General features: G+C 61.9%; 43 protein-coding genes, 4 tRNA genes and 1 pseudogene (1 of these 48 cut by a window edge). 21 read left to right on the forward strand and 27 right to left on the reverse strand.

Translation table 11 applies throughout. The features are described from left to right. Together J1G34_RS06245 and J1G34_RS06250 are read left to right on the forward strand one after the other, a co-directional pair. Positions 1-209: the 3' end of an RNA polymerase sigma factor gene (locus tag J1G34_RS06245; RefSeq protein ID WP_065894883.1), read on the forward strand. The gene continues 298 nt to the left of window position 1, outside the view; 209 of the gene's 507 nt are visible here — the last part of the coding sequence; its start codon lies beyond the left edge, outside the window; its stop codon occupies positions 207-209. Next, the gene (locus tag J1G34_RS06250; protein WP_222993580.1) at positions 206-943 is read left to right on the forward strand and encodes an anti-sigma factor family protein; all 738 of its coding nucleotides are present in this window, start codon (positions 206-208) and stop codon (positions 941-943) included. The genes J1G34_RS06245 and J1G34_RS06250 overlap by 4 nt, the downstream gene beginning before the upstream one ends. Here the strand turns inward: J1G34_RS06250 and J1G34_RS06255 are convergent. The 7 genes from J1G34_RS06255 to J1G34_RS06285 all read right to left on the reverse strand — a co-directional run bounded on the left by J1G34_RS06255 (position 940) and on the right by J1G34_RS06285 (position 7,270). Beyond that, entirely contained in the window at positions 940-1,929 is a 990-nt protein-coding gene (locus tag J1G34_RS06255; RefSeq protein WP_065935800.1) for a Csu type fimbrial protein, read from the reverse strand. The genes J1G34_RS06250 and J1G34_RS06255 overlap by 4 nt on opposite strands. A 23-nt stretch (positions 1,930-1,952) precedes the next feature. Continuing rightward, positions 1,953-4,301 carry a fimbria/pilus outer membrane usher protein gene (locus tag J1G34_RS06260; protein WP_065896804.1) on the reverse strand — a complete coding sequence of 783 codons (2,349 nt, stop codon included), beginning with the start codon at positions 4,299-4,301 and terminating at the stop codon, positions 1,953-1,955. Positions 4,302-4,373: 72 nt separating this feature from the next. Then, positions 4,374-5,162, reverse strand: a complete 789-nt coding sequence (locus J1G34_RS06265) for a fimbrial biogenesis chaperone (RefSeq protein ID WP_222993582.1) — start codon at positions 5,160-5,162, stop codon at positions 4,374-4,376. Between the two features lie 25 nt (positions 5,163-5,187). Next, the gene (locus tag J1G34_RS06270) at positions 5,188-5,676 is read right to left on the reverse strand and encodes a Csu type fimbrial protein (protein ID WP_065894879.1); all 489 of its coding nucleotides are present in this window, start codon (positions 5,674-5,676) and stop codon (positions 5,188-5,190) included. A gap of 2 nt (positions 5,677-5,678) precedes the next feature. Continuing rightward, positions 5,679-6,221 carry a Csu type fimbrial protein gene (locus tag J1G34_RS06275; RefSeq protein WP_065894984.1) on the reverse strand — a complete coding sequence of 181 codons (543 nt, stop codon included), beginning with the start codon at positions 6,219-6,221 and terminating at the stop codon, positions 5,679-5,681. An 18-nt stretch (positions 6,222-6,239) separates the two neighbouring features. Beyond that, positions 6,240-6,776 carry a Csu type fimbrial protein gene (locus J1G34_RS06280; protein ID WP_065896770.1) on the reverse strand — a complete coding sequence of 179 codons (537 nt, stop codon included), beginning with the start codon at positions 6,774-6,776 and terminating at the stop codon, positions 6,240-6,242. Then, entirely contained in the window at positions 6,770-7,270 is a 501-nt protein-coding gene (locus tag J1G34_RS06285; protein ID WP_430962632.1) for a Csu type fimbrial protein, read from the reverse strand. Before J1G34_RS06285 ends, J1G34_RS06280 begins: the two co-directional genes overlap by 7 nt. A gap of 213 nt (positions 7,271-7,483) precedes the next feature. Here J1G34_RS06285 and zapE point away from each other — a divergent pair, with 213 nt between their 5' ends. Together zapE and J1G34_RS06295 are read left to right on the forward strand one after the other, a co-directional pair. Continuing rightward, complete coding sequence (gene zapE / locus J1G34_RS06290) at positions 7,484-8,578, forward strand: cell division protein ZapE (protein ID WP_222993584.1); 1,095 nt, start codon at positions 7,484-7,486, stop codon at positions 8,576-8,578. 40 nt (positions 8,579-8,618) lie between these two features. After that, complete coding sequence (locus tag J1G34_RS06295; RefSeq protein ID WP_222993611.1) at positions 8,619-9,908, forward strand: protein kinase; 1,290 nt, start codon at positions 8,619-8,621, stop codon at positions 9,906-9,908. A gap of 572 nt (positions 9,909-10,480) precedes the next feature. On the opposite strand, the gene J1G34_RS06300 is transcribed toward J1G34_RS06295, so the two are convergent. Next, entirely contained in the window at positions 10,481-11,188 is a 708-nt protein-coding gene (locus J1G34_RS06300) for a YebC/PmpR family DNA-binding transcriptional regulator (protein WP_065884874.1), read from the reverse strand. Between the two features lie 99 nt (positions 11,189-11,287). Further along, entirely contained in the window at positions 11,288-12,145 is an 858-nt protein-coding gene (locus J1G34_RS06305) for a LysR substrate-binding domain-containing protein (RefSeq protein WP_222993586.1), read from the reverse strand. Positions 12,146-12,256: 111 nt separating this feature from the next. Between J1G34_RS06305 and J1G34_RS06310 the strand changes: the two genes are divergently transcribed. The 3 genes from J1G34_RS06310 to J1G34_RS06320 all read left to right on the forward strand — a co-directional run bounded on the left by J1G34_RS06310 (position 12,257) and on the right by J1G34_RS06320 (position 14,929). After that, positions 12,257-13,366, forward strand: a complete 1,110-nt coding sequence (locus tag J1G34_RS06310) for a 2-aminoethylphosphonate--pyruvate transaminase (RefSeq protein ID WP_222993588.1) — start codon at positions 12,257-12,259, stop codon at positions 13,364-13,366. Between the two features lie 30 nt (positions 13,367-13,396). Further along, positions 13,397-14,224 carry a phosphonoacetaldehyde hydrolase gene (phnX, locus tag J1G34_RS06315; RefSeq protein ID WP_222993590.1) on the forward strand — a complete coding sequence of 276 codons (828 nt, stop codon included), beginning with the start codon at positions 13,397-13,399 and terminating at the stop codon, positions 14,222-14,224. Between the two features lie 111 nt (positions 14,225-14,335). Beyond that, positions 14,336-14,929 carry a cytochrome b gene (locus J1G34_RS06320; protein ID WP_065936097.1) on the forward strand — a complete coding sequence of 198 codons (594 nt, stop codon included), beginning with the start codon at positions 14,336-14,338 and terminating at the stop codon, positions 14,927-14,929. A 632-nt stretch (positions 14,930-15,561) separates the two neighbouring features. Here the strand turns inward: J1G34_RS06320 and J1G34_RS06325 are convergent. Further along, positions 15,562-16,452 (reverse strand): 1-aminocyclopropane-1-carboxylate deaminase/D-cysteine desulfhydrase, encoded by an 891-nt coding sequence (locus J1G34_RS06325; protein ID WP_065936098.1) that lies wholly within the window; start codon positions 16,450-16,452, stop codon positions 15,562-15,564. 55 nt (positions 16,453-16,507) lie between these two features. Then, positions 16,508-18,547, reverse strand: a complete 2,040-nt coding sequence (locus J1G34_RS06330; protein WP_222993592.1) for an NADPH-dependent 2,4-dienoyl-CoA reductase — start codon at positions 18,545-18,547, stop codon at positions 16,508-16,510. Between the two features lie 211 nt (positions 18,548-18,758). Between J1G34_RS06330 and J1G34_RS06335 the strand changes: the two genes are divergently transcribed. From J1G34_RS06335 to J1G34_RS06345, 3 genes are all read left to right on the forward strand, one after another. After that, the gene (locus J1G34_RS06335) at positions 18,759-19,889 is read left to right on the forward strand and encodes a carbon-nitrogen hydrolase family protein (protein ID WP_222993595.1); all 1,131 of its coding nucleotides are present in this window, start codon (positions 18,759-18,761) and stop codon (positions 19,887-19,889) included. A 4-nt stretch (positions 19,890-19,893) separates the two neighbouring features. Further along, positions 19,894-20,928: an AraC family transcriptional regulator gene (locus tag J1G34_RS06340; RefSeq protein WP_065896780.1), complete on the forward strand. Its 1,035-nt coding sequence runs from the start codon at positions 19,894-19,896 to the stop codon at positions 20,926-20,928. A 331-nt stretch (positions 20,929-21,259) separates the two neighbouring features. Continuing rightward, on the forward strand, positions 21,260-22,267 hold the full coding sequence (locus J1G34_RS06345) for a transketolase-like TK C-terminal-containing protein (RefSeq protein ID WP_065896781.1): 1,008 nt from the start codon (positions 21,260-21,262) through the stop codon (positions 22,265-22,267). Between the two features lie 21 nt (positions 22,268-22,288). On the opposite strand, the gene J1G34_RS06350 is transcribed toward J1G34_RS06345, so the two are convergent. Further along, complete coding sequence (locus J1G34_RS06350) at positions 22,289-22,759, reverse strand: MarR family winged helix-turn-helix transcriptional regulator (protein ID WP_065884864.1); 471 nt, start codon at positions 22,757-22,759, stop codon at positions 22,289-22,291. Between the two features lie 143 nt (positions 22,760-22,902). Between J1G34_RS06350 and aceE the strand changes: the two genes are divergently transcribed. Next, entirely contained in the window at positions 22,903-25,563 is a 2,661-nt protein-coding gene (gene aceE, locus J1G34_RS06355) for a pyruvate dehydrogenase (acetyl-transferring), homodimeric type (protein ID WP_222993597.1), read from the forward strand. 1 nt (position 25,564) lies between these two features. On the opposite strand, the gene J1G34_RS06360 is transcribed toward aceE, so the two are convergent. The 11 genes and pseudogenes from J1G34_RS06360 to J1G34_RS06410 all read right to left on the reverse strand — a co-directional run bounded on the left by J1G34_RS06360 (position 25,565) and on the right by J1G34_RS06410 (position 35,972). After that, the gene (locus J1G34_RS06360; protein ID WP_122461998.1) at positions 25,565-26,386 is read right to left on the reverse strand and encodes a DUF2242 domain-containing protein; all 822 of its coding nucleotides are present in this window, start codon (positions 26,384-26,386) and stop codon (positions 25,565-25,567) included. Between the two features lie 152 nt (positions 26,387-26,538). After that, positions 26,539-28,413, reverse strand: a complete 1,875-nt coding sequence (locus J1G34_RS06365) for a SurA N-terminal domain-containing protein (RefSeq protein ID WP_065892543.1) — start codon at positions 28,411-28,413, stop codon at positions 26,539-26,541. A 231-nt stretch (positions 28,414-28,644) separates the two neighbouring features. Beyond that, positions 28,645-28,923 (reverse strand): annotated as a pseudogene (locus J1G34_RS06370) (HU family DNA-binding protein); the annotation flags it as partial. 143 nt (positions 28,924-29,066) lie between these two features. Then, the gene (gene lon, locus J1G34_RS06375) at positions 29,067-31,463 is read right to left on the reverse strand and encodes an endopeptidase La (RefSeq protein WP_065884860.1); all 2,397 of its coding nucleotides are present in this window, start codon (positions 31,461-31,463) and stop codon (positions 29,067-29,069) included. Between the two features lie 191 nt (positions 31,464-31,654). Continuing rightward, a complete protein-coding gene (clpX, locus tag J1G34_RS06380; RefSeq protein ID WP_017136464.1) occupies positions 31,655-32,938 on the reverse strand; it encodes an ATP-dependent Clp protease ATP-binding subunit ClpX in 1,284 nt (427 codons plus the stop codon). Between the two features lie 112 nt (positions 32,939-33,050). Beyond that, positions 33,051-33,686, reverse strand: a complete 636-nt coding sequence (gene clpP / locus J1G34_RS06385; protein WP_003174822.1) for an ATP-dependent Clp endopeptidase proteolytic subunit ClpP — start codon at positions 33,684-33,686, stop codon at positions 33,051-33,053. A gap of 91 nt (positions 33,687-33,777) precedes the next feature. Next, entirely contained in the window at positions 33,778-35,088 is a 1,311-nt protein-coding gene (gene tig / locus J1G34_RS06390; RefSeq protein WP_065892545.1) for a trigger factor, read from the reverse strand. Between the two features lie 399 nt (positions 35,089-35,487). Then, a tRNA-His gene (locus tag J1G34_RS06395) sits at positions 35,488-35,563 on the reverse strand. Between the two features lie 83 nt (positions 35,564-35,646). After that, positions 35,647-35,731 (reverse strand) — tRNA-Leu (locus J1G34_RS06400). Between the two features lie 56 nt (positions 35,732-35,787). Further along, a tRNA-His gene (locus J1G34_RS06405) sits at positions 35,788-35,863 on the reverse strand. Positions 35,864-35,895: 32 nt separating this feature from the next. After that, positions 35,896-35,972 (reverse strand) — tRNA-Arg (locus J1G34_RS06410). Positions 35,973-36,246: 274 nt separating this feature from the next. Here J1G34_RS06410 and folD point away from each other — a divergent pair. Together folD and pbpG are read left to right on the forward strand one after the other, a co-directional pair. Then, positions 36,247-37,101: a bifunctional methylenetetrahydrofolate dehydrogenase/methenyltetrahydrofolate cyclohydrolase FolD gene (gene folD / locus J1G34_RS06415; protein ID WP_065896783.1), complete on the forward strand. Its 855-nt coding sequence runs from the start codon at positions 36,247-36,249 to the stop codon at positions 37,099-37,101. A gap of 208 nt (positions 37,102-37,309) precedes the next feature. Next, positions 37,310-38,233 (forward strand): D-alanyl-D-alanine endopeptidase, encoded by a 924-nt coding sequence (gene pbpG / locus J1G34_RS06420; RefSeq protein ID WP_065892548.1) that lies wholly within the window; start codon positions 37,310-37,312, stop codon positions 38,231-38,233. Between the two features lie 53 nt (positions 38,234-38,286). Here pbpG and J1G34_RS06425 read toward each other — a convergent pair whose 3' ends face one another. After that, the gene (locus J1G34_RS06425) at positions 38,287-38,949 is read right to left on the reverse strand and encodes a peptidase C39 family protein (RefSeq protein ID WP_065892549.1); all 663 of its coding nucleotides are present in this window, start codon (positions 38,947-38,949) and stop codon (positions 38,287-38,289) included. 211 nt (positions 38,950-39,160) lie between these two features. Between J1G34_RS06425 and J1G34_RS06430 the strand changes: the two genes are divergently transcribed. Continuing rightward, positions 39,161-39,322 carry a hypothetical protein gene (locus tag J1G34_RS06430; protein ID WP_163001576.1) on the forward strand — a complete coding sequence of 54 codons (162 nt, stop codon included), beginning with the start codon at positions 39,161-39,163 and terminating at the stop codon, positions 39,320-39,322. On the opposite strand, the gene J1G34_RS06435 is transcribed toward J1G34_RS06430, so the two are convergent. Next, on the reverse strand, positions 39,319-39,729 hold the full coding sequence (locus J1G34_RS06435) for a PA0061/PA0062 family lipoprotein (RefSeq protein ID WP_065884855.1): 411 nt from the start codon (positions 39,727-39,729) through the stop codon (positions 39,319-39,321). The genes J1G34_RS06430 and J1G34_RS06435 overlap by 4 nt on opposite strands. Positions 39,730-39,933: 204 nt before the next feature. On the opposite strand from J1G34_RS06435, the gene J1G34_RS06440 reads away from it, so the two are divergent. The 4 genes from J1G34_RS06440 to J1G34_RS06455 all read left to right on the forward strand — a co-directional run bounded on the left by J1G34_RS06440 (position 39,934) and on the right by J1G34_RS06455 (position 46,401). After that, the gene (locus J1G34_RS06440) at positions 39,934-43,155 is read left to right on the forward strand and encodes an efflux RND transporter permease subunit (RefSeq protein ID WP_222993599.1); all 3,222 of its coding nucleotides are present in this window, start codon (positions 39,934-39,936) and stop codon (positions 43,153-43,155) included. Continuing rightward, on the forward strand, positions 43,145-44,314 hold the full coding sequence (locus J1G34_RS06445) for an efflux RND transporter periplasmic adaptor subunit (protein ID WP_222993601.1): 1,170 nt from the start codon (positions 43,145-43,147) through the stop codon (positions 44,312-44,314). Before J1G34_RS06440 ends, J1G34_RS06445 begins: the two co-directional genes overlap by 11 nt. Beyond that, the gene (locus tag J1G34_RS06450; protein ID WP_222993603.1) at positions 44,298-45,731 is read left to right on the forward strand and encodes an efflux transporter outer membrane subunit; all 1,434 of its coding nucleotides are present in this window, start codon (positions 44,298-44,300) and stop codon (positions 45,729-45,731) included. The genes J1G34_RS06445 and J1G34_RS06450 overlap by 17 nt, the downstream gene beginning before the upstream one ends. A 211-nt stretch (positions 45,732-45,942) precedes the next feature. Continuing rightward, positions 45,943-46,401 (forward strand): REP-associated tyrosine transposase, encoded by a 459-nt coding sequence (locus J1G34_RS06455; protein ID WP_065896788.1) that lies wholly within the window; start codon positions 45,943-45,945, stop codon positions 46,399-46,401. A 126-nt stretch (positions 46,402-46,527) separates the two neighbouring features. On the opposite strand, the gene J1G34_RS06460 is transcribed toward J1G34_RS06455, so the two are convergent. Next, positions 46,528-47,811 (reverse strand): Zn-dependent hydrolase, encoded by a 1,284-nt coding sequence (locus J1G34_RS06460; protein WP_222993605.1) that lies wholly within the window; start codon positions 47,809-47,811, stop codon positions 46,528-46,530. 97 nt (positions 47,812-47,908) lie between these two features. Continuing rightward, the gene (locus J1G34_RS06465) at positions 47,909-49,396 is read right to left on the reverse strand and encodes an NCS1 family nucleobase:cation symporter-1 (protein WP_065937123.1); all 1,488 of its coding nucleotides are present in this window, start codon (positions 49,394-49,396) and stop codon (positions 47,909-47,911) included. Positions 49,397-49,998: 602 nt separating this feature from the next. Between J1G34_RS06465 and hydA the strand changes: the two genes are divergently transcribed. From hydA to preA, 3 genes are all read left to right on the forward strand, one after another. Then, positions 49,999-51,438, forward strand: a complete 1,440-nt coding sequence (gene hydA, locus J1G34_RS06470; protein ID WP_065937124.1) for a dihydropyrimidinase — start codon at positions 49,999-50,001, stop codon at positions 51,436-51,438. A gap of 192 nt (positions 51,439-51,630) precedes the next feature. Further along, positions 51,631-52,998 carry an NAD(P)-dependent oxidoreductase gene (locus tag J1G34_RS06475; protein ID WP_065892556.1) on the forward strand — a complete coding sequence of 456 codons (1,368 nt, stop codon included), beginning with the start codon at positions 51,631-51,633 and terminating at the stop codon, positions 52,996-52,998. After that, on the forward strand, positions 52,998-54,272 hold the full coding sequence (gene preA / locus J1G34_RS06480) for an NAD-dependent dihydropyrimidine dehydrogenase subunit PreA (protein ID WP_065892557.1): 1,275 nt from the start codon (positions 52,998-53,000) through the stop codon (positions 54,270-54,272). Before J1G34_RS06475 ends, preA begins: the two co-directional genes overlap by 1 nt. Positions 54,273-54,543 lie beyond the last annotated feature (271 nt).

The raw sequence follows: 54,543 nt of genomic DNA on the forward strand, positions 1-54,543 counted from the left end.
CCACCCTGCAAGCCTTCGACCAACTCACCGCCGAGCAGCGCGCCCTGCTGCTGTGGGTGTCGGTCGAAGGCTTGAGCTACAAGGAAGTCGCCGAAATACTCGACGTGCCCATCGGTACGGTGATGTCGCGTCTCTCACGCGCCCGCCAGGCCTTGCGTCAACTCAGCGATGGCGAAATTGCCAGCCCTTCCCTGCGGATACTCAAATGATCAGCCTGCCTCCCAGCGAACGTGACTTACACGCCTACGTCGATCACCAGTTGCCGGACAGTGATCGCCGTGTCCTTGAAACCTGGCTGGCGAGCCACCCCGACGTGGCCGCCCAGGTGCATGCCTGGCAACAGGACGCGCAATTGCTGCGTGCGTCCTTGAGCGGTGCCCTGCAACAACCGGGCAACCCGGCATTGGACCCGGCGCTGATTCGCCAGCGCATCAAGCATCAATCCCGCCGCCATCTCGCCACTGCGGCGCTGCTGCTGATCGCCGTCAGCCTCGGCGGACTGGGCGGCTGGCACGCCCGCGAGGCCACCCAGCCAGGGCTGTTGCCGATGGCCGATGCGATGCAGGCATACCGTCTGTTTGCCCAGGACGGCATCATGCCCGCCGACTACAACGCTCAGGACCGCAGCACCATGCAGGCCTGGCTCGATCGCTACTTCAACCAGGCCCATCGCTTGCCCGACTTGAGCCAGGCGGGGTTCAAGCCGGTCAGCGGGCGCCTGCTCACCACCGACCAAGGCGCAGCGGCCATGGTGCTGTACGAGGACCCGCAGGGTCGGCGCATCAGTTTCTATATCCGCCCACCGGGCCCGAACAACGGTTTCCTGCCGCGCGGCAGCCGCAGCGCCGACGGCTTGCAGGCCGACTACTGGTCGGGCGGCGGGTACAACTACGCGATGGTCAGTCCCGTGGATCAGGCCAGCCCCGGGCAAATGAAGTTCTAGAAGCCCACGTCCAGCACCACGTTGTCCACATAGATACCGGCCGGTGGCGTGGGCTGGTCGGTGTAGATCCTGGCGTTGTAGTTGTACACCTGGCTGCCCGTGCCCAAGCCATTGCCGGGGTTGACCTCGGCCGTGGAGCTGGCGCGCCGTGCCGCGCCAACACTGCCCCAACGTGTGGTGCCGGCACTTTTGAAAAGGTCGTAGGCCAGGTAGTTGCCGCCGGAAACCATGCGCCGCCGGCCACCGACGCTGACCGCGTTCTGGCCGTCGCTCAAGCCCACGGTGTAGGCGCTGCCCTTGGTGCAGGCAATGTTGATGGTCTGCCCGGTCACGGCGGCGAACCCGCTGACCACCGGCGCGCTGCCAAAGCTGACATTGGGCGCGGTGATCTGGCAGTCATTGGTCACGTTCATGCTGACGGTCAGCGCCGCCGTGCCGCTGCCGATGTCACGCCCCAGGCAGACGCCGCCAAGGCCGACTCCCGAGCAGTAGTTCCAGTTCCAGGCGATGTTCAGCGTCTCGGTATACACGCCGGCGGCGACATTGCTGCCGGTGATGCTGCCCAGGTACAGCGGTACGGTTTTCGCACCCGGGCCTGCGAGCAGGCCGATGATCTGGGCGATACCGCCGGCGCCGCCAAAATCGAACTGCGCCCCCCGGGTGATCGGATAACTGGTGCTGTTGGTGCCATAAATCGTGTAGCCGATCACATCCCCGGTCGGCCCGCGCATGCCGCCCTGAGTCGACGTGATCGTGGCGTAGAAATGGTCGGTCGACACCAGCAGCGAGATCAGCGCCGAGGTGCAGCTCAGCCCGGCATTGGTGGTGGAGCTGGTTTGCGCAGCGGTGCGTACAGTCATCGAACTGATCGAGCCGAAACTGGCCGGTACTGTGGGCGCCACCGAACACACGGCCAACGCCTTGCCCGAACACAACAGCCCCAAGCCAAACAGCCCTACCCCACACAGCCATCCCTTGCCCTTCACCTGGACACTCCCTGTTCAATCCTTCATTGGCAGACCAACGGCCCGATCAGCGGCACGTCCTGTTGCTGCTCATTGATATCGAAACTCGCCTGGCAGCTGCGACCCTCGCCGAGGGTGACGTGCAGCGTGTTGTGGGCGCTGAGGTTTTCCAGATACACCAACCCGTCCCAGCCCACGACTGCCTGGGTGTTGCTCTGTTCATGCACCACCAGGCTGCCCAGCGGCAACTCCTGGTGCTGACCGTCGACCAGGGTGATGCTCGCGGCGAGCACCCGGCGCAACGGAAACTCCAGCAGGTAGCCGCTGCCACGACGCACCGACACGCGCTGCTCGACATTCGGGGTCTGCACGTTCGGTGGCAGGTTCAGCGGGTCGATTTCATATTTGGCGCGGTAATAGGCACTGCTCCAGGGCACCAGCAAGTGGCCCTTGTGGTCGGTCTCGCCGACCAACTGGTTTTCATAGCGCACCGGAATGCCGGCGAACCCTTGGGTGCTTACCACCACGAAGGCGTCGTTGATCCGGTTGGCGGCGAAGGTGTTACCGCCCATCCACACCAGCGAGCCGCTGGCATCCGCCCAGCGTGTCTGCGCGTCGCTGCTGCCGTACACACCGGCCTGCAGTTGCACCGATTGCAGGCGCCAGGTCAGGTCGGCCTGGCGATAAGTCGGGGCATCACCCTGGGCGTAGCCGAGGTTATAGCCCACCCCGCCTTCGCTGGGCACCGCCCGGCTGTAGTTGATGCGTTGGCGGCTGGCGCCGTCCTTGCCGCGCTCGCTGCTCAAGGCCAGGCTGCCGTTGAGGTCGAACGGAATCACCAGTTGCGCCTGCATCGCCCAGTTGCTGTCACCGATTTCGCGGTTGGCCGACAGGTACACGCTGGAGTTGCGCCACAGCGGTTTGCTCCAGCTCAGGTTGAGCAGGCGCGTGCGCGAGTCGTCCGCCGCCTGCACGTCGAAATAGCCCAGGCCGAGGCTGCCGAACCGCTCGAGGTTGAGGCTCAGGGTGACTTGCTCGCTGCGCTTGCTGAGGCGAGCGTAGGGCGTGTCGACCAGGGTCAGGTCGGCATACGCGTCGCGCCGTTCGACACGTTGGTACATCAGGCTGTAGCGCGCGCTGTTGTACTGATAGCCCAGGCTCAGTTGCCGGCCGCTGCGGCTGTCGAACCGGCTCTGGCTGACGGCGGTATTGAGCACGCCGAAATTGCCCAGGCGCAGGTTGCCGCCGAGCCCGCCGAGGGTCAGGTCGCTGGAGGCTTCGGCGTGGCTTTCCAGGGTCAGGTTGTCGGAATAGCCGTAGCGGAACGTACCGCTGGCCACGCCCGGCCCGTAGCCGAAATCGCGCAGGGTGTAATCGCGACGCAAGGTCCCGGCGGCCACGGAAAAATCCGTCAGGCCGTGTTGCAGCAAGGTGCTGGTGACATAGAAGGGAACGGTGGTCGACACCTGGCGACCGAGGGCGTCGGTGGTGACCACCACGGCCTCACCGGCACCATTGATGAACGGGATGTTGGTCAGGGTGTACGGCCCGGGTTGCAGCTGCGCGCTTTCGGTCTTGTAGCCGTTGATGAACAGGTCGACCGACGAGGGCACCGCCGCCTCGCCGGCAAATTGCGGCAAGGGGTACGTCACCAGGTCCGGACGCACGGCAAAGTCCCGCGACAGTTGCACCCCGCCCAGGCGCACCGAGCTGCTCCAGGGCAACGCAGCGCTGATCACGTCGCCGGCCTCGTAGGTGAGCAGCCGCTCATCATCGGAGAAGCGCCAAGTGGTGTCGTAGCGCCGATAACCATTGTTGAGCGTGCTGTTGCTGATGCCATTGGACAGGGTCTGGCGCAGTTGCCCGGTGTTGGACAAGGTGCCCCAGTTATCGAACAGGCGCACCTCGTTCCAGGCCGCAAGGTAACTGCCGCCCTCGTCGGTGTCGTTGAAATACACGTCATAGTTGAGCAAGGCGCCGAAGCTGCTCATGGCCTGGGTGCGCGGGTAGGTGTTGCGGTTGCCGATGAACTGCTCCTGCAACCAGGACGGTGGCACATCCAGCAGCAGGCGCTGGCCATTGCTGTCGTAATCACTGTGCAGGCCAGGCACGCTGTCCAGGGCCACGCTGCCGTCGGGGTCACCCGGCAGCTTCATGCCCACGTCCTGCAAGGCACTGGCGGGCACGAAGAGCTGCCCGGCGCGTTGCTCGACCGCGATGACCCGGCCGGTGTCCATCTGGTTGACCACCAATTGCAGAAACAGCTGTGCATCGGCGACCGCCTCCATGCTGCTTGGCGGCGGCGGCAGATCGCCCGCTACCGCAGCGCCCCACAACCCGCTTGCCACTGCCATCGATGGCCATATACCACGAGCCCAACCACGACTCACCATGGCGTTGCGTCCTTCAATGGACATCTCCATCCTGTTAAAACCCGGGCTCGCACCCGTCCCGCGACACACCGTTTACCGTGTCGGCGCGAGGCTCTCCACTTGCGTCGCGCCGTTGATCCTGACCTGCAGCGGCTGATCGCCCGGCACATCGCCCGGCATCGGCCAGCGCATGGTCGCTCCCGGCAATACGTAGCCAAGCAGCCCTTCCACCAGCGGCCGGGTCTGGCCGCCCTGTTTGAACGAGGCATCGGTCAACCGCGCATGCACGGCGCCCTGGTTACGCACCTCGATATAGCTGCGCCCGGCCACATTGACCTTCTTCCAGCTCAATTGCGGCTGCCCGGCGCCCGTGGGGTCGCGCTGGCGGGTGGCGTCGTCCTTGCTCCACAGGCCGGCACCGTAGGCAAACAACGGCACCGAATAGCGCATCTGGAAACGAATCGCCGCCGCCGTATTTTTGCCCTCCGGTGGCGCGGGCACCTGCAGCGCCGAGGGAATTTCATCGATGATGATGCGATAGGCCAACTCCCGGCCTGGCGGCACTTCACGGGTGCGGGTCAGGCGCACCAGTTGCTTCTGCCCGGGTTCGATCCTGGCCACCGGCGGGCTGCCGACCACATCGCGCTGGTTCTGGTACTGCTCGTCGAAGCCGTTCTGGCTCCAGGCAAACACGCGCACCTGCAGGTTGGCCGTCTCGCTGCCACGGTTCTCCAGCCACAGCGCGCTGGCCTGTTGGTCGGCCTCCAGCACCGGGTCGATGGGCCAGATCAGCACCGAGCTGGCCGCCTGCACAAGCCCGCTCGTGCACAGGGCACCCAGGACAACACCCGCGGCCCACAGCCGCCGGGAAGGTGAACGCATAAAACCACTCCTTATTCCCATAGCCCTACCACGACAGCTGCACCTGCAACGTGTCGCTGTACGTCCCCCCAGGCTGATTGCCCGGCAGTACCACCCGCCCGTAGATCGGCAGGCTGATGGTGTTTGCATCGCTGTAGCTCACGCTGATGCTCTGGCCGATCCCCAGGCTCTGGCTGAACGCCGCATCGCGAAACAGTTGGTAAGCCACCTGCGCGCTGCCGCTGTTGTGCAGCAAATTGCGCCCGGTGCCGCTGTGCAACCCGCCGTCGACGCTCATGCTCAGCGCCACGCCCGGCGTACATTGCAGGGTCACGCCGCCGGTAAGGGCCGCCGTCACCGTGCTGGTGGCCAGGGCCGAATAGCTGCCATAGGTCAGCGTGCCGTAGTTGCTCGCGCTGCCCACGATCAGGCAACCCGGCGTGATGGTCGCGCTGACCTGGAAGCTCTGGCTGGTCACCGCCGACAACGGCAGTGGCAACGCCAGCCCACAGGCCAACCACACCCTGAGCCACATCGTCAGAACGTCAGTTCCACGGCCACGGTGTCGGTGTAGACGCCCGCCGGCAGGCCCGGCTTGCCCACCGCGCGGCCATACAAGCCTACGGTTTGCGCGACACCGGTACTGGCGGCGAGGGTAATCACGCCATCGATCGCCAGCAGCGAGGAGAAACCGCTGTCGGTGTAGAAGTCATAGGGCACGAAATTACCCGCGCCATCGGCCAATGCGCGAGTACCACCCGGCGATGCGCCGTCATGGGCACCGGCGCGCACTTTGACGGCCGGTGTGGTGCCGGCCGAACACAGGATCGACAACGCACCGCCGGTGCCGGTGCCGCCCAGCAACTGGGCGTTGGCGCTGGTGAACAGGCTGTTGGTGGTACCGAAGTTGAGGCTACCGAAGTTCAACCCGGTCGCCGCACCGGAGCCGTTGACCTGGCAGCTGGCAATCAAGGTCAGGCTGGAGCTGATCTGCCCGGTCACGGTGGTCGCCGCGTTGAGGCTCGAGGCCATCGCCAGGCCCAGGGCGCAGACGCCCAATCGAGATACGAGTACATGCATGATATCCATCCTCATGGTTTACCAATCCAGAGTCACCGTCAGGGTGTCTGTATAGATGCCGGCCGGTAAGGCCCTGGTATTCGCCACCACGGAGCCGAAGACCGGGATCGGTACCTGGGCGTCGTGGGTCATGGCGAAGTTTCGTTGCTCACCGATGCTGTAGGCGCTGCGACCCAGAGGGTCTGCCCACAGCTGATAGGGAATGGACTGGCGACCGTTGCTCAGGCGCCGCGTGATGCCGTCGCCATTGGTGCCACCGTCGATGGTCACGGTGAAACTGTTGGCCACCGAGGGGCTGCAGGACACCGACAAGGGGGTTTTGTCGCCGGCGGAAACGGCCGCGCCCAGGGTATCGTTCCACGTCGGGCCCTGGCTGCCGAAATCCAGCATCGCGGTACCGCCTTCGGGCGTCACGGGCGCCGTGTCCACGCTCTTGTTGACCTCGCAACTGGCGGTGATTACCAGCTGCGCCTGAATCTGCCCGCTGGCAGCGGCCGCGTGCGCGTCTTCGGCCAGCAACAACAGAGCCGTTACGGCCAGGTAGCGGATTACCATGTGACCGTAACCTTGAGCAGGTCGGAATAACGGCCGACGGCGGGGATGTCCTTGAGCGGCTCGATACGGCCGAACAGCGGCAGGTCGACGGAGCCGCTGTCCGGCACACGACCGCTGACCGGCACATCCACCGGCAACGGGATCAACCGCGCGGCGTCGGCATAAATGCGATAGGGGATGGGCTTGCTCGCCGGCGCGCCATTGGCCAGAAAACGCACTTCGCCAACGCCGCCATGCAGGCCGCCGTCAACGCGCACTTGATAGGGTGTATCGGGATTGCATTCCAGGCGTGGCTGGCGCTGGCTGATCAGCGCCGCACTCAAGGGCCCGGCCGGGTCATCCAGACGCGGGCCGCTGCCGAAATCCAACACGCCAAGCTGCTCGATGCCCGCAGTGCGCGTGGTACCCACCAACTGGCAACCGCGCTGCACATCAATGCGCACCACCACTTGGACCTGCGCCGCAAACACCGTGTTGCAGAGCATCATGCCCATGACTGCCAATACTGTGCGTTCCTTCACTGCCCCAAATCCTTATACAGGGGTGGCTCCTGCGTATAAGGGTAGCCACTTGGGGAAAATCTGCCAGTCTGGTCAGAAACACCCCCGCGTTCGGCTGTTCCGGGAGGGCTGGCTGCCGCCTGGGTATTGGTCAAATCGTGGCGAGCGTCCTAAAGTGAGCGACCACCGAAACAAGAGTGACGCGCCTTGACCGTGCTTTCCCTGATCCGTCGCCTGCTGGGCACCACACCCCAACAGGCGGTCGCATCCCCCATCAGTGCATTTTTCCGGCACAAGGCTGAGCAGCAGGGCTATACCCTCAGCGCCGGACAGACCCGCGCCATTGCCGCGCTGGCCCGCGAAACCGAACACCTGCTCAGCGGCCGGCCCGCCCGCAGCCTGTACCTGCACGGCCCGGTTGGACGCGGCAAAAGCTGGCTGCTCGATGGTTTTTTCCAGGCGCTGCCGATTGCCGAGAAGCAGCGCGTGCACTTTCACGACTTTTTCGCTGAGCTGCACCGGGGCATGTTCCAACACCGCGCGCAGGACGACGCGCTGGCCGTGGCCCTGGACGAACGGCTGGCGGACTGTCGCGTCCTGTGTTTCGACGAATTCCATGTGCACGATATCGGCGATGCGATGCTCATCAGCCGTTTGTTCAAGGCCTTGTTCCAGCGCGGTGTGCTGGTGCTGGTGACGTCCAACTATGCGCCCGAGGGCCTGCTGCCCAACCCGTTGTATCACCAGCGCTTCAAGCCGGTGATCGACCTGATCGCGGCGCGCATGGACGTGCTGGAAGTCAGTGCCCCCGAGGACTTCCGCCGCCTGCCCCAGGCCCATGCCGAGCAGCGCTTCAGCACGGGCCGGTACCTCTGGCCAGGCAGCGTGGCGCAACGTGAGGCGCTCGGGCTGCCTGCCGCCGATTGCCCGGCGTTGCCCCTGACCGTTGGCAACCGGCAATTGCAGTGCCGCCGCCGTGAAGCACGCAGCATCGCCTTTACCTTCGGCGACCTGTGCGAACAGCTCACCGCCGTGATGGATTATCTGCTGCTGTGCCAGGACTTCGACCACTGGATCATCGACGGTCTGCCCCACCTCGCCGACTGCCCGATCGCCGTGCAGCAACGGTTTATCAATCTGGTGGACGTGCTTTACGACCGCGACAAACAGCTGACCCTGATCGGCGCGCAGCCACTGGAGCAGGCCCTGGGCGGCAAGGCCATCGACCTTGCACGTACCGCCAGCCGCCTGGGGCAATTACGCCAGTGCGGCACGCAAGTCGCGCGCGACCCGGTATCATGAGCGCCTTTTCACGCCCCCTTGTCGAGTGACCGCGCCGTTGATCAATACCCTCGCCCAACTCAAGGCCGGCCAATTGGCCGGCACTACCCGCCTGGACCTGGCCTGCGGTTTGACCGAATTCCCCCGGGAAATCTTCGAACTGGCCGACTCGCTGGAAATCCTCAACCTCACGGGCAACGCCTTGAGCAGCCTGCCGGACGACCTGCACCGCCTGCGGCACCTGCGCGTGCTGTTCTGCTCGGACAACGCCTTCACCGAACTGCCTGAATGCCTGGGCCGCTGCGCCCAGTTGAGCATGATCGGCTTCAAGGCCAACCGCATCGAGCGGGTATCGGCAGCCGCTCTGCCGCCGCAATTGCGCTGGCTGATCCTCACCGACAACTGCATCAGCCAATTGCCCGACGAACTCGGCCAACGCCCGCTGCTGCAAAAGCTGATGCTGGCCGGCAACCAACTGACGCAGCTGCCGCCCAGCCTGGCCCAGTGCGAAAACCTTGAATTGATCCGCATCGCGTCCAACCGCCTGACCCACCTGCCGCAGTGGCTGCTGACCCTGCCGAGCCTGACGTGGCTGGCGTACGCCGGCAATCCGGTGGAAATGGCCGTTGAGGTGACGGCCGACGGGACACCGGACATTCCCTGGGCCGAACTGCAACTGGGCGAAGTGCTCGGCGAAGGGGCGTCGGGGATTATCCGCAAGGCGCTGTGGAAACCCCGGGCGTTGCCGGTCGCGGTCAAACTGTACAAAGGCAGCATCACCAGCGACGGTTCACCGCTGCATGAAATGCAAGCCTGCATCGCCGCCGGGCTGCATCCCAACCTGATCAAGGTCGAAGGCCGCGTCAGCGATCACCCCGATGACCAGGCTGCACTGGTGATGGACCTGATCGACCCGAGTTACCGCAACCTCGCGGCGTTGCCGAGCCTGGCATCGTGCACGCGGGACATCTACGCACCCGACACCCGTTTCAGCCTGGACGTGGCACTGCGCATGGCGCGCGGTATCGCCTCAGTCGCCGCGCACCTGCACCGGCACGGCATTACCCACGGCGACCTGTATGGCCACAATATTTTGTGGAATGCAGCGGGTGATTGTTTGCTTGGGGATTTTGGCGCGGCGTCCTTCCATGCCACCGCGGACACCCCGGAAACCAAGGCACTGCAGCGTATTGAAGTACGCGCGTTCGGCGTGCTGCTGGGGGAATTGCTGGAGCGGGTCGAAGAGGCCGTTGCAGACGAGTTGGTTGAATTGCAAATCAGCTGCTGTCAGCCACAAGTGCTGGCGCGACCGAGTTTCGACGAGATCGAAGTCGTGCTGAGCGCGCTCTGACACCATGGCCTACCCTAATGCCAGTCAATTCAAGGCTTTTTTGTAGGAGCGAGGTTGCTCGCGAAAAACCCACAGGCACCGCGTTCATTCAGGACGCACGCGTTATCGTTGACGTTTTTCGCGAGCAAGCTCGCTCCTACACAAAGCAGCCGCGCCCACCCGTAACCACGATGCGCAGCGAGTCGCTCTTGATCTGCTTTTGATCTTAGGCGCCCCGTTAAACCACGCTGGCCGAACGCAGGCTTGAATCCGTGGGCAACCCGGCAGGACGCCGGGTTAGCCGCACTGGGCCAGGGATGGCCCATTGCGGCGGCCCACGGATTCAAGCCTGCGTTCGGGCACACCGAGCCTAGGCGAGGTGCCGAGTGGTGGGGCAAGAGCGTTTTGCTTACTTTTGCGCTTTTCAAAAGTGAGCCGCCGTCAGGGCGGAACCCTAAGCAGCCGTTACCCAAATAATGGATATGTACCCGGTCCAATCCAACATCCTGGTCGGCCCAGAGGCCGCCATCGGGCGCAAGTCGAATCGTCGCACCGCCCCTCCCACATTTTGACTGCATGCATCCAAATAAAAATCAGCCAGCCAGCCCGACAAACATATCCTGCACATCATCATGGTTATCCAGGCCTTCCAGGAACGCCTCGACCTCGGCCATCTGCTCATCGGTCAACCCACTGACCGGGTTCTTCGAAAGATAGCCCAGCTTGGCCGACAGCACGGTAAAGCCCTGCTCCGGCAAGGCTTTCTGCACAGCGTCCAAGTCGGTGGTTTCGGTGATGAACAAAGTGGTGCCTGCTTCCTCGCCGTCTTCAAAGTCCTGGGCACCGGCTTCGATGGCGGCCATTTCCGGATCAGCGTCCGGGGTGTCCGGCGACGCTTCGATCAGCCCGACGTGGTTGAAGTCCCAGGCCACCGAGCCGGAAGCCCCCAATTGGCCCTTGCGGAACGCCACGCGGATTTCCGCCACGGTGCGGTTGATGTTGTCGGTGACGCACTCGACGATCAATGGCACCTGGTGCGGGGCGAAACCTTCGTAAGTGACACGGTGGTACTGCACGGTTTCACCGAGCAGACCGGCGCCCTTCTTGATCGCGCGGTCCAGGGTTTCCTTGGGCATCGAGGCCTTCTTGGCCTGCTCCACCACCAGACGCAGGTGAGCGTTGGTCGAGGTGTCTGCACCATTGCGGGCGGCGATGGTGATTTCTTTCACCAGCTTGCCGAAAATCTTGCCCTTGGCATTGGCTGCCGCTTCTTTATGTTTGACTTTCCACTGTGCGCCCATGACTCACTCTCTACTTTCCATGGCGCCGAAACGTCTACTGGCCGGCGCTTTGGGGGCAGAGTTTATAGCGCAGCAACGCATCGTTCCACCAAAAAACCCTCAGGGCGCCAACTCGAAAAAGGCCTGGATCAAGCGCAACGACCGGCGCCGCTCCAGGCAGCCAAGCAGATGCCGGTTCTGCAGGCCGTCGCCGCGAATCGGCACGGCGCTGACACGTGGGTCGCGGCTGACCTCCATCGACGACACCACCCCCAGGCCCAGCTCCGCCGCAACGGCCTCCGTCACCGCCTCCCGGCTGTCCAGTTCCAGCAGCACCCTGGGCCGCACACCGGCAGCCAGGCACGCCTCATCAAAGGTACGCCGGGTAATGGAACCGGGCTCGCGCAGCACCATGATCTCTTCGTTCAACCCCGACAGTGCAATGCCCTCGGCCTGCCCCGCCCACGGGTGCACGGCCGGCACCAGCGCGCAAATACGCGACTCGCCCAAGGGATGCAGGTGCAGGCCATTGCGCGGCTCCACTTCGGTCAGCACCGCCACATCGGCATGCTCGGACAACAACGCCGCCAGGGTTTCCTGGGCATTGCCCAGGCGCAGATTCACCGTGACGCCCGGATAAAGCACGCGCAGCCGGGCGATCATCGGCATCACCAGATGCGGGCCGTCCGCCGCCACTTCCAGGCGCCCGGTGAGCAATTGGCGGTTGGCTTCGAGCATCGCCTGCGCCTCATCCACCAGGCCGAAGATCGCCCGGGTGATCGCCGCCAGGCGTGCGCCCTCCTCGGTCAACTCGACCCGCCGCGCAGTGCGGCGCAGCAAAGGGATCTGGTAGTGCTCCTCCAGCGCCTTGATGTGCCCGGTCACCGCCGGCTGGCTGATGAACAGCCGGGCGGCCGCACGGGTAAAACTGCCCTCGCGGGCCACCGCATCGAATGCGCGCAGTTGGAACAGGTTCATGGTTATCGGCCTCACTGATAGCTCGCATAACAACAAACAATTTGATTGATAACAAGCCAAACTGCAATTTAGGCGCCGTAGAGTCGACCCGTTGTTTTACGAGGACCCGAGATGACCCCTGCCGCGCCGCTCCTGCTGACCCCCGGCCCCCTGACCACTTCCAACCGCACGCGCCAGGCGATGATGGTGGACTGGGGTTCATGGGATGAGCGTTTCAACCAACTCACCGCCAGCGTGTGCGAGCATTTGCTGGCGATCATCCATGGCGCCGCCAGCCACCACTGCGTGCCGTTGCAGGGCAGCGGCACTTTCGCCGTCGAAGCCGCCATCGGCACCCTCGTACCGCGTAACGGCAAGGTACTGGTGCTGATCAACGGCGCCTACGGCAAACGCCTGGCGAAGATCTGTGACGTGCTCGGCCGCGCGTACAGCACCTTCGAAACGCCCGAAGACCAACCCACCACCGCCGCCGAGGTGGACCGCCTGCTGCACGCCGACGCCGCGATCACCCATGTCGCGCTGATCCACTGCGAGACCAGCACCGGCATCCTCAACCCGCTGGCGCAGATCGCCGAAGTGGTCAAGCGTCACGGCAAGCGCCTGATCATCGACGCCATGAGTTCCTTCGGCGCACTGCCGATCGATGCGCGTGAAGTGCCCTTCGACGCGCTGATCGCCGCGTCCGGCAAATGCCTGGAAGGCGTGCCGGGCATGGGCTTTGTCTTCGCCGAAAAGACCGCGCTGGCTGCGGCCGCAGGCAACTCTCATTCCCTGGCGATGGACCTGTTCGACCAGCACAGCTACATGGCCCGCACCGGCCAGTGGCGCTTCACCCCGCCCACCCATGTGGTCGCCGCGCTGCACGAAGCGCTTGTGCAATACCATGAAGAAGGCGGCCTGCCCGCCCGCCATCAACGCTACGCCGATAACTGCCGCGCGCTCCTGGACGGCATGGCCGCACTGCGCCTGCGCAGCTTCCTGCCGGCGGCGATCCAGGCGCCGATCATCGTCACCTTCCACGCCCCGCAACACCCGCGCTACCAGTTCACGGACTTCTACGAACGGGTCAAGGCCAAGGGTTTCATCCTCTATCCGGGCAAATTGACCCAGGTGGAGACCTTTCGCGTGGGCTGCATCGGCCATGTCGACGCGGCCGGCATGCGCGCGGCGGTCCAGGCCATCGCCGAGGTGCTGCAAGAAATGCACGTGCTGGACCTCTGATTGTCCCCATTACCCCACAGGATCTGAACCATGAACTACCAAAACCCCACCAGGCTCCAGGCCGTCATTCTCGACTGGGCCGGCACCGTAGTGGACTTCGGCTCGTTTGCGCCGACGCAGATTTTTGTCGAGGCCTTTGCCGAGTTCGGCGTACAGGTGTCCATCGAAGAGGCTCGTGGCCCGATGGGCATGGGCAAGTGGGACCATATCCGCACCCTCTGCGATCAGCCGCGCGTCGCCGAGCGTTATCGCAAGGCCTTCGGCCGCACGCCCACCGATGCAGACGTGAGCGCCATCTACCAACGCTTCATGCCGCTGCAGATCGAGAAAATCGCCGAACACTCGGCGCTGATCCCCGGCGCCCTCGACACCCTTGCCGGCGTGCGCGCCCAGGGCATCAAGATCGGTTCCTGTTCCGGCTATCCCAAACAGGTGATGGACAAGGTCGTCGCCCTGGCCGCCAGCAACGGCTACGTGGCGGACCATGTGGTCGCCACCGACGAAGTGCCCAATGGCCGCCCATGGCCGGCCCAGGCGCTGGCCAATGTGATCGCGCTGGGCATTGACGATGTGGCGGCGTGCGTGAAAGTCGACGACACCGTACCGGGTATCCTCGAAGGCCGCCGCGCAGGCATGTGGACAGTGGCGCTGACCTGCTCCGGCAACGCCCTGGGCCTGACCTATGAGCAGTTCCGGGCGCTGGACAGCGCCACACTGGCCGGCGAGCGCCAGCGTATCGAAGCGATGTTCGAAGGCTCACGCCCGCACTACCTGATCGACACTATTACCGATCTGCCGCAGGTCATCGCCGATATCAACGCACGCCTGGCTCGCGGGGAAATGCCGCAAAGCCACTGACGAAGGTCAATGCACCGGCATTCACTACGGGCCAAGCGCTTCAAACAGGCATACAGTTGAACCACTCCGTCAAAGAACGGAAAGTTGCCCTGATAAGTGAGGAACCCAACGATGCCGTGGAAAAATTCCGATACGCGCTACAGCACCATGTCGATTGCATTGCACTGGTTGATGGTGGTGCTCCTGGCGGTGGTCTACGCCTGCATTGAGTTACGCGGCCAGTTCCCCAAAGGCAGCGGTGCGCGCACGCTGATCGTCGAAATGCACTTTATGTTCGGCCTGACCGTGTTTGTGCTGGTGTGGCTGCGCCTGTTCGCCCGCAGCCTGGGCGTGGCGCCGAAGATCGTGCCGGCGCCGCCGCCATGGCAGCGCCTGTTGGCGACGCTGACCCACGTTGCGCTGTATGGGTTGATGATCGGCATGCCGATTGCCGGCTGGCTGATCGTCAGCGCCGAGGGGCATTCGGTGATGTTCTACGGGATGGAGTTGCCGCCGCTGATCGCTGAGAACAAGGCATTGGCCAAGGAGATTGAAGGCTGGCATGTGCTGTTTGGCCAGATCGGTTACTGGCTGATCGGGCTGCATGCGTTGGCCGGGATCTTTCATCATTACGTGATGCGCGATAATACGGCGCTGAGGATGATGCCGGGCAGGAGGGAGCTTGCTCCCGATGGCGTCGAGTCAGCCAACACATCCATCGAGTGATACACCTTGATCGGGGCATGAGTATCTGCACAACTTGGGTGCGACGCCGGACCTGTGGCTAGGGAGCTTGCTCCCGTGACGGCCGGACAGCCAACACGTATCTACCTGACGCTCCGAGGTTCAAATGTGGGAGGGGGCTTGCCCCCGATGGCGGCCTTGGGGCTGGCCGGGATGTTGGGTCGGACCGAGTACATATCCGTTTCTGCGGTCACGGCCACTTAGGGTTCCGCCCTGACGGCGGCTCACTTTTGAAAAGCGCAAAAGTAAGCAAAACGCTCTTGCCCCACCACTCGGCACCTCGCCTAGGCTCGGTGTGCCCTCTCTCCGGCCAGCGTGGTTTAACGGGGCGCCTGAGATCAAAAGCAAAAGCGCGGCGGCCTTGGAGCCGACCGGTGTTTTTTGTCGATCCCGGTCCAAATGTGGGAGGGGGCTTGCCCCCGATGCGGTGTGTCAGCCAGCGCTGTTGTCGCTGACCCACCGCCATCGGGGGCAAGCCCCCTCCCACATTTGGATCTCCAGTGTTTTGAGGGATTTTATACGCTCCAGATTTACGGGGTTAGCGTGGGCTGCTACAGCATTGTGGCGATTTCCCATGGCCATCGGGGGCAAGGCCCTCCCACAGGGGGTCTGCTCTAGGCATTGAAACCTCGGCGGCCTTGCAGGCCGCCGGTGTGGATGAAGATCAGGCGGGTACCGGGGGCGAAGCGTCCGGTCTCGATCTGTTGCTTCAACGCCAGCAGCGCCTTGCCGGTGTAGAGCGGCTCCAGCGGCACACCGCTGGCCTGTTCGGTGCGCTCGATAAAATCGAGCAGCAGCGGATCGACCTTGGCAAAGCCGTCTCGGCTGGCGTCGATCAGTTCGTAACCGTTGTGCACCATGGCACTTACGTTCTGCGCGACACCGTGATCGTCCGGCACTGCCAATGCGCCGTAGACCGTACGCCTGCCCGCCTCGGCCAATACCAACCCAGCCAGTGTCGTCCCGGTACCGGCTGCCAGCCACCAAGCGTCGTAATCCGCCCAGCCGAGCTGACTCAACTGCGCCTGCGCCTGCTCGACCAGCACCGCGCAGCCCAGCGCACCGGCCAGCCCGCCGCCGCCTTCGGGCACCGGATGAAGATGGGGATACTGTTCGCGCCAGGGCAACCAGAAGCCCGGCTCATGGCGTGCGCGATAGCCGCCGTAACCGAGCCAATGCAATTGCATGCCGAACGCCTTGAGGTCGAGCACGGTGGGGGTGTCTTGAGGATGGCCGCGCAACAGGCCGACCGTGGGAAAGCTAAAGCGCCTGCCCGCCGCCGCCAGGGCGTGCAGATGGTTGGAGTAGGCCCCGCCGAGGCTGATGACCCCGCTGGCCCCCGCGTCGCGGGCTTGATTCAGGTGTTCGGTGAGCTTGAACCACTTGTTGCCGCTGATCAGCGGGTCGATACGGTCCAGGCGCAGCATGGCCAACTCGACCCCGTTCAGCCAGTCGAGCTGCAAAGGTTCAAGGGGAGCGTGAGGTAGCCAGTCGAAAGGACCCATCGGGAAGTATCTGAATGAAAAGGAGCGGTAGTCTAACACCGCCCCTTTCGTCGACTTACAGCTCGGCGGCCAGGCGCGAACCCTGGTTGATGGCGCGCTTGGCGTCCAGCTCGGCCGCCACATCGGCACCGCCAATCAGGTGCACGTTCTGCCCGGCGGCAACCAGGCCGTCGTGCAGTTCGCGCAGCGGGTCCTGGCCGGCGCAGATGACGATGTTGTCCACCGCCAGCACCTGCGGCTCGCCCTCGGCGCCGATGCGGATATGCAGGCCTTCATCATCGATCTTCAGGTATTCGACGCTGTTAAGCATCTGCACCTGTTTGTTTTTCAGTCCGGTACGGTGGATCCAGCCGGTGGTCTTGCCCAGGCCGTCGCCGACCTTGGACGCCTTGCGTTGCAGCAGGAACACGTCACGCGCCGGTGCATGGCGCTCGGGCTTGATCCCGGCCACGCCGCCACGGGCCTCAAGTTGAGTGTCGATGCCCCACTCTTTCCAGAACGCTTCGCGATCCAGGCTGGTGGACACGCCCTGGTGCACCAGGAATTCCGACACGTCGAAACCGATACCGCCCGCGCCAATCACCGCCACGCGCTTGCCTACCGGCTTGCGCTCCAGGATCACGTCCAGGTAATTGAGCACCTTGGCGTTCTCCACACCCGCAATCGCCGGCGTACGCGGTGCGATACCGGTGGCCAGGATCACCTCGTCATAACCGCCCGCCACCAGTTGCGCCACATCGACACGGGTGTTGAGGCACAGCTCGACGTGAGTGGTCTGCAATTTGCGCTTGAAGTAGCGCAGGGTCTCGAAAAATTCTTCCTTGCCCGGTATGCGTTTGGCGATGTTGAACTGGCCGCCGATTTCGCTGGCCGAATCGAACAAGGTCACCTGATGCCCGCGCTCGGCAGCCACGGTAGCAGCAGCCAGTCCGGCAGGGCCGGCACCGACGACCGCAATTTTCTTGATCTGCTGCACGGGCAGGTAATTGAGTTCGGTTTCATAGCACGCCCGCGGGTTGACCAGGCAGGTGGTCAGCTTGCCGCCGAAGGTGTGGTCCAGGCACGCCTGATTGCAGCCGATGCAGGTGTTGATTTCGTCGGCGCGCCCCGCCGCGGCCTTGTTGACGAACTCCGGGTCGGCGAGAAACGGCCGCGCCATCGAGACCATGTCGGCATCGCCCTCGGCGAGAATCTGCTCGGCGACTTCCGGCGTGTTGATACGGTTGGTAGTGATCAGCGGAATCGTCACCGCACCTCGCAACTTGGCGGTGACCTTGCTGAACGCGGCGCGCGGCACTTTGGTGGCAATGGTCGGGATACGCGCTTCGTGCCAGCCGATACCGGTGTTGATAATAGTGGCGCCGGCCTGCTCGATGGCCTTGGCCAACTGCACGACTTCCTCCCAGACGCTGCCGCCCTCGACCAGGTCGAGCATCGACAGGCGGAAAATAATGATGAAATTCGGCCCGACCGCTTCACGCACCCGGCGCACGATTTCCACGGCCAGGCGCATACGGTTTTCAAAGCTGCCGCCCCAACGGTCGGTGCGATGGTTGGTGTGGGCGGCCAGGAACTGGTTGATGAAGTAACCTTCGGACCCCATGATTTCCACGCCGTCGTACTCGGCGACCTGGGCCAGCTGCGAGCAGGTGACGAAATCCTGGATCTGCTTCTCGATGCCCTCCTCGTCCAGCTCCCGGGGCTTGAACGGGTTGATCGGTGCCTGGATCGCACTCGGCGCTACCTGCTTGGGGCTGTAGGCATAACGCCCGGCATGCAGGATCTGCATGCAGATCTTGCCACCGGCGTCGTGCACGGCGCGGGTGACGATCCGGTGCTTTTGCGCCTCTTCGTCGGTGGTCAACTTGGCCGCACCGGCATACACGCCGCCTTCATCGTTCGGGCCGATGCCGCCGGTGACCATCAGGCCGACGCCGCCCCGGGCGCGCTCGGCGAAATACGCCGCCATGCGCTCGAAACCACCGGGCTTTTCTTCCAGGCCCGTGTGCATCGAGCCCATCAGGGTACGGTTGCGCAGGGTGGTAAAACCCAGGTCCAACGGGGCCAGCAGGTGCGGGTAGGCAGCAGCGGTCATGGTACAGCTCCACAACGGATCATCACGGGACGTGGAGGGCTCGAATGGCACCCCATCGGTTTATGTCCCACAGACTAAGAGGCGATCACCTACCGCTCAATGACTGAAACTGACAACTTATTGATCCAAATGCACAGCTACCCTTGGCAAGCCGGGCCAGGAGCCCTACCCTAGTCGCGAACCCTGCCCCCGGTCTGTTGTCTGTTGCCCCATGCGCAAATTACTCATATTCACCGTCACCATGGCCCTGGTTGCCGCCCTCGCCGCGTATCTGGTCTGGACCCAGGAGCGCCCTGTGGCGCATTACCTGTCGGACCTGCGCATCACCCTCGCGGTCAATGAAGGCCAGCCGGCCGAGCGTGGCAACCTGCTGGGCATCCAGCCGGAGCTGTTCCCCGCCGATTACCAGAGCCTGGAGCGCCTGCACCTGAAGCTCTCGGCCTACCTGCAAAAGGCCCGCGAACAGGGCTTGATCAACGACAAGACCGTCGTCGTGCTGCCGGAACATGTCGGCACCTGGCTGATGCTCGCCGGCGAGAAAAACGAGCTGTACCAGGCCACCCACCTCAAGGACGCGATGAACTGGCTGTCGATCAGCAATCCGTTGCAGTTCCTGCGCGCCTGGATCAGCGCCACCGGCGACAACCGCATGGATGATGCGTACCTGCGCATGAAAGCCGCCGGCATGGCGCGCGATTACCAAGTGCTGTTTGGCGGCCTGGCCAAGGAATTCGGCGTGACCCTGGTGGCCGGTTCCATCGCCCTGCCCAATCCCAGTGTGAACCTGGGGCAACTGCAGGTCGGCCATGGTGCGCTGTACAACGTCAGTGTGGTCTTTGCCGCCGATGGTTTGCCTCTGGGCCAGCCACAGCGCCAGCTGTACCCGATCTACGACGAGCGCGGCTTTATCGAACCCGGCGATGAAAACATCGTCAGCGTGGTCGACACCCCGGCCGGGCGCCTGGGCGTGCTGATCGGCAGCGACAGCTGGTACCCGGACAACTACCGCAAGCTCAACGAACAAGGTGCCCAGTTGATTGCCGTGCCGGCCTATGTGACCGGGCGTAACACCTGGGACCGCCCGTGGCGCGGCTTCAAGAGCGTGTCGACCCCTTCGGAAGTCAGCCTCAAGCCCGAGGAAACCAGCGAGGGCGAAGCCTGGCGCCGCCTGACCCTGATCAGCCAACCACCGATCAGCCAGGCCACAGCGGGCATGAGCGTGTTTTTGCGTGGCCAGTTCTGGGACCTGGGCAGCGCCGGGCAGAGCTTCCTGAGCCGCAACGGGCAACTGTTCGCCGACGGCGAAGCCCGTGGTGCGCGCCTGCTCAATATCTGGCTGTGACCGCGTGAAGCCGGTGCGCCTGGGGGATCTGTCGGTGGGCTTCGTGCACACCCTGGCCGATGCCGTGCACAGCCACGGCCTGGACCCACACCCCCTGTTGCTGCAATACGGCCTGGACCCGGCACGCCTGGCCGAAGCGGGCGCGCGCCTGTCGATCCCGCGCTATATGCGCCTGGGGCATGCGGCCATTCAACTGACCGGCGATCCGGGCCTGGGCCTGCGCATGGGTCAGCTCAGTCGCCTGAGCCAGGCCGGGCTCGCTGGTGTCACCGCCGCCCAGGCACCGACGGTACGCGAAGCCGCGCGCACGCTGACGCGCTTCGAACCACTGTATGGCTCCAACTACCGTGGGCAATCGAGCTTTCATGAAGACGCCGAAGGCGCCTGGCTGCGGTTTTATTCCATCAGTCCCTACAACGCCTATAACCGCTTTGTGGTGGACTCGATCATCGCCGGCTGGCTGCATCAACTGTCGAGCCTGGCGCAACAACCGGTGCCGGCCCAACGCATCGAAATCGAATTCCAGGCCCCCGAATACAGCCATTTGTATAGCGTGCTGGGGGACAGTCCTGTGCAGTTCGGCGCCGACCGCAATCAACTGCGCCTGACTCAGGCCACCCTGGCCCTGCGCAACCCGCAGTACTGCCCGAGCACCTGGCATCTGTTGTTACAGCTGTGTGAAAGGGAACTGGAGCAACTGACCCGCACCCGCAGCCTGCGCGAGCGCATTACTCGACTGCTGGGGCCGATGCTCAATGGTGGCCGGGAACCCGACCTGGAAGAAGTGGCGGCACGCTTGAAGCTGCCCACTTGGACCCTGCGCCGCAAACTGGCCGACGAAGGCACGCAATTTCGTGCGATTCTCAACGATACCCGCCGCGACTTGGCCATGACCTACATTCGCGACACGGAACTGGCCTTTGGCGAGATCGCCTACTTGCTCGGGTTTGCCTCGGCCCAAGCCTTCCAACGCGCCTTCAGGCGCTGGAACAACCAGACCCCAGGGGAATTTCGCCGCAGTCAGCGGCATTCCGCCTGAAGTCGGCCCTACAGCTCGGTGGCATCGTCGACCGGGTCCAGCGGGTCGAGTTCGAATGCCTGGTACTCCAGCAGTTCTTCCTGGTAATCGTCCATGGTGGACTCCTTGTTAAGTTAAAAATGCCAGCGCAATTAATGACCTTCACGACCAGACTAAAGTGCCGTCATGACGAAAAAATGTCTGCGCCATGATGTTCCCGCACGTGAAGATTAAACGCGGCGGCGGCGGACTGATTTAGTCGGAAGATCGAGGCACTATTGCAATCATTGCAATTGCAATCATAAGACCAATTCCATTAGTGTAGGCACCTCTGTCGCCAGGAGCCACCCCCATGCCCGCCTCTACCGCACTCGCTGCGCAGCTGTGCATCGACGCACTGGACACCTGCGCCTGCTCGCGCAGCTCACCGCTGTACACGGTCTTGAGCATGGCCGGCGCGCTGGAATCCAGTCGCCAGGCCTGGGTGATTCGCGGCCAGTCGCGCAGTCGGCGCCCGGGTAACTGGCCCACCTGGTTTGCGCGCAATACCGGGGAAAAGCCGCTGCTCTACCTGCACAGCGCCACCTCGTCTGCACAGCTGTGTGCACTGTCACACCGGACCGACCAGCGCGGCATTTTGTGCAATGACAGCGAAACCCAGCCATCCCCGTGGCCGAAGGGCGCGCAACCGTCGCTGCCGTTGTGGCTGGCCAGCCATCCACGCTGTACGCCCTACGACCCTGCCTCGGGCGAAGAGGCCCAGGCCATCGTGCTGGCCGGGTTGCGTACGCTGTACGTGGATGGCCAGCCGGGCTTTTATTACCTGGCGCTGCATGATCAGCCCAGCACCCTCGCACCGCAGACGCTGGACCGCGAAGGTGCGATCAAGGGCATGTATCCCGTGCGGCAAACTGCCGACGTGGCGAACGTGCGCTTGCTGGGTGCCGGTCGAGCCCTGGAAGAGGTCATGCACGCCGCGCAATTGCTTGAGCAGCAATGGGGCATCACGGCGCATGTATGGAGTTGCCCCAGTTACACCCGACTGGCCCGCGAGGCGGCGGCCGCCGAGCGCTGGAACCGCCTGCATCCCTGCGCGCCCAGGCGCAGCAGCCATCTGCGCGACTGCCTGGCGGGGAGTCGGACACCGGTGCTTGCCGTCACCGGCTACCCACAAGTGGTGGTCGACCAGTTGGCCGCGCATGTGAACACGCACTTCGTGGCGCTGGGCGCAGGCTCGGTACAGGCAGCCGCGCCGAACCGCTACTGGATTGCAGTGCTGGCATTAAAAGCGTTAGCCGATGAAGGGCACATCGAGACACACAAGGTGGAACACGCCCTGCAACGGTATGACCTGAAATGACCTCGCCACGGTTCACCCCATTTACGTTTTGCGCCGGCTACGGGTCTGCACGCCGGCTTCCATCGCCAACCCCGCCGTACGCTGCAGTGCATCGGCAAAGGCCTGACGGTGCTCAGGCTCGATTTGCGACAAAAACAGCTCATCCACGGTGCTTTCGTAGATTTTCCACATTTTCTTGCGCAGCGTACGGCCGGCCTCGGTGATCGAGGCAAATGCTGCGCGGCCATCGCCGTCGGAACGTGAACGCACCACCAGGCCGTCCTTTTCCAGGCGGTCGACCAGGCGCGTGAGGTTGTAACGCTCAATGGCCAGCACATCGGCCAATTCATGCATACGGCGCGTGCCTTCAGGACCGCTTTCCAAGCCCCACAGCGCGTCGTACCAGGCATACGGCGGCAGTTGCGCCTCGGTCAGCCGGCGCTCGATCTCACGGATGACCGTCCTGTGGGCCCTGACAAAACGGAACCATACATCCGGCTCTTTCGACGACATGCAACACCATCCGGGGAATTTCAAGAAGGTTGCAATAGTAGCTCATCACGGGCTAAATTCCGCCATGTCGTTGCAATTGCAACTATATCGCAGCGCGCCCACAAGGCGTTCGCCGCCCGGATCCGCCTACCCTGGAGCCTCATATGAATCCGAATAACGCCGCATCCCTGGACCACGATCCGCAGGAAACCCGTGAGTGGCTCGACTCCATCGAATCGGTGCTGTCGGCCGAAGGCCGCCCTCGCGCCCATTACCTGATCGACCAGTTGCTGGATTTCGACGTGGCGCGCCATGGCGACTTTTACGGGCGGGTGACTACCCCTTACGTCAACACCATCGCTGCCGACCGCCAACTGCCCTACCCCGGCGACCTGGACATTGAACGGCGGACCAATGCGTTTATCCGCTGGAATGCCATGGCGATGGTCTTGCGTGCCGGCAAACACTCAGGCGTGGGTGGGCATATCGCGACCTATGCGTCAGCCGCTGTGCTGTACGACGTAGGCTTCGACCATTTCTTTCGCGGCCGAACCGACACCTTCGACGGCGACCTTGTGTACATCCAGGGCCATTCCTCCCCCGGCATCTACGGCCGCGCCTATCTGGAAGGCCGCCTCAACGAAGCCCAACTGGATAACTTTCGCCGCGAAGCCGGTGGCGAGGGCCTGTCTTCCTACCCTCACCCACGGCTGATGCCGGACTTCTGGCAATTCCCTACGGTGTCCATGGGCCTGGGGCCGATCACGGCCGCTTATCAGGCGCGCTTCATGCGTTACCTGGAGTTTCGCGACCTCAAGCAACACCAGGGTCGCAAGGTTTGGGCGTTCCTCGGTGACGGCGAGATGGACCAGCCGGAATCCCTGGCCGCCATTTCCCTGGCCGGTCGCGAAAAACTCGACAACCTGATCTTCGTCGTCAACTGCAATCTGCAGCGCCTGGACGGTCCGGTGCGCGGTAACGCCAAGGTGATCCAGGAGTTCGAGAGCGTGTACCGTGCCGCCGGCTGGAATGTGATCAAGGTGATCTGGGGCGGTGGCTGGGATGCGCTGCTGGACAAAGACCACAGCGGCCTGCTGCGCCAGCGCATGATGGAATGCGTGGACGGCGACTACCAGAATTACAAATCCCAGAATGGCGCCTATGTGCGCGAGCATTTCTTCGGCAAATACCCGGAATTGCTGGCACTGGTTGCGGACATGTCCGACGACGATATCTGGAAACTCTCACGGGGCGGCCATGACCCGCTCAAGGTCTACAACGCCTACGCCGCCGCAGTGCGCCACAAGGGCCAGCCCACGGTGATCCTGGCCAAGACCGTCAAGGGCTTCGGCATGGGCGAAGCGGGCGAAGGCCAGAACGTCAATCATCAATTGAAGAAGATGGGTGCCGACGCGGTAAAAGCCTTCCGCGACCGATTCGGGCTGGAAGTGGCCGATGACCTGCTCGACGAAATTCCTTACCTCAAGCCGGCGGCCGACAGCACAGAAGCGCGCTATTTCAATGCCCGGCGCCAGGCGCTGGGCGGGTATGTGCCGGCCCGGCACACTGACGTTGCCCCGTTGACTGTCCCGCCCCTGTCCGCATTCGCCACTCAACTCAAGGACACCGGCGAGCGCGCCATATCTACCACCATGGCGTTTGTACGCATCCTCGGCACGCTGCTCAAGGACCCGCATCTGGGCAAGCTGATCGTCCCTATCGTGCCGGATGAGTCGCGCACCTTCGGCATGGAAAGCCTGTTCCGGCAGATCGGCATCCATTCCGCCGTGGGCCAGCTTTACACCCCGCAGGACGCCGGGCAACTGAGCTACTACAAAGAGAGCAAGGACGGACAGATCATGCAGGAAGGCCTGAATGAATCGGGTGCCATTTCCTCCTGGATCGCGGCAAGTACGTCCTACAGCAACCATGGCCTGATGACCGTCCCGTTCTACATTTTCTATTCGATGTTCGGCTTCCAGCGCGTCGGCGACCTGGCCTGGGCGGCGGGCGACGCGCGCGCCCGCGGCTTTCTGCTGGGTGCCACGGCCGGGCGCACCACCTTGATGGGTGAAGGGTTGCAGCATGACGACGGGCACAGCCATATCCTGGCCTCGGTAGTGCCGTGCTGCGTGGCCTACGACCCGACTTTTGCCTACGAGCTGGCGGTGATTATTCGCGAGGGCATGCGGCGCATGTATGTCGAACAGCAAGACATTTACTACTACATCACCCTGCTCAACGAAAACTACCCGCACCCGGCGATGCCCGAAGGCGTAGAGGATGGGATTCTCAAGGGCATGTATCCGCTGAGCACACACGCGGATGCTCGGGTTCAGCTGATGGGAAGTGGTTCGATCCTGCGCGAAGTCATCGCCGCAGCGTCGCTGCTCCGGGAAGATTTCGCTGTAGAGAGCGATGTGTGGAGCGTCACCAGCCTGACCGAGTTGCGCCGTAACGGGCACGCCGTAGAGCGCTGGAACCTGTTGCATCCGCAAAGTGAGCCGCGTCTGAGTTACGTGGAGGAGTGCCTTGTCGGAAAAGCCGGGCCGGTGGTGGCGGCGACGGACTACATGAAATTATTCGCCGATCAGATTCGCCCCTTCGTACACGGCCGCCGCTTTGTCGCGCTGGGAACCGATGGGTTCGGGCAGTCGGACACCCGGGAAGCGTTGCGCGAGTTCTTTGAAGTGGACCGCCACTTCATCGTGCTGGCGGCGTTGAAGGCGCTGGCGGATGACGGTGTGATCGGTCGTGACAACATCACAGAGGCGATCAACCGCTACGGGATCAATGTCGACAAGACAGACCCCGTAACGGTCTGAGTCACTGCGTTGGCGTTGGCAGGGCGGGAATCGCCTCTGTCGGCGCCGGCAGGCTGGGGTTGGTCGGCGCGGGCGCGGACTCGGTGGCCGGGGTCTCAGGTGGAGTCTGCGGTGCCGGCTCCACGCTCGGCGCGATGGGTGCGGCCTCCGGTGGCGGGGCCAGTGGCTGCGCGGCGGCAGGGATTGCGGGCATCTGCTGAGGTGTCTCGAGCTTCTCGGCGGCCGGCGCGGCTTTCGGTTCAGGCATGCCAAGCTCATCCTTGGGCTTCTCGGGTATATGCGCAGCCTGCTTCACTTCCTGGGGCAGGAACACATCCACCAAGGCAAAGTAACGCTCATAGAACTTGGGCGCCGAGACGGTCTCGCTCGCCACCTTGACCATCGAGTCATCGGTGGAGCCGATCGGCATCGACACCGAACCCAGCACCCCAACCCCGAGACTTGCGGAGTTGTTGACCTTCTTCAGCGCATAGCGGTCCTGCAGGGCGTTGGCAAACATCGTCGAATGGTTGCTGCCTTTGCCATCGGCGGCACACACCACGTTGAAGCTGATCTGCAGGTGGGTCTCGCCGGTCTGCTGGAAACTTTTGTTACCGGCCACCAGCTTCGGATCGCTGCTGGTGATGATATAGCCCTGGCTCAGCAGGGCACGGCGCGCCGCTTCACAGGCCGCCACATCGCTCACCGGGTAATCGCGGGAAAACGTACCGGAGTCGTCGAAATTCTCATGTTCGTAAATAGCGGTCTTGGGTGACGAGCAACCCGCCGCGCCCGCCAGCACCAGCGCCAACCCGAGGTTTCGCAAGTGAAATGATGTCAACATCGAAAATCCTGAGAAAAACAGTCCGGGCGGTATTGTGCAACAGAACGAGGGGTGGGCGCGCGCATTCCTGTCGGTAAAACGTCACAGGCTTTAATGCGCGCAAAAAAAGACCCCGGCCTCTTCAGGACGGGGTCTTTTTATTCAAGCCGACATCAGAACTTCTTGATGTCTGCCTGGGTTTCCAGCTGCTTGCGATATGCCGCGAAGTCCTGCTGGCCGATACGGGACGCGAGGAAGCGGCGGTATTGCGCTTTTTCTTCGTCCGTAGGGGCTGCCGCTTCGTTGACACCGTTCAAGCGCACGATCATCAGGCTGCCGTCACGCAGAGTGACGGTGGTGAAGGTCGGCTTGTCCTTGGCCGCTGGCTTGGGCATGCGGAACAACGCTTGCAGCACAGCAGGGTCGACGCCTTCCTGGCCACGGGTCGCCGCTTCAGTCACCTTCCAGGCCTGGCCGTCAATCGGCTGGTCCAGTGCGGTCTTGCCATCACGCAGGCTGGCGATCAACTCGTCGGCATGGGTTTTGGCGGCAGCGCTCGCACGCTCCTTGGTCATCTGCGTGCGGATCGCCGCCTCGACCTTTTCCAGCGGCAGCTGGGCAGGCTTGAGGTGTTCTTTGGCGCGCAGCACGATGATGGTTTCCGGGTCCAGCTCAATGGCGCTGCTGTTGGCCCCCTCATCCAGCACTTCCGGACTGAACGCAGCGGTGACCACGGCACGGTTGGCCGCAACGCCTTCGCCACCTTCACGGCCGAACGGCGCCGAGGTGTGTACGGTCAATTTCAGGTCGGACGCCGGCTGGGCCAGGTCGGAAGCCTCGAATGCCGCATCTTCCAATTGCTTGGTCGCCTCGACGAACCGCTGTTCAACCTGCTGGGTCTTGAGCTCGCGGGTCAGCTTGTCTTTCAGGCTGGCGAACGTCGGCACTTGCGGTGCTTCAACGCCCAACAGCTTGATCAAGTGCCAACCGAAGGCGCTGCGCACCGGCGCGGACACCTGGTCTTGCTTGAGGCCGTACAGCGCCGTTTCGAAGTCCGGATCGTACACGCCGGGACCGGCAAAGCCGAGATCACCGCCATTGTTGGCCGAACCCGGATCCTGGGAGAACTCCTTGGCCAGGGCGTCAAACTGTTCGCCCTTGGCCAGGCGCGCCTGGATGTCTTCGATCTTGGCCTTGGCTTGCGCCTCGGTGACCTTGTCGTTGACCTCGATCAGAATGTGCGCGGCGCGACGCTGTTCAGCGAGGTTGGCGGTTTCTTTCTCGTAGGCGGCCTGCAGCTCATCGTCCTTGACGGTGACCTGGTCGAAGAAGGACGACTTCTTCAGCTCCAGGTAGTCGATGACGACCTGATCCGGAGTCATGAACTCCTTGGCATGCTGGTCGTAGTAGGCCTTGACTTCGGCGTCGGTGAGTTTCACCGCTGCCGGGTCAGCCTTGATATTGACGGTGGCGAAATCGCGGGTCTGTTTCTCCAGACGGGCGAATGCCAGCACCTCGGCATCGGTCACGAAACCACTGCCGGCGATTCCTGCGCGAACCTGGCCGATCAGCATTTCCTGGGTCATCATCTGACGGAATTGCAGGCGGCTGTAGCCCAGTTGACGAATCACCTGGTCAAAGCGCTCGGCGTTGAACTGGCCATCCACCTGGAACTCCGGCGTCTGCAGGATCACCTGGTCCAAGGCCGCTTCCGAGAAGCCGAACTTGGAATCCGCCGCGCCTTGCAGCAGCAGCTTGCGATCGATCAGGCCCTTGAGGGCCGCGTCGCGCAACAGTTTTTCGTCCAACAGGGAAGCATCGAAATCCTTGCCCAGTTGTTGCATCAGCTGGCGCCGTTGCATATCAACGGCCTGGCTCAGTTCGGTCTGGGTGATTTCCTCACCGTTGACCTTGGCCACGTCCTGCTTGTTATTACCCGAAGCCTGGAAAATAGCCTCGATACCGGTGAACGCCATCAATGCGACGATGATCCCGATAATGGTCTTGGCAATCCAGCCTTGTGAATTGTCCCTGATATTTTGCAGCATGCGTCCCCCAGAAACGGTTGAACATCAAAAATAGGCAACCGTGGAGCGTGGGTAGAATCCGGATAGAAGAAAGGCGCATCCGAGGATGCGCCTTCTCGTAACTGGCGGAGCGGACGGGGGTTTTAACTCTGACCCCCGGCGTGGCGACCCGATGGATACTCGGGCCGGCTACCGCTCCGCTGCCAGGCCAGACCAGCGTCCGACCCGGGTAAGCAAAGGCTTGATCGAAGCTTAGTTAACGGCTTCTTTCAGGGCTTTACCGGCTTTGAAACCTGGTTTCTTGGCAGCAGCGATTTGCAGTGCTTTGCCGGTCTGTGGGTTACGGCCAGTGCGAGCTGGACGGTCAGTCACAGAGAAAGTACCGAAGCCTACCAGTACCACGGAGTCGCCGGCCTTCAGAGCGCCAGTGACGGATTCGATTACTGCGTCCAGCGCACGGCCGGCAGCAGCTTTCGGGATATCAGCGGATGCAGCGATAGCATCAATCAGTTCCGACTTGTTCACTCTAAGTCCCCTTACATATCTATGAGTATGATTCTAAGTTTTTTGGTAAAAAGCAAAAACCAGTGCTGGATGGCCAACAGACACTTAAGAGCCGCTTTATAACAAGGGCTCTAAAAAGCTGTCAAGGAAGCCCCCCAGGCTCCAACACTTTAATGCGTGCTAATTCTTTCCTTGGAATCCGACTCGCGTTTTTCGTCCTTCGCGACAATCTCCGGAGCCACATCCGGCAAGGGCTCCGGCGCGTATTGCAGCGCAATTTGCAGGACTTCGTCAATCCATTTAACCGGTTTGATCTGAAGATCCTGTTTAATATTGTCTGGAATTTCCTTCAGGTCGCGGACATTCTCTTCGGGAATGATCACGGTCTTGATTCCACCCCGGTGCGCGGCGAGCAATTTCTCTTTCAGACCACCGATGGCCAATACCTGGCCACGCAGGGTGATCTCACCGGTCATCGCCACATCGGCACGCACCGGAATGCCGGTCAATGCCGACACCAGGGCCGTGCACATGCCTACACCCGCGCTGGGACCGTCCTTCGGGGTTGCCCCTTCCGGCATATGGATATGGGTGTCGTGCTTCTCGTGGAAGTCCAGGGGAATGCCCAGGCTCCTGGCGCGACTGCGCACCACGGTCTGCGCGGCGGTGATCGATTCGACCATCACATCGCCCAGGGAGCCGGTCTTGATCAACTGCCCCTTGCCCGGGATGACGGCCGCTTCAATCGTCAGCAACTCGCCGCCCACCTGGGTCCACGCCAGGCCAGTCACCTGCCCTACCTGATCCTGCTGCTCGGCCAGGCCGTAGCGGAATTTACGCACACCGAGGAAATGTTCCAGCGCGTCGGCCGTCACTTTCACCGAGAAGCGTTTTTCCAGTGCATGTTCCTTGACCGCCTTGCGGCAGATTTTCGCAATCTGACGCTCGAGGCCCCGTACACCGGCCTCGCGGGTGTAATAGCGCACGATGTCACGGATGGCTTCGACGTCAAACTCGATCTCGCCTTTCTTCAGGCCGTTGGCCGAGGTCTGCTTGGGCGCGAGGTATTTGACGGCGATGTTGATCTTTTCGTCTTCGGTGTAACCCGGCAGGCGAATCACTTCCATCCGGTCCAGCAACGCCGGCGGAATGTTCATGGAGTTGGAGGTGCACAGGAACATTACGTCGGACAGGTCGTAATCGACTTCCAGGTAATGGTCGTTGAAGTTGTGGTTCTGCTCGGGATCGAGCACCTCAAGCAGCGCCGACGCAGGATCGCCGCGCATATCGCTGCCCATTTTGTCGATTTCATCGAGCAGGAACAGCGGGTTACGCACGCCCACTTTGGTCATTTTTTGAATCAATCTTCCTGGCATCGAACCGATATATGTCCGGCGATGGCCGCGGATTTCCGCTTCGTCACGCACGCCGCCAAGGGCCATGCGCACAAATTTGCGGTTGGTCGCGCTGGCGATGGACTCCGCCAGAGAGGTTTTACCCACCCCGGGAGGCCCGACCAGGCATAACACCGGACCCCGAATTTTCTTCACACGCTTTTGCACGGCGAGGTATTCAAGGATCCGCTCCTTGACCTCCTCAAGACCATAATGGTCGGCATCGAGGATTTCTTCGGCGCGGGTCAGGTCCAGGCGTACCTTGGTCTGGGCCTTCCACGGCACTTGCACGAGCCAATCGATGTAGGAGCGCACCACGGTGGCTTCAGCCGACATCGGCGACATTTGCTTGAGCTTGTTCAGCTCGGCCGTCGCCTTGGTCAGCGCATCCTTCGGCAGGCCGGCGGCATCGATACGCTTTTTCAGCTCTTCGATCTCGTTGTGGCCTTCCTCGCCGTCGCCGAGCTCTTTTTGAATGGCCTTCATCTGCTCATTCAAGTAGTACTCGCGCTGGCTGCGCTCCATTTGTTTCTTCACGCGGCCACGAATGCGCTTCTCGACCTGCAGCAGGTCGATTTCACCATCGAGCAGTGCCAGCACGTGCTCGACACGGGCCGACAGGTCAATGATCTCGAGGATGTCCTGCTTCTGCTCGATTTTCAGCGCCATGTGCGCCGCCATGGTGTCGACCAGGCGACTCGGCTCATCGATGCTGTTCAGGGACGACAGGACTTCCGCCGGGACCTTCTTGCCCAGCTGCACATACTGTTCGAACTGCGAAAGCAGGCTGCGCACGAATACTTCGGACTCACGCTCAGGGGCTTCGACTTCGTCGATCAGCGCCACTTCGGCGCGCAGGTGGCCGTCGACCTCCATGAAACGCTCGACCGCACCGCGCTGCTCGCCTTCCACCAGCACCTTGACGGTACCGTCGGGCAGCTTGAGCAATTGCAGGACAGTTGCAACGGTACCGACGCGATACAGGGCGTCTTCGCCCGGATCATCATCGGCAGGATTCTTCTGGGCCAGCAGCAGGATCTGCTTGTCGCCCGTCATCGCGGCCTCGAGGGCTTCGATAGACTTCTCGCGCCCCACGAACAGCGGGATAACCATGTGCGGATAGACGACGACATCACGCAACGGCAGGAGAGGCAATTCGATGGTTGTCTTCATGATTTCGCCTCTATGACAGTTGAAAAATAAGCTTGAAACCAAGATGGGGGTTGCATGCAAAAAAAACAAGCTCAATGCCAGCACTTAAACGCATGAATAAACGCGATTTAATCAGCCGTCACGCAAAAACACCCCAAAAAAACAAGGGGCCCCAAAAAGGCCCCTTGCTTGTACCGCCACTGCAAAGACGCTTATGCGTCAGGTGCAGCCTTGGCAGCCGGCTCACTGTTTTCATAGATATACAGCGGCTTGGACTTGCCTTCGATAACGCTTTCGTCGATCACCACTTTACTCACCTCGGACTGCGAGGGGATTTCGTACATGGTGTCGAGCAACACGCCTTCGAGGATCGAGCGCAGACCACGTGCACCGGTCTTGCGCTCCAGTGCGCGCTTGGCCACTGATTTGAGCGCGTCGGTACGGAACTCGAGGTCCACACCTTCCATCTCGAACAGCTTGGCGTACTGCTTGGTCAGGGCGTTTTTCGGCTCGGTGAGGATCTGAATCAACGCCGCCTCATCCAGCTCGTCCAGCGTCGCCAGAACCGGCAGACGGCCGACGAATTCCGGGATCAGACCGAACTTGACCAGATCGTCAGGTTCGACTTCACGCAGGGACTCGCCCACCTTCTTGCCTTCTTCCTTGCTGCGCACTTCCGCGCCGAAACCGATACCGCCCCGGGTGGAGCGCTGCTGGATGACCTTTTCCAACCCGGAAAACGCACCGCCACAGATAAACAGGATGTTACGCGTATCGACCTGCAGGAATTCCTGCTGCGGATGCTTGCGGCCGCCCTGGGGCGGTACCGAAGCGACCGTGCCTTCGATCAGCTTCAACAGGGCCTGCTGCACGCCTTCACCGGAAACATCCCGAGTGATCGACGGATTGTCCGACTTGCGCGAAATCTTGTCGATTTCGTCGATGTAGACAATACCCATCTGGGCCTTCTCTACGTCGTAGTCGCACTTCTGCAGCAGTTTCTGAATGATGTTCTCGACATCTTCGCCCACGTAGCCCGCCTCGGTGAGGGTGGTGGCGTCGGCGATGGTGAACGGAACGTTCAGCAGGCGAGCGAGGGTTTCCGCAAGCAGGGTCTTACCCGAGCCTGTGGGGCCGATCAGCAGGATATTACTCTTGCCGAGTTCGACTTCGTCGCCTTTCTTGTCACGCTGGTTCAGGCGCTTGTAGTGGTTGTACACCGCTACGGCCAGAACCTTTTTTGCACGCTCCTGACCAATCACATACTGGTCAAGGATGCCGCTGATTTCTTTAGGCGATGGGAGTTTGTGCGCACTGCTCTCGGCCTGGGCTTCCTGCACCTCCTCGCGGATGATGTCATTGCACAGGTCGACGCATTCGTCGCAGATAAACACCGAGGGGCCGGCAATCAATTTGCGTACTTCATGCTGGCTTTTGCCACAGAAGGAGCAATAAAGCAGCTTGCCGTTGTCCTCGCCGTTGCGGGTGTCAGTCATTCGTTCGATCCAAATCCGATAGGCTTGCAACACAAGATGAAGGCTTATGCGGGCTTTTTCAAGCCCGCCAGTGGTCGGGCATGCCGACCAGCCCTATTTTGAGCGGCTTATATTAAGCGGGGCGCTTTTCGATCACTGCGTCGATCAACCCGTATTCACGGGCGGCTTCAGCGCTCATGAAATTATCACGGTTGGTATCACGCTCGATTTCTTCAAGTGTGTGCCCGCTGTGCTTGGCCATCAGCGTATTGAGGCGCTCACGAATGAAGAGGATTTCCTTGGCATGGATTTCGATGTCCGATGCCTGGCCCTGGAAACCGCCCAGTGGCTGGTGAATCATCACGCGTGAGTTCGGCAGGCAGTAACGCTTGCCCTCGGCACCGGCGGTCAGCAGGAATGCACCCATGCTGCAGGCCTGGCCAATGCAGGTAGTCGACACGTTTGGCTTGATGAACTGCATGGTGTCGTAGATCGACATGCCCGCCGTCACCGAACCGCCCGGCGAGTTGATGTAGAGATGGATGTCCTTGTCCGGGTTTTCCGCTTCAAGGAACAGCAGCTGCGCACAGATCAGGTTGGCCATGTAGTCCTCTACCGGCCCAACCAGAAAGATCACTCGCTCCTTGAGCAGGCGCGAGTAGATGTCGTAGGCGCGTTCGCCACGAGCGGACTGCTCGACAACCATCGGGACCAGGCCGCCTGCGGCCTGGATATCAGAGTTCTGCTGAATATAGGAATTACGGAACATGCTCTGCAGTTACTCCCAAATAGTCATGTCTTGAAAACGCATAAGCCAGCGCGAGGCTGGCTTATGGTTGAATTTCCAACGAGTTGGACAATCAGTCGGCTTGTGCTGCTTCTGCCGGTTTGACTGCTTCTTCGTAAGAGACCGCTTTATCGGTCACCTTAGCCTTCTGCAGAACAGTATCCACAACTTGTTCTTCAAGCACAACCGAACGTACTTCGTTCAGTTGCTGGTCGTTCTTGTAGTACCAAGCCACAACCTGCTCAGGCTCCTGGTAGGCCGAGGCCATTTCCTGGATCATTTCGCGAACACGGTCTTCGTCCGGCTTGAGGTCGAACTGCTTGACCACTTCAGCCACGATCAGGCCCAGCACGACGCGGCGCTTGGCTTGCTCTTCGAACAGCTCGGCCGGCAGCTGGTCAGGCTTGATGTTGCCACCAAACTGCTGGACAGCTTGTACGCGCAGGCGATCCACTTCGTTGGACAGCAGGGCCTTTGGCACTTCGATCGGGTTGGCGGACAGCAGACCGTCCATGACCTGGTTCTTGACCTTGGACTTGATCGCCTGGCGCAGCTCGCGCTCCATGTTCTTGCGAACTTCGGTGCGGAAGCCTTCGATGCCGGTTTCCTTGATGCCGAATTGAGCGAAGAACTCTTCGTTCAGTTCCGGCAGCTTAGGCTCGGAAACGCTGTTGACGGTCACGGTGAACTCGGCGGCTTTGCCGGCCAGGTCCAGGTTCTGGTAGTCAGCAGGGAATTCCAGGTTCAGAACGCGCTCTTCACCGGCCTTGGCGCCGACCAGGCCGTCTTCGAAGCCCGGGATCATGCGGTTGGAGCCCAGCACCAGCTGGGTACCGGTGGCGGAACCGCCAGCGAACACTTCGCCGTCAACCTTGCCAACGAAATCGATGTTCAGTTGGTCTTCGTTCTGGGCGGCACGGTCGGCCACTTCGAAACGGGTGTTCTGCTTGCGCAGGATTTCCAGCATGTTGTCCAGGTCCGAATCAGCGACATCGGCGCTCAGGCGCTCGATTTCGATGCCTTCAAAACCGGCCACTTCAAACTCAGGGAACACTTCGAACGTCGCTACGTATTCCAGGTCCTTGCCAGCTTCCAGGGACTTGGGTTCGATCGACGGCGAGCCAGCCGGGTTCAGCTTCTGCTCGACAACGGCTTCGTAGAAGGAAGCCTGGATCACGTCACCTACCGCTTCCTGGCGCGCATCGGCACCAAAACGACGCTTGATTTCGCTCATCGGCACTTTGCCTGGACGGAAACCAGCGATCTTGGCCTTCTGGGCAGTCTGCTGCAGACGCTTGTTGACCGCAGTCTCGATACGCTCTGCCGGCACGGTGATGCTCATGCGGCGCTCGAGAGCAGTAGTATTTTCAACAGAAACTTGCATGGATATTCCTCGTTGCACAGACATTAGCCGGCCATTTCCGACCCCAATCAAGGGCATGCATTCTAGTGGGTCAAACTCAAGAAGTCACCCTACTGAAAATACACCTGGAAACAGCCAGCAATTTATCGGTACGAAGGCACTGAAGTACCTCGCCCCGGTGACAAATACAGCCAATTGCGCCAGGGCTCTGCGCCGCCCTTCTATATAGTGAGAAAGCAGCCATTCATCTCCCTGACGGTCCGCCCCGCGAACGGCGCGAACGGGCAACGCGGCATCATCGAGACACACAAATACGACGAAACGCGCTGCCGATGGAGCCCACTACCTGCGACCGCTGACATATCAAGCGGCCAAAACCAAAAAAGGCGCCAGACTGTTAAATCTGGCGCCTTTCGAATATGGGGTGGACGAAGGGGATCGAACCCTCGACAACGGGAGTCACAATCCCGTGCTCTACCAACTGAGCTACGCCCACCATATTGCATTAACAAAGAAACCAAACTACTTCTTTTTCTTTGTCCAACCTTGCCCGACCTGACAGCCGAGCAACGTTTTATTTGGTGCGGATGAAGAGACTCGAACTCTTACGCCTCGCGGCGCTGGAACCTAAATCCAGTGTGTCTACCAATTCCACCACATCCGCGCTTGAAGCTCTTAAAGCAAAGGCGCCAGACGGTTAATCTGGCGCCTTTCAAAATATGGGGTGGACGAAGGGGATCGAACCCTCGACAACGGGAGTCACAATCCCGTGCTCTACCAACTGAGCTACGCCCACCATATAGCGCTACTTGTGCCAAAGCTGCCTAATGGCGCACCCGGCAGGACTCGAACCTGCGACCATCCGCTTAGAAGGCGGATGCTCTATCCAGCTGAGCTACGGGCGCCTGATTAATCTGTACTCTTGGAGGATTACAAACTAAGTGTTTCCAGCCTTGCAGGACAACAATTCTGCTCGACTTTCTAACCAGTGCTAGGCTGTGCCCGACAAGTGCGACGAATAGTATAGAGCGGCCTGAAACCCGTCAAATCTTTTTTGAAAAAAACTGATTTTATTTAAGGGGTTAGGCCAATTTGCAGACCAAGCGCCTTTGCCCTCGCGCCTTGGCGTGCGAGAATGCGCGCACTTTTCTTCTCCCTCTCGATGGTTAATCACGCGTAATGACTGCACAACTTATCGACGGCAAATCAATCGCCGCCAGCCTGCGCCAGCAGATCGCCAAACGCGTCACCGAGCGTCGCCAGCAAGGCCTGCGCACGCCTGGCCTCGCGGTGATCCTGGTCGGCAGCGATCCTGCCTCTCAGGTTTATGTCTCGCACAAGCGTAAAGACTGCGAAGAGGTGGGCTTTATCTCCAAAGCCTACGACTTGCCTTCGAACACCACTCAACAGGCCCTGGCCGACCTGATTGACAGCCTCAACGATGACCCGGACATGGACGGCATCCTGCTCCAGTTGCCGCTGCCCGAGCACCTGGACGCCTCCCAACTGCTGGAACGCATCCGCCCGGACAAAGACGTCGATGGTTTCCACCCCTATAACGTCGGTCGCCTGGCCCAGCGCATCCCGCTGCTGCGCCCCTGCACGCCCAAAGGGATCATGACGTTGCTGGAAAGCACCGGGGTCGATCTCTATGGCCTCGACGCCGTCGTGGTTGGCGCCTCGAACATCGTCGGTCGCCCGATGGCCATGGAACTGTTGTTGGCCGGCTGCACCGTGACCGTTACCCACCGCTTCACCAAGGACCTGGCCGGCCACGTTGGCCGCGCCGACCTGGTGGTGGTCGCCGCCGGCAAGCCGGGCCTGGTCAAAGGTGAATGGATCAAGGAAGGCGCCATCGTCATTGACGTGGGCATCAACCGCCAGGACGACGGCAAGCTGGTCGGCGACGTGGTCTACGACACCGCCCTGCCCCGCGCCGGCTGGATCACCCCGGTTCCAGGCGGCGTAGGCCCGATGACCCGGGCGTGCCTGCTGGAGAACACGCTGTATGCGGCGGAAACGCTCCACGGCTAATAACCACGCGTACTGAAAAAGCCCTGCCTTAGCGCGGGGCTTTTTATTGCCTGAAGAAAAACTGTTTTTTCTTAGTTTTTAAGCACTTTCGTCTGGTTCTGGAAGAACATTCGACAGTTTCTGATCCATACTCCTAGAATGTAACGCCATTTTTCATAAAACCCGTTTCCCAAACGGTATTTCCTTACTTTTTAGCGAGTTCATCCGCGTGAAAATTCGTCTTTCTCTTGTCAGCCTGTTTTTTGCTTTCACAGGCACCTTCGCCCACGCCGCCGAATCCACCCTGGCCCCGCGTGACGCCTCCAAACTGCAAATTGCTTCCGGCAGCGCCATGCTCGTGGATTTGCAGACCAACAAAGTGATCTATGCCAGCAACCCCGACGTGGTGGTGCCCATCGCGTCCGTGAGCAAGCTGATGACCGGCCTGATCGTGCTGGAAGCCAAGCAGAACATGGATGAATACATCGATATCAACATCACCGACACGCCAGAGATGAAAGGGGTGTTCTCGCGCGTGAAGATCGGCAGCCAGATGCCGCGCAAGGAGATGCTGCTGATCGCATTGATGTCCTCGGAAAACCGCGCCGCCGCGAGCCTGGCCCACCATTATCCGGGCGGCTACGCGGCGTTTATTGCGGCGATGAACGCCAAGGCCAAGGCGCTGGGCATGACCAGCACCCATTACGTGGAGCCTACAGGCCTGTCGATCCACAACGTGTCGACCGCCCGCGACCTGAGCAAATTGCTGGCCTATGCGCGCAAATTCCCGATGTTGAGCCAGTTGAGCACCACCAAGGAAAAGACCGTGGCGTTCCGCAAGCCCAACTACACCCTGGGTTTCTCCAACACCGACCACCTGATCAATCGTGCCAACTGGGACATCAAGCTGACCAAGACCGGCTTTACCAATCAGGCCGGGCACTGCCTGGTGCTGGTCACGAGCATGGGTAACCGCCCGGTGTCGCTGGTGATCCTGGATGCTTTTGGCAAGTTCACCCACTTTGCCGATGCCAGCCGTATTCGCAGCTGGGTCGAGACCGGCAAGGGCGGCGCGGTGCCGGATGTGGCGTTGCGCTACAAGGCTGACAAGAATCTGAAGAACCGTGCGGGTGTGACGGAAGTGCGTCGCTAGTCAGCTGACAGCACCGATCAAATGTGGGAGGGGGTTTGCCCCCTCCCACATTTTTATCTGCGTTCCGCCAGGACCTTGAGCGCCTGGGCCGCCGCCCCTTCCTGCCCGGCCTGGGCCGTAGCGTTCGCCGCCTCCCGCCAACGCTGCGCGTCCACATTCGCCGGCAACTGGCTCGGACGCTGGGTCAGGATCGCCCAATGACCCGCGCTCTTCCACGCCGACTCGAAGTCACCAAAGCTCATCATCAATCGCCGCTCCATGCCGGAACGCAACAGCACCGTGCTTTTCTGCTGATTGAACCCCACCACCACGACGTAACGCGGGCCGGACCAGAAGCTGGAGTTGATGCGCGCCATTACCGGATAACCGGCCGCCACCTGCGCCAGCACTGCGGTCAGCCCGGCATCCAGCGGATACACCATCAGCCCGTACTCACGCGCCAGCTTTGGCATGTTGCGCTCAAGGTCCGCCTCGGCGCCCGGCAGGTGCAGTGGCTTATCGAGCAGCCCCGGTGTCATGACAATGCCTTGTTGCGACAGCATGCTGGCCAGTGCCGCAGGACCGCTCTGATAAGCCTCGCTGCGAAAAGTGGGGACGCCATTGAGCTCAACCCGCTCCGGCAGGCCGGGAAGTTTCGACGGCTGGCTGGAACAGGCCATCAGCCCCAGGGCACAGGCCAGCAGGATGGATGTTTTGAGGTTCGACCGTAAGCGCAATGTTTGACTCTCTTGATCAACTGCCGGTGAGGGCCCCGATCATAGGACGCTCTTGGGCAAGGGTATAGCCTCACGTGTCGATAAACCGCCCGCCATAGAGCAAACAAGTTGGACGGACACGACCATTGGTCAATAGCAGGCAACCGCCGGGTAGCTAGACTGTCCATTGAGAAGACTGTGTGTACCCCGGACGGGGTGAAGGGAGGCCTGAATGAGCCTTGCAACGACGATTTTCCTGTTGATCTGCGGTTGGCTGGCGGTGGCCGCCGCCATGTTGTGGGGGGTCATGCGCGTGACCCGCCGGCACCATCACCCCCACGTCAAACCCGCCGCGCCCGCCAAGCCGAGCAAGGCGACGGTGCATCACGCCTAGCCGGGCATGCAATTGAAGTCCTGGGTGGCGGCGACCTCCTTGCCGTGGCCATCCTTGAGCGCTGCGCGCACGGTAGTCCCCAGGCTCGATTCCTCCAGGGTGTAATGCTCACCCGCCTTGAAATGCTTGTACTCGACCCGGCCCTGGCAGTCCTGCTGGTTATCGTCGCCGGGCTCCTCCTCAAACAACGTCACGTCCAGGCGATGGTCCCCGGGGCTCACTTCGAAGTAGCGCCCGTCATCGACGCGCTTGCCATCGAGACGCTCGGCCAACAAGTCATTGGGTGCCTCTTCTTTCAAGCCGATCCAGGCTTGGCTCGGGTCGGCCTTGGGTATCGGGCCGGCACACGCCGACAACAGTACGACAGCCGCAAGGGTGGGAATCAACAACAGTGTTTTCGGTGACATGGCAGGGCTCCAAAGCGCATCAGTAAAAAGCGTATCCGATGGCTGACAAGCTTGAAGAGCCGCCGTTTGTAGAACAAATGAATACAAATGAAACGATCTTCAGCCGTTACCTAAATGTTCCTTCACCTGGCTGAAAGGTGCGTGTTAGGTGGGTCGGGCAAGACTGCCGGGGTTTGCAATCCTGCTCTTCTCGGAGACTCACGCATGCTCGGGCTGGTAAAGACCGCACTGCACAAGCCGTACACGTTTATCGTGCTGGCCATATTCATCTGCATCATCGGGCCCATGGCGGCCCTGCGTACGCCCACCGATGTGTTCCCCGATATCGGTATCCCCGTGGTCGCCGTGGTCTGGCAATACAACGGCCTGTCGCCGGACGCAATGGCCGGGCGGGTGATCTACACCTACGAACGCTCCCTGAGCACCACCGTCAACGACATCGAACATATCGAATCGCAATCCCTGCCAGGCATGGGCATCGTCAAGATCTTCTTCCAGCCCGGCGTGGATATCCGCACCGCCAACGCCCAGGTCACGGCGGTATCACAGACGGTGCTCAAGCAAATGCCACCGGGTATCACGCCGCCGCTGATCCTCAACTACAGCGCCTCCACGGTGCCGATCCTGCAAATGGCGTTCTCGAGCCCGAGCCTGTCGGAGGCGAGAATCCGCGACCTGGTGCAGAACAACATCCGCCTGCCGCTGAGCGCCCTGCCCGGCCTGGCGATGCCCACGCCGATGGGCGGCAAGCAGCGCCAGATCACCCTGGACCTCGACCCCCAGGCCCTGGCGGCCAAGGGTTTGTCGGCCCAGGACGTAGGCAATGCGCTGGCATTGCAGAACCAGATCATCCCGGTGGGCACCGCCAAGCTCGGCCCCAACGAATACACGATCCTGCTGAACAACAGCCCCAAGGCCATCGATGAGCTCAACGACTTGCCGATCAAGAACGTCGACGGCGCGATCATCACCATCGGCCAAGTGGCCCACGTACGGGACGGCTCGCCCCCGCAGACCAATATCGTGCGCGTCGACGGCCACCGTGCGGTGCTGATGCCGGCCTTGAAGAACGGCAGTATCTCGACGCTCTCGATCATCGACGGCATTCGCCAGATGCTGCCGCGCATCAACGAAACCCTGCCGCCGTCGCTGAAGACCTCACTGCTGGGCGACGCCTCGGTGTTCGTCAAGCAGTCGGTGGGCAGCGTGGCCCAGGAAGGCATCATCGCCGCCCTGCTGACCAGCGCGATGATCCTGCTGTTTCTCGGCAGCTGGCGCTCGACCCTGATCATTGCCGCATCCATCCCCCTGGCGGTGCTGTCGGCCATCGCGCTGCTGGCGGTCAGCGGGCAAACCCTCAATGTGATGACCCTGGGCGGCCTGGCCCTGGCGGTGGGCATTCTGGTGGACGACGCCACGGTGACCATCGAAAACATCAACTGGCACCTGGAACAAGGCAAGGCGGTGAAAACGGCGATCCTCGACGGCGCCGCACAAATCGTCGGCCCGGCGTTCGTCTCGCTGCTGTGCATCTGCATCGTGTTCGTGCCGATGTTCCTGCTGCAGGGCATCGCCGGGTATCTGTTCCGGCCGATGGCGCTGGCGGTGATCTTTGCCATGGCCAGTTCGTTCATTCTCTCGCGCACCCTGGTGCCGACGCTGGCGATGTTTCTGCTCAAGCCCCACGCACCGGAGCAAGGCCTGGGGCATCATCCGGAAGACCCATTCATCAACCACCACGAGGGCGAACAGCACCGCAAGCCGCGCCATGCCGCGCTGCAAGCCGTGCTGAATTTCCAGCAAGGGTTCGAGCGGCATTTCTCGAATATCCGCGACACCTACCACGGCCTGCTGATGCTCGCACTCGGCGCGCGCAAGCGCTTTATCGTCGGATTCCTCGCCTGTGTGCTGGCCTCGTTCGTGTTGCTGCCGAGCCTGGGCCAGGATTTTTTTCCGGCGACCGATGCCGGCGCACTGGCGCTGCATGTGCGCCTGCCGCTGGGTACGCGCATCGAGGAAAGCGCCGCCGCGTTCGACCGCATCGAAGCGCGGATTCGCGAGGTGATCCCGGCGCAAGCGCTGGACATGATCGTCGACAACATCGGCATCCCGCTCAGCGGCATCGACATGGCCTACAGCAACAGCGGCACCATCGGCCCGCAGGACGGCGATATCCAGGTCACGCTGAAAAAGGACCACGCGCCCACCGCCGATTACGTGAAAAAACTGCGTGAGGCCCTGCCGCAAAACTTCCCCGGCAGCCACTTTGCGTTCCTGCCGGCGGACATCAGCAGCCAGATCCTCAACTTCGGCGCGCCGGCACCACTGGACGTGAAGATTTCCGGACGCAACGATGCCGAAAACCGCGCCTATGCCGTGGAACTCGAACGGCGCCTGCAACACGTCCCGGGCATCGCCGACCTGCGTATCCAACAGTCCACCGGTTACCCGTCGCTGCAGGTGAATGTCGACCGCCTGCGCGCCAATGGCCTGGGCATCACCGAAAAAGACGTGACCAACAGCATGGTCGCCTCCCTCGCCGGCAGCTCCCAGGTGGCGCCCACGTTCTGGCTGAATCCGGCCAATGGCGTGTCCTATTCGATCGTGGCCGCGACGCCGCAATACCGCCTCGACAGCCTGCCTTCGCTGGAGGCCCTGCCGGTGACCGGTGCCGATGGCCAGTCCCAGATCCTCGGCGGCGTGGCGACTATTTCGCGGGTACAAAGCCCCGCGGTGGTGACGCACTACAACATCGAACCCACCCTGGACCTGTATGCCAACGTGCAGGGCCGCGACCTCGGTGGCGTCGCCCGGGATGTGCAAAAAGTCCTCGATGACACCGCGTCCATGCGCCCCAAAGGCGCGACGATCAGCCTGCACGGGCAGATCGATGCGCTGCACGAGGCGTTCAGCGGCTTGAGCTTCGGCCTGCTCGGCGCCGTGGTGTTGATCTACCTGCTGATCGTGGTCAACTTCCAATCCTGGGCCGACCCCTTCGTGATCATCACTGCGTTGCCCGCAGCATTGGCGGGGATCGTGTGGATGCTGTTCCTCAGCGGCACCTCGCTATCGGTGCCGGCCCTGACCGGCGCGATTCTGTGCATGGGCGTGGCCACCGCCAACTCGATCCTGGTGGTGAGTTTCTGCCGTGAACGCCTGGCCGAACATGGCGATGCCTTGAAAGCGGCGATGGAAGCCGGTTACACGCGCTTTCGCCCGGTGTGCATGACCGCCCTGGCGATGATCATCGGCATGCTGCCCCTGGCGCTGTCCGAGGAACAGAACGCGCCGCTGGGCCGCGCCGTGATCGGTGGGTTGATCTTCGCCACCGTCGCCACCTTGTTGTTTGTTCCCGTGGTCTTCAGCCTGGTCCACGGTCGTCACCCTACTCGCGCAATTGCTGGAGAAACGTCCCATGTCGTCTGATCAAAAACCCTCGCGCAAGCGTCTGATGCTCATGGGTATCGGCGGCCTGACCCTGGCCGCCCTGTTGGTCGCCAACGGCTTGCACGCCCGCACGCTGCATGAACAAGCGGTGACCGCCTGGACCGAAACCGCGGCCATCCCCCAGGTGAGGGTGTTCCAGCCCAAACAGAATGCCAGCGGCGACACCCTGCGCTTGCCGGCGCACCTGGAGGCCTGGAGCAAGGCGCCGATCCATGCTCGGGTCAGCGGCTATTTGAAGGACTGGAAGGTCGATATCGGCAGCCAGGTCAAGGCCGGGCAAATCCTCGCGCAGATCGACAGCCCGGACCTTGACCAGCAACTGGCGCAAACCCACGCCCACCTGGTCCAGGAACAGGCCAATGCACGCCTGGCCGCCACCACTGCAACGCGCTGGCAAAACCTGCTGGCCAGCCACTCCGTGTCGCGCCAGGAGGCCGATGAGAAAACCTCGGATGCCGCCGCCGCCAAAGCCAACGCCCAGGCGGCCGCCGCCGACTATGCGCGGCTGTGCGCACTGGAAAGCTACAAGACCCTGCGTGCGCCCTTCGCCGGCACCATCACCGCGCGCAATACCGACATCGGCCAGTTGATCAAGGCCGACACCGACAGCGATCCGGAACTGTTCAGCCTTGCCGACACCCACCAGCTGCGCCTGTACGTGCCGGTGCCACAGAACTACGCGGCGGTGATCCACCCAGGCCTGGAAGCCGAGCTGACGGTGCCCGAACATCCGGGCGAGCACTTCAAGGCGCGCCTGATCGGCGACTCCACGGCCATCGACCGACGCTCCGGCACCCTGCTCGCGCAGTTCGTCGTCGACAACCCTAACGGTGAACTGCTGCCCGGCGACTATGCCGAAGCGACCTTGCCGATTCCGGCGGACACCCATGGCGTGAGCATCCCCGCCAGCGCGCTGATCTTCCGCGCCCAGGGCACCCAGGTCGCGGTGCTGGACCGGCACAACCATGTGCACCTGCAAGTCATTCATATCGGCCTGGACCTGGGCGAACGGCTGGTGATCGACCAGGGCCTGAAACCCGCCGACCGCATCATCGACAACCCACCCGATGCCCTGCGCGAAGGCGACACGGTACAACTGGCCGACGCCACCGGGGGTGTCCATGCGCCCAAGGCTTAACCCGTTAGCGGCACTGATGCTGCTGGCCTTGCAAGGCTGCTCCATGGCACCCGTCTACCACGTGCCGTCGGTTGACCTGCCGGCCGGTTACCGCGAACAGACCAGCGACGGCCCGTGGCACAGCGCGCAGCCGTCCGACGCATTGGCGCCGCAGTGGTGGAAGCTGTACAACGACCCAACGCTCGATGCGCTGCAGCAGCAACTGCTCACGGCCAACCCCGACCTGGCCGCGGCGCTGGCGCATTTCGATGCGTCCCAGGCGTATGCCAGTCAACTGCATGCAGGGCTGTTTCCACAGCTCACCGCCAGCGCCCAGCCGTTGCGCCAGCGCCAATCGGATTCGAGGCCGTTGCGCGGCACGACGCAACCGTCGGTATACAACAGCGACACCGCCGGATTATCGTTGAGTTACGAGCTGGACCTGTGGGGCAAAATCCGCAACCAAGTCGCGGCCGGCGACGCCCAGGCGCAAGCATCCGGCGATGACTTGGCCGTGGCGCGCCTGAGCCTGCAACGCCAGTTGACAACGCTGTATGTGCAACTCAACGGGCTGGATGCGCAGAGCCGGATTCTCACCCACTCCCTGAAGGATTTCAGCCAGGCGCTGCAACTCACCCGTAGCCGTTATGAGGGGCAGATCGCCTCGGAACTGGACCTTACCCGTGCGCAAAATCAACTGGCCGAGGCCAGGGCGCAACTGGATGAAGTGCGTGGGCAGCGTAACCTCACCGAGCATGCCATCGGCGAATTGGTCGGCGTCGCGGCCAGTAACTTTTCATTGCCAGCCAGCCCGCAGTTGATGGCCTTGCCAGGAATTCCAGCGCAACTGCCCAGCCACCTGCTGCAACGTCGCCCGGATATTGCGGCGGCGGAACGGCGAGTGTTTGCAGCCAATGCCTCTATCGGCGTGGCCAAGGCCGCGTGGTATCCGGACTTCAGTCTGACCGGGTTGATTGGCGGCCAGACGCAGGGCGTGGGCAATCTGCTTTCAGCGGGCAATCGTTATTGGGCACTGGGGCCGTTGATGAACCTGCCCATCCTTGATGGCGGACGCTTGAGCGCCAACGAACGCCAGGCCAGGGCCGAATTTGAAGAAGCATCGGCGCAGTACCGCAGCCAGGTGTTGAAAGCCGTGCGTGAGGTGGAAGACAACCTCGCACAACTGCGCGACTTGCAGCAGCAGGCCCAGGACGAACAGGCGGCGGCGGATGCAGCGCAGCACACCCAGGCGCTGGCGATGAACAGCTATGAGGCGGGAGCCGTGAGTTATCTGGATGTGGTCACCGCGCAGACAGCGGCCTTGCAGGCGCAGCGAACCTTGCAGGCGGTGCAGACACGGCAGTTGCAGGCGAGCGTGGGGTTGGTGACGGCGTTGGGGGGTGGGTGGCAACCTGGAAGCGAGGGGCAGACGCACTGACGGCGGCGCCTGTTACGGCCTCATCGGGAGCAAGCCCCCTCCCACACTGGTTCCGTGCCAGACACACAATGTATGAACACTGCAGGCCCCCTGTGGGAGGGGGCTTGCTCCCGATAGCGCCCTTCCAGACACATCCTGCCAAAAGCCTGCACATCACATTCAGCCCACCCCTCCTAGCCTCTCAGAGTCCACTTAGCAGAGAGGCCAGGGAATGCCTGATCTACCCGCTTCACATCGCCTGCGCATCGGCCGAATCAGCGAACCGAATCGCATCTACTTGATTACCACCAATACCCATGAACGCATTCGCCTGTTCAGCGACTTTCACCTCGGGCGCCTGGTGGTCCGGCAATTTCGAATCGCTCAGCACCAAGGGCTGGCGAACTCCCTGGCATGGGTCATCATGCCCGACCATTTCCACTGGATCCTCGAGCTGAAAAAAGGCTCGCTGGCAGACCTGATGTGCCAGGTAAAATCCAGAAGCACACGAACCGTCAACGGCGCCACCGGACGCAAGGGCCGGCTATGGCAGGAAAGCTTCCACGACCGGGCGCTGCGCAAAGAAGATGACCTGGTGAAAATGGCCCGCTATGTAGTGGCCAATCCATTGCGAGCAGGGTTGGTCGAGCGGATCGGGGACTATCCTTTGTGGGATGCAATTTGGGTCTAGTACCTATCGGGACTATCTGACACAACACAGTTAACTGTGGGAGGGGGCTTGCTCCCGATAACGGTGTATCAGTAGCAGATTTATTGACTGACCCACCGCCATCGGGAGCAAGCCCCCTCCCACATTTCAAGCCGCAAGCTTACCGCTGGCGATGGCTGCCGAAGCCGCCACCATGGCCCTCAACAACACCGCGCACCCCGCCGCCAAATCATCCGGCGCGGCATTCTCGATTTCGTTATGGCTGATACCCCCCTCACACGGCACAAAGATCATTCCCGCCGGGCCCAGCTCGGCGACGAAAATCGCGTCGTGCCCTGCCCCGCTGACAATGTCCATGTGCGACAACCCCAAGCCATTGGCCGCGTCGCGCACGGCGTCTACACAGCCTTGGTCGAAGAACAGCGGCGGGAAGTCGGCGGTAGGTTCCAGTTCAAAGCTCAATCCATGTTTGTCGCAGGTTGCATCGATCACCTGGCGCACCTGGGCAATCATCGAATCCAGCCGTGCCGGCTCCAGGTGACGAAAATCCAGGGTCATGCGCACTTCGCCGGGAATCACATTGCGCGAACCGGGATACGCCTGCAGGCAACCCACGGTCCCGCAGGCATGCGGCTGGTGTTCCAGTGCTGCGGCGTTGACGGCGGCCACCACCGCTGCCGCGCCAACCAGAGCATCCTTGCGCAGGTGCATCGGCGTCGGCCCCGCGTGCGCTTCAACACCCCGCAACTTCAGGTCGAACCACTTCTGCCCGAGGGCTCCGAGTACCACGCCGATGGTTTTTTTCTCATCTTCGAGAATCGGCCCTTGTTCGATATGCGCTTCGAAATAAGCACCGACTTTGTGCCCGCTCTCGGCACGCGTGCCCGCATAGCCGATGGCGTTCAGCGCATCGCCAACCGAAACGCCGTCCACATCCACCTTGGCCAGGGTATCGGCCAGGCTGAACTTCTCGGCGAACACCCCGGAGCCCATCATGCACGGGGGAAAGCGCGAGCCTTCTTCGTTGGTCCACACCACCACTTCCAGCGGCGCCTCGGTTTCGAGCTTGAGGTCGTTGAGGGTGCGCAGCACTTCCACACCGGCCAACACGCCGAAGCAACCGTCGAACTTGCCGCCGGTGGGCTGGGTGTCGATATGGCTGCCGGTCATCACTGGCGGCAGGTCGGGGTTGCGCCCCGGACGCCGGGCGAAAATATTGCCGATGCCGTCGACAGACACGGTACAGCCGGCCTCCTCGCACCATTGCACGAACAGGTCGCGGGCCTTGCGGTCGAGGTCGGTGAGGGCCAGGCGGCACACCCCGCCCTTGGGGGTGGCGCCGAGCTTGGCCAGGTCCATCAGCGACTGCCACAAACGGTCGCGGTTGATGTGCTGATGGGTCGATTGCAGAACGTCGAGAGCAGCGTTCATGGGGGGATCTCCTCAGGCTTGAATTGACACGATTCCAACAGTGAAAACTGGTCAAAATGTGGGAGGGGCTTGCCCCCTCCCACATTTTTGACCGTGTTCACATAGATGATTTGGCTACGACTGGAGTGATCGCGCGTCTGGCGTTCAGCGCGTAATACAGCACCCCGCCCAACGCCGAACCGGTAAACCAGCCGTAGCTGTAGAACCAGCTGAACGCATCGCTGCCCAGGGACAGCAAGGTCAGCACCACCGGCACGCCGAACGCGATAAACCCGCTCCAGTTCCAGGCCGGGTACACGTCGTCCCGGTAGAGTCCCGCCAGGTCCAGCTGCTGTCTGCGGGTGATGAAGTAGTCCACCACCATGATCCCGGCGATCGGTCCCAGCAGGCTGGAGTAACCGAGCAACCAATTGGAATACACCGTCTCCAGGCTGACATCGGACACGATCAGTCCGAGTTTTTTCAGCAGCTCATGGGCCATCAGCGCCAACCCCACCAGACCGGTCAGAATCACCGCCGTGGTGCGGTTGATCAGCTTGGGCGCGATGTTCTGAAAGTCGTTGGTCGGCGAAACGATGTTCGCCGCCGTGTTGGTCGACAAGGTGGCGATGATGATCAACGCCATGGCGACGGCGACCCACACCGGGCTCTGGATATGCCCGATCAGGGTGACCGGGTCGGACACGCTGACCCCCACCAGTTTTACCGAAGCGGCGGTCATGATTACGCCCAGGGCGGCGAACAGGAACATGGTCAGCGGCAAGCCGAAAATCTGCCCGAGGATCTGGTCCTTCTGGCTTTTGGCATAGCGGCTGAAGTCAGGGATATTCAGCGACAACGTGGCCCAGAATCCCACCATTGCGGTGAGGCCGGCCATGAAATAACCGCTGAGACTCGCCCCTTCGGGACGCTTGGGCGGGATCGCCATCAGCTCGCTGATCGACACATTCGGCATCGCCCACACCAGCAAGCCAACGCCCACGGCAACCAGCAACGGCGCCGACAGGGTTTCCAGGCGCTTGATCGACTCGGCGCCACGCAACACTACCCACAGATTCAGGCACCAGAAAAGCATGAACCCGATCACCTCGCCGGTGCCGCCGAGGGACTTCCAGCCCTCGAAAATCGAGCCAAGAAACAGATGAATCGCCAGCCCGCCGAACATCGTCTGGATGCCAAACCAGCCGCACGCCACCAGCGCACGGATCAGGCACGGCACATTGGAGCCCAGGATGCCGAACGATGAGCGCAACAGCACCGGAAAGGGAATGCCGTACTTCGTACCCGGAAATGCGTTAAGCGTCAGTGGGATAAGAACCACAATGTTGGCCAGCAAAATCGCCATCAGCGCTTCGCCCACCGACAAGCCGAAGTACGCGGTGAGCACACCGCCCAGGGTGTAGGTGGGCACACAGATCGACATGCCGACCCACAGCGCGGTGATATGCCACTTGTTCCAAGTGCGTTCGTGCACCTTGGTCGGTGCCATGTCGTGGTTGTAGCGCGGGCTGTCGAGGACGTCGGGGCCGGCGTCGAGTTCGTACAGGCCGTTGCGTTCGGTGACTTGCGATCTGTTCTGTTGCATGGCCGCTCCACGGTTTTTTTAAAATTATTGTTGCTCACCTGCACGGTTAAGGCAGGTGGCCGGAGTACCTCGTAGACAACATGACATCTCAGGCCCGGCCAGCCGCCACTGCACTCAATTACCGTGCCGACAACTGCTTCGCGACCCACACTGCATATATAACTGGCTGATGTTTATCAGCTTTATCCGATTGCCCGAGGGCATCTTCGGAACTTGCCGTGCGACTCAGGCGCCACAACAGGAAAGTTATCCGAACCTTCAGGACTCAATCTGGTGCAACACAATTATTTTTATTTACCGGCCTCGTCAAGCGCTGTCTCTCAAGCGGCTGATTTGCAATAAGAAATGTTGCTCAAATCAGCAACCTGTCAAGTGCGTCAAAATGGTAACTGGTTGCTTCATTTTGGTGATTTTTGATTTTTATCGATACAAATCAAATAGTTAAATCACACAAAAGACGAATAAAAATATTCTTGCCCAATCGAAAAACTCGGGCTAGTTTCTATTCCTGTCACCGATGACAGGAATTAACCCGCCGTCGGCGAACGGTATTACAACACTTAGAACTGGCACAAGCCGGTCAAGCCTGTGAGGAACTCGACATGTCGCTGTTGATCCGTGGCGCCACCGTTATTACCCATGATGAAAGTTACCGCGCCGATGTGTTTTGCGCAGACGGTCTGATACGTGCGATCGGCACGGACCTGGATATTCCCGCCGGCGCTGCAACACTCGATGGCAGCGGCCAATACTTGATGCCCGGGGGCATCGATCCCCATACCCATATGCAACTGCCGTTCATGGGCACCGTGGCCAGTGAAGACTTTTTCAGTGGCACGGCGGCGGGCCTGGCGGGCGGGACCACCTCGATCATCGACTTCGTGATTCCCAACCCGCAGCAGTCCTTGATGGAGGCGTTCCACCAATGGCGCGGCTGGGCCGAGAAGTCGGCGTCCGACTACGGCTTTCATGTGGCGATCACCTGGTGGAGCGACCAGGTACGCGAGGAAATGGCCGAACTGGTCAGCCACCATGGCATCAACAGCTTCAAGCATTTCATGGCCTACAAGAACGCGATCATGGCGGCGGACGACACCCTGGTGGCCAGTTTCGAGCGCTGCCTCGAACTGGGCGCGGTGCCCACGGTCCATGCGGAAAACGGCGAGCTGGTCTACCACCTGCAACGCAAATTGCTGGCCCAGGGCATCACCGGGCCGGAAGCGCATCCGCTGTCGCGCCCTTCCCAGGTGGAAGGCGAAGCGGCCAGCCGGGCGATCCGCATTGCCGAGACCCTCGGCACGCCGCTGTACCTGGTGCACGTCTCCACCCAGGAAGCACTGGACGAAATCACCTATGCGCGGGGCAAGGGCCAGGCGGTCTACGGCGAAGTGCTCGCCGGCCATTTGTTGCTGGACGACAGCGTCTATCAGCATCCCGACTGGCAGACCGCCGCCGGCTACGTGATGAGCCCGCCGTTCCGTCCGCGCGGGCATCAGGAGGCACTCTGGCGCGGTCTGCAATCGGGCAACCTGCACACCACCGCCACCGACCACTGCTGCTTCTGCGCCGAACAAAAGGCCGTCGGGCGTGACGACTTCAGCAAAATCCCCAACGGCACCGCCGGCATCGAAGACCGCATGGCGCTACTGTGGCACGAGGGCGTCAACACCGGGCGCCTGTCGATGCAGGAATTCGTTGCACTGACGTCCACCAACACCGCGAAGATCTTCAACCTCTACCCGCGCAAAGGCGCGATCCGCGTGGGCGCCGATGCCGACCTGGTGCTGTGGGACCCGCAGGGCACGCGCACGATTTCCGCCAAGACCCATCATCAGCAAGTCGACTTCAACATCTTCGAAGGCAAGACCGTGCGCGGCGTGCCGAGCCACACCATCAGCCAGGGCAAACTGGTCTGGGCCGATGGCGACCTGCGCGCCGAGCGGGGTGCCGGGCGGTATGTGGAACGGCCGGCGTATCCGTCGGTGTTTGAACAGCTGAGCAAGCGGGCAGCGCTGTCCAAGCCAGTGGCTGTGAACCGCTGAAACCGCCATCGGGGGCAAGCCCCCTCCCACATTGATCGTTCCCACGCTCTGCGTGGGAATGCAGCCAGGGACGCTCCGCGTCCCAAGAGCGGACGCAGAGCGTCCAACGAGGCATTCCCACGCCGAGCGTGGGAACGATCGTCCAAAATGCCCACTTAGAGGCAATCCAAAAAAAACCGTGAGGCCACTACCGTGATCCAGACACTGACCCACCTCCCCCACCCCCGCGAAGACGGGGCCACCCTCGCCAGTCAGTTCACCGATCTGGCGCCGCCCCTCAACGCCCGCCAGGCCCGACTGGAAGCCTCGCGCTGTCTGTATTGCTACGACGCACCGTGCGTGAACGCGTGCCCCAGCGACATTGATATCCCCTCGTTCATCCGCCATATCCACACCGAAAACGTGCAAGGCGCCGCGCAGAAAATCCTCTCGGCCAACATCCTGGGCGGCAGTTGCGCGCGCGTCTGCCCCACGGAGATCCTCTGCCAGCAAGCCTGCGTGCGCAATAACGCCGAAGAATGCGCCCCGGTGCTGATCGGCCTGCTGCAACGCTACGCGGTGGACAACGCCCATTTCAGCGAACACCCTTTCCAACGCGCCGCGCCCACCGGTAAACGTATCGCCGTAGTCGGCGCAGGGCCTGCCGGTCTGGCCTGCGCCCACCGGTCCGCCTTGCAGGGACATGATGTGGTGATCTTCGAAGCCCGGGAAAAAGCCGGCGGCCTGAATGAATACGGCATCGCCAAGTACAAGCTGGTGGACGACTTCGCCCAGAAGGAATTGGATTTCCTCCTGCAAATCGGCGGCATCGAGCTGCGTCACGGCCAGCGCCTGGGCGACAACCTCACCTTGAGCGAGCTGCACACGCAATTTGATGCGGTGTTCCTCGGCCTCGGCCTGGCGGCCAGCAAACACCTGGGCCTGCCCCACGAGGACGCCCCCGGCCTGCTCGCCGCCACCGACTACATCCGCGAACTGCGCCAAGCCGACGACCTCACTCAACTGCCGTTGGCCGACCGCTGCATCGTGCTTGGCGCCGGCAACACCGCCATCGACATGGCCGTGCAAATGGCGCGCCTCGGCGCCCGCGACGTCAACCTCGTGTACCGCCGTGGTGTCGCCGACATGGGCGCGACCCAGCATGAACAGGACATTGCCAAGGCCAATCAGGTACGCCTGTTGACCTGGGCCCAGCCCGAAGAGGTCTTGCTTGACGACGAGGGCCGAGTCCGCGGCATGCGCTTTGCCCGCACACACATGGAGAACGGTCGCCTGCAGCCCACCGGCGAAACGTTCGAACTGGCCGCCGACGCGATCTTCAAGGCCATCGGCCAAGGCTTTGACAACGCAGCGCTGCACGACCCACTGGCCCGGCAGCTGCATCGCGTAGGCGAACGCATCTTTGTCGACGAACACCTGCGCACCAGCATTCCCGGGGTCTATGCCGGCGGTGATTGCGTCAGCCTCGGCCAGGACCTCACCGTGCAGGCGGTGCAACACGGCAAGCTGGCCGCCGAGGCCATCCATGCCCAACTCATGCTCAATGTGGAGGCCGCGTAATGGCCGATCTGTCGATTGTATTCGCCGGTATCAAAGCCCCCAACCCGTTCTGGCTGGCCTCTGCTCCCCCCACCGACAAAGCCTACAACGTGGTGCGCGCGTTCGAGGCCGGCTGGGGCGGCGTGGTGTGGAAAACCCTGGGTGAAGACCCGGCGGCGGTCAACGTGTCGTCGCGCTATTCGGCCCACTACGGGGCCAATCGCGAAGTGCTGGGTATCAATAATATCGAGCTGATCACCGACCGTTCCCTGGAGATCAACCTGCGCGAAATCACCCAGGTCAAAAAGGACTGGCCGGACCGCGCGCTGATCGTGTCGCTGATGGTGCCTTGTGTCGAGCAATCCTGGAAAAACATCCTGCCGCTGGTAGAAGCCACCGGTTGCGACGGCATCGAGCTGAATTTCGGCTGCCCCCATGGCATGCCCGAACGCGGCATGGGCGCGGCGGTCGGCCAGGTGCCGGAGTATGTGGAACAGGTGACGCGCTGGTGCAAGACCTATTGCTCACTGCCGGTGATCGTCAAGCTCACGCCCAACATCACCGACATCCGCGTGGCCGCGCGCGCGGCGTATCGTGGCGGCGCCGATGCGGTGTCGCTGATCAACACCATCAACTCCATCACCAGCGTCGACCTCGAACGCATGGTCGCCCTGCCGGTGGTCGGCACGCAAAGCACCCATGGCGGCTATTGCGGCTCGGCGGTCAAACCGATTGCCTTGAACATGGTCGCCGAAATCGCCCGCGACCCGCAGACCCAGGGCCTGCCGATCTGCGGTATCGGCGGCATCGGTAACTGGCGTGACGCGGCGGAATTCGTCGCCCTGGGCTGCGGCGCGGTGCAGGTATGCACGGCGGCGATGCTGCATGGGTTTCGCATCGTGGAAGAAATGAAGGATGGCTTGTCGCGGTGGATGGACAGCCAGGGTTACACCAGCTTGCAGGAGTTTTCCGGGCGCGCGGTGGGCAATACCACCGACTGGAAATACCTGGATATCAACTACCAGGTGATTGCGAAGATTGACCAGCAAGCGTGCATTGGCTGCGGGCGTTGCCATATCGCCTGCGAGGACACCTCGCACCAGGCCATCGCCAGTTTGAAGCAGGCCGATGGTACGCATCAATATGAGGTGATCGATGACGAGTGCGTGGGCTGCAATCTGTGCCAGATCACCTGCCCGGTGGCCGACTGCATCGAGATGGTGCCGATCGACACGGGCAAGCCGTTTTTGAACTGGACCCAGGACCCGCGCAATCCTTATCGGGAGGCGGTGTAGGCCTGTAGACCGCCATCGGGGGCAAGCCCCCTCCCACACTTGATCGGGTTCACATAGATCCAATGTGGGAGGGGGCTTGCCCCCGATGGCGGCCTCAGAGCCGACCAGGATGTTGGATTGGACCCAGTACATATCCGTTTCTGCGGTAACGACTGCTAACGGTTCCGCTTTTACAGCGGCTCACTTTTGAAAAGCGCAAAAGTAAGCAAAACGCTCTTGCCCCACCACTCGGCACCTCGCTAATGCTCGGTGTGCCCGAACGAAGGCTTGA

It is taken from the genome of Pseudomonas sp. Wu6, from assembly GCF_019891515.1.
GTDB classification, from domain to species: Bacteria; Pseudomonadota; Gammaproteobacteria; order Pseudomonadales; family Pseudomonadaceae; genus Aquipseudomonas; species Aquipseudomonas orientalis_A.

What these genes read in the sequence shown, in the direction of transcription:
- clpX (WP_017136464.1), bottom strand. Translation starts at nt 32,938, where the DNA reads ATGACTGACACCCGCAACGGCGAGGACAACGGCAAGCTGCTTTATTGC.
- J1G34_RS06365 (WP_065892543.1), bottom strand. Translation starts at nt 28,413, where the DNA reads ATGCTGCAAAATATCAGGGACAATTCACAAGGCTGGATTGCCAAGACC.
- J1G34_RS06265 (WP_222993582.1), bottom strand. Translation starts at nt 5,162, where the DNA reads ATGCGTTCACCTTCCCGGCGGCTGTGGGCCGCGGGTGTTGTCCTGGGT.
- hydA (WP_065937124.1), top strand. Translation starts at nt 49,999, where the DNA reads ATGTCGCTGTTGATCCGTGGCGCCACCGTTATTACCCATGATGAAAGT.
- preA (WP_065892557.1), top strand. Translation starts at nt 52,998, where the DNA reads ATGGCCGATCTGTCGATTGTATTCGCCGGTATCAAAGCCCCCAACCCG.
- J1G34_RS06320 (WP_065936097.1), top strand. Translation starts at nt 14,336, where the DNA reads ATGCCGTGGAAAAATTCCGATACGCGCTACAGCACCATGTCGATTGCA.
- J1G34_RS06280 (WP_065896770.1), bottom strand. Translation starts at nt 6,776, where the DNA reads ATGGTAATCCGCTACCTGGCCGTAACGGCTCTGTTGTTGCTGGCCGAA.
- J1G34_RS06300 (WP_065884874.1), bottom strand. Translation starts at nt 11,188, where the DNA reads ATGGGCGCACAGTGGAAAGTCAAACATAAAGAAGCGGCAGCCAATGCC.
- J1G34_RS06325 (WP_065936098.1), bottom strand. Translation starts at nt 16,452, where the DNA reads ATGGGTCCTTTCGACTGGCTACCTCACGCTCCCCTTGAACCTTTGCAG.
- J1G34_RS06330 (WP_222993592.1), bottom strand. Translation starts at nt 18,547, where the DNA reads ATGACCGCTGCTGCCTACCCGCACCTGCTGGCCCCGTTGGACCTGGGT.
- J1G34_RS06450 (WP_222993603.1), top strand. Translation starts at nt 44,298, where the DNA reads ATGCGCCCAAGGCTTAACCCGTTAGCGGCACTGATGCTGCTGGCCTTG.
- J1G34_RS06360 (WP_122461998.1), bottom strand. Translation starts at nt 26,386, where the DNA reads ATGTTGACATCATTTCACTTGCGAAACCTCGGGTTGGCGCTGGTGCTG.
- J1G34_RS06465 (WP_065937123.1), bottom strand. Translation starts at nt 49,396, where the DNA reads ATGCAACAGAACAGATCGCAAGTCACCGAACGCAACGGCCTGTACGAA.
- J1G34_RS06285 (WP_430962632.1), bottom strand. Translation starts at nt 7,270, where the DNA reads ATGGGCATGATGCTCTGCAACACGGTGTTTGCGGCGCAGGTCCAAGTG.
- J1G34_RS06260 (WP_065896804.1), bottom strand. Translation starts at nt 4,301, where the DNA reads ATGGTGAGTCGTGGTTGGGCTCGTGGTATATGGCCATCGATGGCAGTG.
- tig (WP_065892545.1), bottom strand. Translation starts at nt 35,088, where the DNA reads ATGCAAGTTTCTGTTGAAAATACTACTGCTCTCGAGCGCCGCATGAGC.
- J1G34_RS06335 (WP_222993595.1), top strand. Translation starts at nt 18,759, where the DNA reads ATGCGCAAATTACTCATATTCACCGTCACCATGGCCCTGGTTGCCGCC.
- J1G34_RS06350 (WP_065884864.1), bottom strand. Translation starts at nt 22,759, where the DNA reads ATGTCGTCGAAAGAGCCGGATGTATGGTTCCGTTTTGTCAGGGCCCAC.
- J1G34_RS06310 (WP_222993588.1), top strand. Translation starts at nt 12,257, where the DNA reads ATGACCCCTGCCGCGCCGCTCCTGCTGACCCCCGGCCCCCTGACCACT.
- J1G34_RS06250 (WP_222993580.1), top strand. Translation starts at nt 206, where the DNA reads ATGATCAGCCTGCCTCCCAGCGAACGTGACTTACACGCCTACGTCGAT.
- phnX (WP_222993590.1), top strand. Translation starts at nt 13,397, where the DNA reads ATGAACTACCAAAACCCCACCAGGCTCCAGGCCGTCATTCTCGACTGG.
- J1G34_RS06455 (WP_065896788.1), top strand. Translation starts at nt 45,943, where the DNA reads ATGCCTGATCTACCCGCTTCACATCGCCTGCGCATCGGCCGAATCAGC.
- clpP (WP_003174822.1), bottom strand. Translation starts at nt 33,686, where the DNA reads ATGTTCCGTAATTCCTATATTCAGCAGAACTCTGATATCCAGGCCGCA.
- J1G34_RS06430 (WP_163001576.1), top strand. Translation starts at nt 39,161, where the DNA reads ATGAGCCTTGCAACGACGATTTTCCTGTTGATCTGCGGTTGGCTGGCG.
- J1G34_RS06270 (WP_065894879.1), bottom strand. Translation starts at nt 5,676, where the DNA reads ATGTGGCTCAGGGTGTGGTTGGCCTGTGGGCTGGCGTTGCCACTGCCG.
- J1G34_RS06275 (WP_065894984.1), bottom strand. Translation starts at nt 6,221, where the DNA reads ATGCATGTACTCGTATCTCGATTGGGCGTCTGCGCCCTGGGCCTGGCG.
- J1G34_RS06435 (WP_065884855.1), bottom strand. Translation starts at nt 39,729, where the DNA reads ATGTCACCGAAAACACTGTTGTTGATTCCCACCCTTGCGGCTGTCGTA.
- lon (WP_065884860.1), bottom strand. Translation starts at nt 31,463, where the DNA reads ATGAAGACAACCATCGAATTGCCTCTCCTGCCGTTGCGTGATGTCGTC.
- aceE (WP_222993597.1), top strand. Translation starts at nt 22,903, where the DNA reads ATGAATCCGAATAACGCCGCATCCCTGGACCACGATCCGCAGGAAACC.
- J1G34_RS06305 (WP_222993586.1), bottom strand. Translation starts at nt 12,145, where the DNA reads ATGAACCTGTTCCAACTGCGCGCATTCGATGCGGTGGCCCGCGAGGGC.
- J1G34_RS06460 (WP_222993605.1), bottom strand. Translation starts at nt 47,811, where the DNA reads ATGAACGCTGCTCTCGACGTTCTGCAATCGACCCATCAGCACATCAAC.
- J1G34_RS06345 (WP_065896781.1), top strand. Translation starts at nt 21,260, where the DNA reads ATGCCCGCCTCTACCGCACTCGCTGCGCAGCTGTGCATCGACGCACTG.
- folD (WP_065896783.1), top strand. Translation starts at nt 36,247, where the DNA reads ATGACTGCACAACTTATCGACGGCAAATCAATCGCCGCCAGCCTGCGC.
- J1G34_RS06445 (WP_222993601.1), top strand. Translation starts at nt 43,145, where the DNA reads ATGTCGTCTGATCAAAAACCCTCGCGCAAGCGTCTGATGCTCATGGGT.
- J1G34_RS06440 (WP_222993599.1), top strand. Translation starts at nt 39,934, where the DNA reads ATGCTCGGGCTGGTAAAGACCGCACTGCACAAGCCGTACACGTTTATC.